Origin of the sequence: Solicola agrisoli (assembly GCF_049059935.1) — a bacterium.
GTDB lineage: Bacteria > Actinomycetota > Actinomycetes > Propionibacteriales > Nocardioidaceae > JAURVT01.
Genome location: NZ_JBMGQR010000021.1, coordinates 1 through 55779 on the forward strand (window position 1 = coordinate 1; position 55779 = coordinate 55779).

Below are 55779 nucleotides of genomic sequence, written 5' to 3' on the forward strand. Positions count from 1 at the left end.
TGGGGCTCGGACCGTTCGCCGCCGAGCTCGTCGTCCTGCGCGGCGCCAACGCCCCCGACGCCGTCCCGCGCCACGAGGACCGCGTCACCGCCGAGGTGGAGGAGCAGTACGGCGCCGGCGCCTCGCTCGACGACGTCGCCGAGTCGTGGCGCCCCTTCCGCACCTGGGCCGTGGTGCACCTGCGCGCGATGCGTGAGCAGCGCACCCACGAGATCGCCGGTGCTCACTCCGGCTGAGTACGAGCGCGCTGTCGACGTGCCGTCGAGCCCGCCACCGTGGGGGCATGACGACGATCCGACGGGCGATGATCGCGGTCGCCACCGTGTTCTGGGCGGTGCCGATCGTGACCGCGGCGCTCGCCTGGCTCGTCGTGCCCCAGGACGAGGTCGAGGGCTGCACCAGGGTCGCGGTGTTCGACTGCATGTCGGTGCGCGACACCCTGCGCCTGTACACGCTGGTGCTCGGACCGCCCGCGTTCGTGGCCGGAGCGGTGCTGCTGGGCGTCCTGGCGGCCCTCGGAGCCTGGTGGCGCGGACGTGCCGCCCGGGCCGCGGGCTGAGCCTCAGCCCGCGAGGATCGTCTCGTCGAGCAGCCGGCGCAGCACGTCGAAGTGCCGCTCGGCGGCCTGCTCGTCGTACATCGACGTGTCGGCCATCGAGTAGCCGTGCGGGGCACCGGGATAGACCTCGTTGACGTGGGGACGGCCGGCGTCCGCGAGCGTCCGGCCGAGGGTGGCGACCGCCTCGGGCGGCATCGAGCGGTCGGCGTCGGCGTGCCCGAAGGCGTAGGACGCGGTGGATGCCGCGACGGACAGGTGCGGGCTGTCGGGCTCGTCGGTCACCAGGCCGCCGCCGTGGAACCCGCCGACCGCCGCGACGAGACCGGGGAACCAGCCGGCCGTCCGGATCGCGAGCCGTGCGCCAATGCAGTAGCCGGTGGTGCCGATCGGTCCGTCAGCGGCGTGCTCCTGCAGGGTCGAGACCCAGGCGCGCGCGTCGGGTCCGGACAGGTCGGGGGTGAGCGCCCCCACGCGGTCCATCACGCCCGACCCGAAGAACGCCTCGCGTGCGCCCTGCTCACGCAGGTCGCCCTGCGGTGCGAGGTCGGCGGCGCTGCCGTCGCGGTAGAACACGTGCGGCACCAGCACGGTGCAACCCCAGCCCGCGACGCGGTCGGCCATCGACGCGATCTGAGGACGCAGGCCGATGGCGTCGACGTAGAGGAGCACCCCCGGCCGTCCGGGCTCACCGGCGAGGTAGGCCTCCGCCACGCCGTCGTCGGTCCGGATCTCGAGCGTGCGTCCCATGGACCCGACGGTAGGCCGAGCCGTCCGGCCCCCACACTGGAGGGGTGCCAGCAGGAGGACCCGCCACCGATCCGCGTCGGACGACGCCGCCGCCGATGTCGTCCATCGACCGCGTGCGGCGCCGCGTCGGCGCCGTCGGCCTGTTCTCCATCACCATCCACGGCGTGCTCGGCCTCATCGGCGGCGCGTACGTCGTGATGGGCCAGGGCCGCCGCACCGACGCGTCCTGGCTCCTGGTGATCTCGGCGCTCATCGCGATCGGCACCGTGGTCGGCGTGCGCGTCATCCTCGGACGCCGTCCGTTCAGCGTGCTCTGGACGGTGGTCTCGGTGCTGCCCACCGCGGCCGGCGCCGTCTGGATCCTGGGCTACCGGTAGACGCACGACGGCCCCCACCGAAGGGAGGGGGCCGTCGTCAGGTCGAGCGCGTCAGTTGTTGTAGAACGGCTGCGACTGCGGGTTGAAGCGGTCCATCCGCACCTTCTTGGCACCGTCGGTCCGCTTGTCGTCCAGCGACAGGACGTCAAGGCCCTTCTGGATGTCGTTGGAGTAGATGTAGCCGTTGTAGTAGTACGCCGACCACGATCCGCCGGTCTTGAGCTCGGTGTCCGAGATCGGACCGCGGTCGAACCAGGCGATCTCCTTGGGCTTCTTGGAGTTGGTGAAGTCCATGACCGAGATGCCGCCCTGGTACCAGGCCTGCACCATGATGTCCTTGCCCTCGACCGGGATCAGCGAGCCGTTGTGGGCCACGCAGTTCTCGGTGTTGGACTGGGTGCGCGGGATCTTGTAGTAGCTGCCGAACTTCAGCTGGCCGAGGCGCGTGATGTCGTAGATCGCGTCGGCGCCCTTGGTGCGGCCCGTCTCGGGGTTGCAGGTGGGGCCACCGCCGCCGCCGAGCTCGTCGGTGAAGACGACCTTGGTGCCGGCGTTGTTGAAGGTCGCCGAGTGCCAGAACGCGAAGTTCTCGGTGTCGCGGACCGTCGTGGTCACCTTGGGGTTCTCTCGGTCGGAGATGTCCATCAGGATGCCGTCTCCCATGCACGCACCGGCGGCGATGTCCTTGGACGGGTAGGCGGTGATGTCGTGGCAGCCGGTGGTCTGGCTGGAGTAGCCGCCGGCGGGCTGGCCGCCGTCCGGGAACAGCACCGGGGTGCCGACGAGCTTGGCGGCAGCCGGGTCGTCGACGGGAACCTTGACGACGCCGATCTTGTCGTGCGGCGGCTGGCAGTCGGGGAACGCCGCGTTGGGCGAGTACGACGAGACGTACACGTAGACGTTCTTGTTCTTCTTGTCGGGCGCCAGCGTGTGCGTGTGCGAGCCGCAGGGGGTCTCGACGGCGGACACGTAGCGCGGCGACGCGGGGTTGGAGATGTCGAAGACGCGCACGCCCTCCCACGAGGTCTTGACGGTCGCCGACTGCGCCGTGCTCGCGCACGAGCTGTCGTTGCGGCTGGAGTCGACCGACAGCACCAGCAGGTTCTTGTAGACCGAGATGTCGTTCTGCGCGCCGGTGCACTTCACCTGAGCGACGATCCGCGGGTACTTCGGGCGCTTCACGTCGTAGACCATGAAGCCCTCGTAGTTGCCCGCGAAGACGTAGTCGCCCTTGAACGCGAGGTCGGAGTTCAGCGCCGCCTCGGACGCGAACGGGCCCTGCTTGGGCAGGTTGGCGATCAGCGACAGGTTGTCGCTGGAGTCGCTCTCGCCCGGCTTCAGCGTGTCGGGCTGGGCCTTGAGGCCGGCGAAGTCGTTGCCGGGCAGACAGGCCTGGGCGAAGTTGTCGCCGGCGGCCTTGAGCTCGGCGAGCTCGGCTGCGGAGCACGACGAGCCGGCGCTGCGCGTGGACGCGCCCTCGCGCTCCTCCTCGTCGTCGGCGAAGGCCTGGCCGTTCATGCCGACGGCGAGGACGAGTCCGGCGACGGCCGTGCCGATCACCGTCGCGTGGCGGCGTGGCCGGGGGGCTCTCCAGGTGCGGTTCTTCACGTCGATCGTGGCCTCTCAGGGGTTTACGCCGGCGGCGAGTGGGGACGATGGGGGTGTCCTACCCCGCGCGCACCGGCTCAAACCCGACATCTGGAACTGGTGCGCGGCCGAGACGAGGAGCCCGTCCGTGGTCCTGCAGTGCCGAGCCCCGCGAGCCGTCCTGGCGCTCGCGTCCGTCCTGCTCCTGGCGGGCACCACCGCGTGCTCGTCGTCCGAGGACGACGCCTCGGGCGGGGTCGACGTGATCGTGCCGGGGGAGCCCGGCGAGGACGCGACGACGGTGGCGCCGGAGAAGGTCGAGGGCGCGGCGGACGACTTCAACGACGACGACGTCGAGTTCGTGCAGATGATGGTGCCGCACCACGGGCAGGCGCTGACGATGACCGCGATGGCGGCGACCCACGCGAGCGACGCGGGCGTCAAGCGTCTGGCCAGTCGCATCGAGGCCGCGCAGCGTCCCGAGATCCTGCAGATGTCGGCCTGGCTGAAGTCGCGCCGGGTCGAGGTGCCGTCGGCGGGCGACCACGGGTCCGCGCACGACCACGGCGCGCACGGTCACGGCGAGATGATGGGCATGCTCACCGACGACCAGCTCGCCGAGCTCGACGCCGCCCGCGGGGCCGCGTTCGACCGGCTCTTCCTCGAGGGCATGATCCGCCACCACGAGGGCGCCGTTGCGATGGCCGACGACGTCGCCACCGGCGGCGTGGACGTCCGCGTCGCCGAGCTCGCCGCCGACGTCAACACCGGCCAGCTCGTCGAGATCCGCCGGATGAAGGACATGCTCGCCGCCCTCTGACGAGCGGCGACCCCGTCGCGTCAGGCCCAGCTGCTGCCGGGCGGCAGGACGGGGGTGGACGAGAGCTCGGCCTTGGCGATCGAGCGCAGGTGCACCTCGTCGGGACCGTCGAACAGGCGCATCGCGCGGTGCCAGCCGTACATCGCGGCGAGCGGGGTGACGTCGGTGACGCCGGCGCCGCCGTGCACCTGGATGGCGCGGTCGATGACGGCGGTCGCGGCACGGGGGACGGCGACCTTGGCCATCGCGACGAGCCCGCGGGCCGCCTTGTTGCCCTCGGTGTCGATCACGTGGCACGCGCGGTGGCAGAGCAGGCGCGCCTGCTCGATCTCGATGCGCGACTCGGCGATCTGCTGCTGGACGACGCCCTGCTCGGCGAGCGGGGCGCCGAACGCGACGCGGCTCTGCGCGCGCTCCACGAGCATCGCGAGCGCACGCTCCGACGCGCCCAGCGCGCGCATGCAGTGGTGGATGCGGCCGGGGCCGAGCCTGGCCTGCGCGGCCGCGAACCCGCCGCCCTCCTCGCCGACGACGTTCGACACCGGCACGCGCACGCCGTCGAAGCGGACCTCGGCGTGGCCGTGCTGGTCGTGGTGCCCGAAGACGGGCAGGTCGCGCACGACGGTGACGCCGGGGGTGTCCATCGGGACGATCACCATCGTCTGCTGACGGTGGGTGGCGGCCGACGGGTCGGTCTTGCCCATGACGACGAGGACGGCGCAGCGCGGGTCCATAGCGCCGCTCGTCCACCACTTGCGGCCGGTGATGACGTACTCGTCGCCGTCGCGCTCGATCCGGGTGGCGATGTTGGTGGCGTCGCTGCTGGCGACGTCGGGCTCGGTCATCGCGAAGGCCGAGCGGATCCGGCCGTCGAGCAGCGGCTCGAGCCAGGTGCGCTTCTGCTCCTGCGTGCCGAGCAGGTGCAGCAGCTCCATGTTGCCGGTGTCGGGGGCCTGGCAGTTGATCGCCTCGGGGGCGAGGTCGTTGCTCCAGCCCGACAGCTCGGCGATCGGCGCGTACTCCAGCTGCGTCAGCCCCGACTCCGACGGCAGGAACAGGTTCCACAGCCCGCGCTGACGGGCCGTGGACTTCAGCTTCTCGACGACGGGCGGGACGACGTGGTCGTCGGGGTGGACGCCGCGCCGCGCCGCGAGGTACTCGGCCTCGGCGGGCAGCACGTCGTCGCGCACGAACTGCACCATCGTGTCGCGCAGCTCGGCGGCGCGGGCGGACGGCGACGGCAGGGAGTGGTCGGCACTGAAGGGGGTCACGCTGCTCCTGAGGTCTGCCCGAGCGACCGCTCGGGATCTCTGGACGATAGGCCCGGGCTCACGACCATCCGCGACCTGGTGCCGTCTGCCCGACCTGCGTCAGCTCGGACCGGCCATGGCGTAGCCGACGACGACGTCGACGTCCCCCGCCGGGCAGGGGCGGCAGCCGCGGGTGAGCATCACCACCGGGACGACGGTGCCGTCCGTCTCGACGGCACGCAGCTCGGTGCGGCGGACGTCCTCGTCCTGCGCCGACGCGTCGAGCACCTCGAGCACCGTGGCGTGGTCGGCCGGCTCGATCCGTGCGAGCACCTCGGCCGTGGTGCGCGCCCGCGGGCGCTCGGGCACCTCGACCTCGCCGTGCGCGGCGGGCTCGGCCCACCGCCAGGTGCCGGCGTCGACGCGATGGGCGAACGGCTCGATGATGAGTCCCTCGAGCACGAAGGCACGTCGCTCGGCAGGCCAGTACGGCAGCCGCAGCTTGCTGAGCGCGACGAACATCCACGAGCCCACGTCCTCGAGCTGGGCGAGCTCGCGCTCGGCCAGCCTCAGCGCCTCGGCGAGGTCGTCGGCGGTCGCGACGGGGCGCGACGCGCGTGGCACGAACTCGGCGGTGGGAGGCACCAACCCATCATGGGGTCCGCGAGCGGCGGGCGCACCGGGTATGCGCGTGTCTTGAGATCGTCGTGAGCGCGCGGTGAACCACGGGGACGTGTCGGGCATCTGACCTGTCGACACCACCGACCAGGAGGAACCGATGCGAACCGTGAGAGCCGCGCTCGCCCTGACCCTGCTGCTGGCCGCCGGCGCGCTCGCGGCCCCCGCCTCGGGGGCGGCGTCCACCGCGACCGTCCGCGGCACCGTCACCGTGACCGGTGGGGCGCCGCTCGACAAGGCGTACGTCCGCCTGGTCGACCCGCGCCTCGAGCCCGACCCCGAGCCGCGACAGATCGACGGGGACGAGGCGGACGCGCGCGGACGGTTCAGCATGGCCGGGGTGCCGTCCGGCTCCTACGAGCTCGCCGTCGAGGACCTCGACGGCCGGTGGCAGCCGAGGGTCGTCCCCGTCACCGTCTCGGGCGGCACGGTCACCGTGGACGTCCGGCTCGCCGCGGGGCGCACGGTCACCGGCACGGTGGTGCGTGTCGACGGCAGGCCGGCGGTGGGCGCGGTCGTCACGCTCTGGGACGACTCGCTCTACAGCTGGGTGCGGCACACCGTCACGGGCAGGGACGGACGGTTCGTCGCTCGCGGGCTCACCGCCCGTCCCCACCGCGGCACGGTGGACCCCGAGACCGCGGCCGACGCCACCTTCGCCCCGCAGTGCCTCGGCGGCTACTACGTGCCGCGCTACAACTGGTACGACCCCGACTTCCCCCAGCCCGACCCGGGGCCCGGCTGCGACGCGAGGAGCCGCGTGGTCGACGTGACGGCGGGCGACGCGTCGATCGGCACCGAGACGCTGCGTCACCGCAACGCGTTCGTCACCGGCACCGTCCGCGACGCCGGCGGCCGGCCCGTGGCGGGTGCGGCGATCGAGGTGCGGAGCTTCTACCAGGCCGACAACGACTTCGACGCGTACCCGTCTCAGCGCACCAGGTCAGACGCCCGGGGCCGGTACCGCGTGATGGTCGACGAGGACGCGTCGCAGCGGGTGTCGGCGTCGGCCAAGGGCTTCAGCACGCCGGCGAGTGCCCCGGCGCCCACCCCCGGGCTCGGGCGCACGGCGTCGCTCGACCTCCGGCTCAGGGCGACGCCGAGGCTCACCGTCACGGTCGCGAGCAAGCGCAAGCAGCAGGCCACCCTCCGGGTCCGGGTCGCGCCCCGCGCGGGCACCGGCACCGCGAGCGGGACGGTGACCGTCCGCTACAAGCTGCGCAACGGCAAGGCCGCCACCCGGACCGCGACGCTCGACCGCACCGGGACGGCTCGGCTGACGGTGAGCAAGGCCAGGTCGGGCAGGCGCACCTTCACCGTGCGCTACTCGGGCAGCCCGTCGTTCGAGGCGGGGAGGGTCAGGACCAGCGCGCGCGTGCGGTAGACAAGCGCCGTGGACGACCTCACCTTCGACGCGCTCGTCGAGCGCGCCCGCTCCCTCGTGACGGGCGACCGTCGCGTGGTCCTCGGCATCAGCGGCAGCCCCGGCGCCGGCAAGACGACGCTGGCCGAGCGCCTCGTCGAGGCACTGGCCGCACGGCCGCCCGAGGGTCTGGATCCCGGCGGGTGGGTCGCGCACGTCCCGATGGACGGGTTCCACCTCGCCGACGTGCAGCTGACCCGGCTGGGCAACCTCGACCGCAAGGGCGCCCCCGACACGTTCGATGCCGCGGGGTACGCGGCGCTCGTGCGTCGTCTCGTCTCCGAGCCGGACCGCCCCGACGAGGTGGTCTACGCGCCCGGGTTCGAGCGGGTGCTGGAGCAGCCGCTCGCCGGGGCGATCGCCGTGCACCCGTCGGTCCGGCTCGTGGTGAGCGAGGGCAACTACCTGCTGCTCGACGACGACCGCTGGCGTCCGGTGCGCGAGGCGATGGCCGAGGTCTGGTACTGCGACACCTCCGAGGACCGCCGCCTGCACCAGCTCGTCGCCCGGCACGCGGAGTTCGGCAAGTCGCCCGGCGACGCCCGCCACTGGTCGTTCGGACCCGACCAGGCCAACGCCGACCTCGTCCGCCCCACCCGCGACCGCGCCGACCTCGTCGTCCCCGACCACGTGCTGCGGGCCGTCCCGCCGACCTGAGCCGTCGGTCGCGGGGACGACGACGGCGCCGACCCCGTGCGGGGCGGCGCCGTCGGAGGGGTCGAGGGGTCACTCGACGCCGAGCGTCACCTCGGTCGACTTCACCAGGACGGTGACGACCGAGCCCTCGGACAGACCGAGGTCGTCGACGGCGTCCTTGGTGATCGACGACGTGATCGTCTCGCCACCGTTGAGCTGCACCTTGACGACGGCCATGGCCTCGCCGAGCGTCACCGAGACGACGGTGCCGGGCAGCTGGTTGCGGGTCGAGAGCTTCATGCGGGTGTCCTCCGAGGGGGTCGTGGGGTCGGTCGGGGCCGAGGCTACGTGAGCCCGCGGCGAGGGGCGCGAGGACGCGTTCCCGCTCGCTCCGCCGCTGACGGTGGCACGTGCGAACATGTGTTCGTGTCCACCGAGGGGACGATCCTGCACGCCGACCTCGACGCGTTCTACGCCTCGGTCGAGCAGCGCGACGACCCCTCGCTGCGGGGGCGACCGGTGGCGGTGGGCGGCGGCGTCGTCCTCGCGTGCAGCTACGAGGCCAAGGCCCGCGGCGTGCGCACCGCGATGAACGGACGCCGCGCGCTCCAGCTGTGCCCCGAGCTGGTGAGCGTGCCGCCGCGCATGTCGGCGTACTCCGAGGCGAGCCGGCGGGTTTTCGACGTCTTCCACGACACCACGCCGCTCGTCGAGGGCATCTCGGTCGACGAGGCGTTCCTCGACGTCGGCGGCCTGCGGCGCATCCGCGGCGCCCCGTCCACGATCGCCGCCCGGCTGCGCGTCGACGTGCTCGAACGGGTGGGGCTGCGGATCACCGTGGGGGTCGCGCGCACCAAGTTCCTGGCCAAGGTGGCGAGCGGGGTCGCCAAGCCCGACGGCCTGCTCGTGGTGCCCACCGACGCCGAGCTCGCGTTCCTGCACCCGCTGCCGGTCGAGCGGCTGTGGGGCGTCGGGCCCGTCACCGCCGAGAAGCTGCACGAGCGTCGCGTCCGCACCGTCGGCCAGGTCGCCGAGATGGGGGAGCGGGCGCTGGTCTCGCTGCTCGGCCAGGCGTCCGGGCGCCACCTGCACGCGATCTCGCAGGGCCTCGACACCCGTCCGGTGCAGACGGGCAGGCGGCGCGGGTCGGTCGGCGCGCAGCACGCGCTCGGACGTGGCCCGCACACCGCCGACGACGTCGACGCCGCCCTGGCCCGCCTCGTCGACCGCGTCTGCAGCCGCATGCGAGCGGCCGACCGGCGCGGTCGCACCGTCACCCTGCGGCTCCGGTTCGGCGACTACACGCGCGCCACCCGCTCGCACACCCTGCCCGGCCCCACCTCGCAGACGCGCGAGGTGCTCGACACCGCCCGCGCGCTGCTGCGCGCCGCCACCCCGGCGATCATGGACGACGGCATCACGCTCGTCGGCGTCGCCGTCGGCAACCTCGACGACGGCCCGGCCCAGCCGCAGCTGCCCTTCGACGGCAGCGACGGCACCGAGCTCGACACCGCCGTCGACGCGATCCGCGACCGCTTCGGCACCTCGGCCCTCACCCGTGCCGTGCAGCTCGGCCGCGACCAGGGGACGTCGGTCCCGGTGCTCCCCGATTCCCACGATCAGGACATCACGGACGTCGACGACGACTGACCGCCGACCTCGCCACCCCCGAAGCCCCCGATTTCCAGACGCGCACGGCTGCGGCCGATAACCTGGCGGTCCCACCTGGGACTCGGGGCGCCAGGCCCGTCACGCGCGCGAAGGATCGAGGCGATGTTCGAACCACTCGACGACCGCCTGCGCGACCAGGACGCCCTCGACGAGATCGAGATGACCAGCAACCTGATGATCGCGGCGTCGGAGTCCCAGGACCTCACCCAGGACGAGATCGACCAGATCCTCGGCCTCGGCTGATCCGCCGCGCGCGGACGTCGGCCCGCCGCGTGGACGACGCGCGAACGGCAGGTGAACGCCGCGCGACCGCCCGCGCGTCCGCGGCGCCCGGGACCCCCTAGCATGGGCGAGGCCCATCCACCGTCGATGAGGAGAGTCGCCGTGCGATTCAGTCTCCGGCCCACCGAGACGACGTTCTACGACCTGTTCGCCGAGTCCGCCGCGCACCTCGTCGAGGGCGCCGCGCTGCTCGCGTCGATGCTCGACTCGTCGGCCGACCGTCCGAGCATCGCCGAGCGCATGCGCGAGGCCGAGCACGAGGCGGACGAGACCACCCACGCCATCGTGCGTCGGGTGAACTCCACGTTCGTGACCCCGTTCGACCGCGAGGACATCTACCGTCTCGCGAGCAACCTCGACGACGTCATGGACTTCATGGAGGAGACCGTCGACCTGATCGGGCTGTACGAGATCGGCGACCTCCCCACCGAGTTCGCCTCCCAGGTCGAGGTGCTCCAGCGGGCCTGCGAGGTCACCGCCGACGCGATGCCCCGGCTGCGCACCATGAAGGACCTCGAGGAGTACTGGATCGAGATCAACCGCCTGGAGAACCAGGGCGACCGCAGCTACCGCCGCATCGTCGCCTCGTTGTTCAGCGGCAAGTACAAGACGCTCGAGGTGATGAAGCTCAAGGACGTCGTCGACTCCCTCGAGCACGCCATCGACGCGCTGGAGTCGGTGGCCAACACGGTCGAGCAGATCGCCGTCAAGGAGTCCTAGGGTGGATCTCGCCCTCGTGATGGTCGTCGCCGTCGTCCTCGTGGCGCTGGTCTTCGACTACACCAACGGCTTCCACGACGCCGCCAACGCGATCGCCACCTCGATCTCGACGCGCGCGCTCACCCCGCGCGTCGCGCTCGCGATGGCCGCGGTGATGAACTTCCTCGGTGCGTTCCTCGGCACCGAGGTGGCCGACACGATCGGCTCGATCATCGCCGGCGGCGTCGAGGGGGAGGGGCTGCACGGTCTGACGGTCGTGCTGGGCGCGCTCATCGGCGCCATCACCTGGAACCTCATCACCTGGTACTTCGGGCTGCCGTCCTCGTCGTCGCACGCCCTGATCGGCGGGCTCGTCGGCGCCGGCCTGGCGTCGGCCAGCGGCGTCAAGTGGGACGCGGTGGTCGACAAGGTGCTGATCCCGATGGTGGTGTCCCCGGTGATCGGGTTCGCCGGGGCGTTCGCGCTGATGACCGCGATCATGTGGACCTTCCGCAAGGCCAACCCCGGCCGGGTCAACCGCAACTTCAAGATGGCCCAGACCGTCTCGGCTGCCGCGATGGCGCTCGGTCACGGCCTGCAGGACGCCCAGAAGACGATGGGCGTGATCTTCCTCGCGCTGCTGGCCGGCGGCTACTACTCCGCCGACGACGGCATCCCGTTCTGGGTCAAGGTCTCGGCCGCCACGGCCATCTCGCTCGGCACCTACTCCGGCGGCTGGCGCATCATGCGCACCCTCGGCCGCCGCATCATCGACCTCGACCCGCCGCGCGGGTTCGCGTCCGAGACGGTCGCGGCGACCGTCCTGTACGTGATGGCCCTCGGCCTCGGTGCCCCCGTGTCGACCACCCACACCATCACCTCGTCGGTGATGGGCGCCGGCGCCACCAAGCGCTTCAGCGCCGTCCGCTGGGGCGTCGCCCGCGGCATCGTCGTCGCCTGGATCGTCACCATGCCCGCCGCGGCACTGGTGGCCGCCGCCACCTACGGCATCGGCCAGACCTTCCTCCCGTGACGCACGTCGGGCCAATCACCACGTGAACGTGGTGATTGGCCCGAAGCATGGGAGATCTACCGTGCATCGACCCAGCTACCACGTGAACGTGGTGTTTGGACGACGCCCGACGAGGGCTCAGCCGAAGCGCCCCTGGATGTAGGCCTCGGTGGCCTCCTCGTCGGGGTTGGAGAAGATCTTGGTCGTCTGGCCGACCTCGACGAGGCGGCCGGGCTTGCCGACGCCCGACAGGTTGAAGAAGGCCGTCTCCTCGGACACGCGAGCGGCCTGCTGCATGTTGTGGGTGACGATGACGATCGTGTACTGCTCCTTGAGCTCGTGGATCAGGTCCTCGATCGCGCTCGTGGAGATGGGGTCCAGGGCCGAGCAGGGCTCGTCCATGAGCAGCACCTGCGGCTCGACGGCGACCGCGCGGGCGATGCACAGACGCTGCTGCTGGCCGCCCGACAGGCTCGAGCCGGGCTTGCCGAGACGGTCCTTGACCTCGACCCACAGGTTGGACGAGCGCAGCGACCGCTCGACGATGACGTCGGCGTCGGCCTTCTTCATCCGCTTGCTGTTCAGGCGGCTGCCGGCGAGGACGTTGTCGTAGATCGACATCGTCGGGAACGGGTTGGGCCGCTGGAAGACCATGCCGATCTGGCGGCGGACGGCGACGGGGTCGATGTCGGCGCCGTACAGGTCCTGGCCGTCGATGAGGACCTTGCCCTCGACGCGCGCGCCGGGGATGACCTCGTGCATGCGGTTCAGCGACCGCAGGAAGGTGGACTTGCCGCAGCCGGACGGACCGATGAACGCAGTCACCGAGCGCGCCCGGATCGGGATGGTCACTCCCTCGACGGCGAGGAAGTCGCCGTAGTAGATGTCGAGGTCGGAGACGTCGATGCTCTTGGCCATGAGTTGATTCTTCCCTCTCGAGGTGCCGTTGACTACCGCTCGCCCTTGGGCGAGAAGACGTACGACACCAGGCGTGCCACCAGGTTGAGCAGCATCACGATGATCATCAGGACGAGGGCCGCTCCCCAGGCCCGCTCGATGCTGGGCGCCGGCGGGAAGCCGGGGCTCTGGATCGAGTTGAACGCGAAGACCGGCAGCGTCGCCATCCGGCCGTCGAAGATGTTGAAGTTGACCGAGTCGCTCACACCGACGGTGATGAGCAGCGGCGCGGTCTCGCCGATGACGCGCGCGACGGCGAGCGTCACGCCCGTCACGATGCCCGCCAGGGACGTCGGGAGGACGACCTTGACGATGGTGCGCCACTTGGGCACACCGAGAGCGTACGAGGCCTCGCGCAGCTCGTTGGGGACGAGCTTGAGCATCTCCTCGACCGAGCGGACGACCACGGGGATCATCAGCACGGCCAGCGCCACGGCGCCCGCGAAGCCCATCCGGACGCCCGGTCCGAAGAAGACCACGAACAGGGCGTAGGCGAACAGGCCGGCGACGATGGACGGGATGCCCGTCATGACGTCGACGAGGAACCGGATCCAGCCCGAGAGGCGGTTGTTCGCGCCGTACTCCACCAGGTAGATCGCGGTGAAGATGCCGATGGGCACGGACATGACCGTGGTGGCCAGCGTGATCAGGACGGTGCCCCAGATCGCGTGGTAGATGCCACCGCCCTCGCCGACCACGTTGCGCATCGAGAAGGTGAAGAAGTCGACGCCCATCACCGCGGCGCCCTTGCTGATCACCGTGTACATGATCTGCACGAGGGGCACCATCGCGAGGGCGAAGGCGCTCGTCACCATCACGGTGACGATGCGGTCGGTGGCGCGGCGGCCGCCCTCGACCGAGATCGACCAGATCGAGACGACGACGATCAGGGCCAGCCAGGCCAGCACGATGGCCGGCACCCAGCTGAAGCCGAGGGTCTTGAGCCCGATGCCGAGGAGCACGGCGGCCGCGGTGAGGCCCCAGCCGGCCTGGCGGGGCAGGCTCGGCTGCTTGAGGGACGGTCCGTCCCCGAGACCAGCGGGGCCCGTGGGACGGGCGGTGGTGTCGAGTGCCATGTCAGTTCGCTCCGGAGAATTCGCTGCGACGGTTGACGACCCAGCGCGCGGCGAAGTTGACCGCGAACGTGATGATGAAGAGCACCAGGCCGCTGGCGATCAGGGCGTTGATGGTCAGGCCGCTCGACTCCTTGAACTGCAGGGCGATGTTGGCCGGGATCGTGCTCGGGTTGGTCGAGCTGATCAGGTTGAGCGTGACGACGCCGCTGGCCGAGAGCACCAGGGCGACGGCCATGGTCTCGCCGAGCGCGCGGCCGAGGCCGAGCATGGCGCCACCGACGATGCCCGAGCGGGCGTAGGGGAAGACCGTCATGCGGATCATCTCCCAGCGCGTGGCGCCGAGGGCGAGCGCGGCCTCCTGGTGCAGGCGGGGCGTCTGCAGGAAGATCTCGCGGGTGATGGCGGTGATGATCGGCAGGATCATCACCGCGAGCACCACGCCCGCGGTGAAGAAGGTGCGGCCGGTGGCCGAGAACGGGCCGGCGAAGAACGGCAGGAAGCCGAGGTTCTCGTCCAGCCACTGGTAGGCCGGGACGAGCTGCCCGGCGAGGACCTGGGCGCCCCAGAGGCCGTAGACCACCGAGGGCACCGCGGCCAGCAGGTCGATCAGGTAGCCGAGCAGCTGGGCGATGCGGCGCGGCGCGTAGTGGCTGATGAACAGCGCCACGGCGATCGCGAGGGGCAGGGCGATGACGAGGGCCAGGATGGCCGCGTAGAGCGTGCCGTAGACCAGGGGAGCGACGAAGCGGATGAACGTCGTGCCGCTCTTGACCTCGTCGGGGGAGGCCGTCATGCCGGGGATGCCCTCGACGGTGAGGAACACCGCGACCCCGGCGAGGATCACCAGGATCGCGATGCCGGCGCCGGTCGAGATGCCGGCGAAGATACGGTCACCGCGGCGGACGACGGGGCGCTCGCTCTTGGTCTGGGACACGGGGGTAGCTCCTGGAGCCTGGACGGGACGGGGACCGACCGCGGCAGGCGGCGCGCGCCGCGGGGACGCGCGCCGCCTGCCGGCGGATCAGCTGATCTTCTCGACGATCGGGCGGATCTTGGACTCGAGGTCCTCCGAGATGGGGGCCGAGCCGGCACCCTTCGCGGCGGCCTCCTGGCCGTCGGCGCTCGAGACGTAGGTGAGGAAGCCCTTGACGAGCTCGCCCTTGGCGGCGTCCTCGTACTTCTCGCAGGCGATCATGTACGACACCAGGACGATCGGGTAGACGCCCGACTCGGTGGTGGTGCGGTTGACGGTGAACGCGATGTCGGTCGCGTCGCGACCCGAGACCTGCTCGCTCTCGTCGAGCACCGCGGCCGCGGCGTCGGCGGTGGGCTCGACGAACTCGTCGCCCACGCCGATCTTGGCGACACCGAGGTCGCCGGCCTGGCTGGCGTCGGCGTAGCCGATGGTGCCGTCGCCGCCCTGGACGGCGGAGATGACGCCCGAGGTGCCCTCGGCGCCCTCGCCGCCCTTGATCGGCCAGGTCTGGATGGCGCCGCCGGTCCAGGTGCCGCCCGAGGTCTGGTCGAGGTAGTCGGTGAAGTTCTCGGTGGTGCCCGAGTCGTCCGAGCGGTGCACCGGCGTGATGGCGGTGCTCGGCAGGTCGGCGTCGGGGTTGTCGGCCTTGATCTTCGCGTCGTCCCAGGTCTTGATGGTGCCCTGGAAGATGTCACCGACGACGGCCGGCGACAGGTTGAGCTCGTCGACGCCCTGCAGGTTGTAGACGACCGCGATGGGGCTCACGTAGGTGGGCACCTCGACGATGTTGCCACCGCAGCGCTCCTTGGCGCCCGTCAGCTCCTCGTCCTCGAGGTAGGCGTCCGAGCCGGCGAAGTCGATGCCGCCGGCGATGAACTGCTCGCGGCCACCGCCCGAGCCGACCGGGTCGTAGTTGACGGTGACGTCGGGGTTGGCCGACTGGAAGCCCTGCTGCCAGGCCGACACGGCGGCCTCCTGCGAGCTGGCGCCCGCGCCGCTGAGGGTGCCGCTGAGGCTGGAGTCGCCGGAGCTGGCGCCGTCGCTGCCGGAGTCGGACTCGTTGCCGGCGCCGCAGGCGGAGAGAGCGGCGGCGAGCATGAGGGCGGCGCCGGCGGGAGCGACGACGCGCTTGATGGTGCGGTTCACGAAGGTCCCCTTACAAGGATCAAGTGGTGTGTGGTGCCAAGGCTGTGGGTGTGCGAGGCGCAGACGTTCACGCTCGACTCGGACGCTAGGGATCGCAGGTGACTCGACCCTCCGCGCAGGGTGAACGCAGGGTGAACCCTCCGTGCCCAGATCCTCACCATCGGACGAGCCGGAGAGGTACGTCACATGAACGACCCCGGGATACCGGGGTGCATCCTCAGGACGCGGTGAACGTCTCCTGGCCGAGCACCCGGCCGTGACGGTGGTGCACCACGACGGCGCTGCCGGGCGTGATGGTGCCCAGGCCGCGCAGCCCGAGGGCGTCGTAGAGCGGGGGGAGCACCGGGCGGTGGGTGCACACGAGCGTCCGCTCGGACGAGCCGAGCAGGTCGCCGACGACCTCGCCCGCCAGCCGCGAGGACGGCGCCCCGCCCGCGCGGTCGGACTCGGCGATGCGGTCGTCGGCGATCGGGTGGACGCCGCTGGCGCGGGCCCAGGGGGCGATCGTCGACGTGCACCGCGCCGCCGGGCTGGTGAGGGCGACCTCGGCAGCGAAGGCGTCGACGAGGGCGGGGAGGCGGCGGGCCCAGGCCTCGCCGGCGGGCGTGAGCGGACGCGCGAGGTCGTCGCCGCGCCACCTCTTGCGCGGACGGGCCTCGGCGTGCCGCACGAGCAGCAGCGGTCGCGCCCGGTGCTCCCGGGCATAGACGGTCAGGGCGAAGTCGGCGAGGACGTCGCGGTCGCGGTCCCACGTCATCAGCGCGGCGGCGACGTCGAGCGTCGCCCAGCGGACCTCGTCGACCTCGTGGTTGGGCTCGTAGTCCACCGGGTCGATGCCGCCGACCGGACGCGCGGTCCACCAGTGCACCTGCTTGGTGCCGCCGGTGCGCAGCGTGTAGGTGGTGCCGTTCAGCCGGACGCCGAGGCGGACCCGCAGGCCCGTCTCCTCCTCGACCTCCCGCACGGCGGTGCCGGGCAGCACCTCGCCCGGGTCGACCTTGCCCTTGGGCAGGCTCCAGTCGTCGTACTTGGGCCGGTGGATGACGAGCACCTCGACGCGGTGGTCGGCCTTCGCCGTGCCCGGCTCGCGCCGCCACACCACGGCGCCGGCGGCCTGGATCGCGGGGACACGGGGCACGTGACGCAGTGTTCCAGGTGTGCGCCTGCGGTGGTCGGCCCCCTCGGCCGCACGGTTCGGCACGGTGCGGGCGCCCTCAGCGCGACGTGCGTCGGCCGAACGGCCAGCCGCGCGCGGCCCGGGTGCCGCCACCGGGACGACGTCCGTCGGCGGCGGCCTCCTCGCGCTGACGGGCCCGCCGGGCACGGGTCTTGGCGATCAGCCAGGTCTGCAGGTCCTGCAGCGGCGTGCCGTCCTCGGCGCGGTGGTGACGCGTCCAGACGCCGTCGGCGCCGAGCCACCACGAGGAGACGTCGTCGGAGACGGACTTCTCGAGCAGCTCGCCGAGCTCGTTGACGTGCTTGGCCGTGGGGATCTGCACGAGCGTCTCGACGCGACGGTCGAGGTTGCGGTGCATGAGGTCGGCCGAGCCGATCCACGCCTGGGCGTCGCCGCCGTTGGCGAACCAGAAGATCCGGCTGTGCTCGAGGAACCGGCCCAGGATGCTGCGGACGCGGATCGTCTCGGACAGCCCGGGGACGCCCGGTCGCAGCGTGCAGATGCCCCGCGTCACCAGGTCGATGGGGACGCCGGCGCGCGACGCCGCGAACAGCGCGTCGATGACGAGCTCGTCGACCAGGGAGTTGACCTTGATCCGGATCAGCGCCGGACGGCCCGCCTGGTGGTGGTCGACCTCGCGCTCGATCAGGTCGAGGATGCCGGTGCGGACGCCGGCGGGGGCGACGAGCAGCCGGCGGTAGTCCTCGTGGCGGGAGTACCCCGACAGGTTGTTGAACAGGTCGGTGAGGTCGTCGGCGATCTCGGCGTCGGACGTCAGCAGGCCGACGTCCTCGTACATGCGGGCCGTCTTGGGGTTGTAGTTGCCGGTGCCCACGTGCGCGTAGCGGCGCAGGCCGTCGGGCTCGTCGCGGACGACGAGCGACAGCTTGCAGTGCGTCTTGAGACCGACCATGCCGTAGACGACGTGGCAGCCCGCGCGCTCGAGCTTGCGGGCCCAGCGGATGTTGGCCTGCTCGTCGAAGCGCGCCTTGATCTCGACGAGCACCAGCACCTGCTTGCCCGAGCGGGCCGCGTCGACGAGGGAGTCGATCAGCGGGGAGTCGCCCGAGGTGCGGTAGAGCGTCATCTTGATCGCCAGGACCTTGGGGTCGGCGGCGGCCTGCTCGACGAACCGCTGGACGCTGGTGGCGAACGAGTCGTACGGGTGGTGCACGAGGACGTCGCGCTCGCGCAGCGCCGCGAACATGTCGGCCGGGCTGGCGGTCTCGACCTCGGCCAGGTGCGGGTGCGTGCCGGGCACGAACGGGTCGAACTTGAGCTCGGCGCGGTCGAGGTCGGCCACCTGGTTGAGGCTGCGCAGGTCGAGCGGCCCGGGGAGCCTGAACACCTCGTCGTCGGTGACGTCGAGCTCGGAGACGAGCAGGTCGAGGATCTGGTCGTCGATCGATTCCTCCACCTCCAGGCGCACGGGCGGGCCGAACTTGCGGCGCAGCAGCTCCTTCTCCAGGGCCTGCAGGAGGTTCTCGGCGTCGTCCTCCTCGACCTCGAGGTCCTCGTTGCGGGTGACGCGGAACGTGTGGTGCGCGACGACCTCCATGCCGGGGAAGAGCAGGTCGAGGTGGGCGGCGATGACCTCGTCGAGCGGCACGAAGCGCTCGGCGCCGACGCGGACCCAGTGGTCGAAGTTCGGCGGTACCTTGACCCGCGCGAAGTGCTCCTTCTCGGTGAGCGGGTTGCGGATCACCACGGCGAGGTTGAGCGACAGGCCCGAGATGTACGGGAACGGGTGGGCCGGGTCGACGGCCAGCGGCGTCAGGACCGGGAAGACGCGCTCGCGGTACTTCTCGCTCGCCACCTTGCGCTCGTCCTCGGTGAGCTCGTGCCAGCGCAGCAGCGAGATGCCCTGGTCGGCCAGCGCGGGCACCAGCTCGCGCCGGAACACCTCGCCCTGGCGCAGCATCAGGTCGTGGCTGGTGCGCAGGCTGCGCTCCAGGACCTCGCGCGGGTTGAGCCCGCTCACCGAGCGGACGGCCACGCCCGCGGCCATGCGTCGCTTGAGGCCGGCGACCCGGACCATGAAGAACTCGTCCAGGTTGCTCGCGAAGATCGCGGCGAACCGCACGCGCTCGAGCAGCGGCAGCTCGGGGTCCTCCACGAGCTCGAGCACCCGCTCGTTGAACGTCAGCCACGACAGCTCGCGGTCGAGGAAGCGGTCCTCGGGCAGGGGGCCGTCCTGCGGGTCGTACGGCGGGTCGACGTCGAAGGAGTCGGGGGAGGCGGGCGCGTCCTCGAAGGGCACGGCCTCGCTCTCGGTGACGGAGTCGGCGGGCATGACTGTGATGGTGGCACGGTGCGGTGAACGGCGGGTGACGAAGCCGGTTCCAGATACCTTCGGTATCTTGGCCGCCATGGTCCTCTCGCCGAGCGCCCTGCTCAACGCCGCCCAGGCCCCGATCGCCCGCGGCCTGCTGGCCCTCCCGCCGCGGGTGGTGCGCCGGCTCGCCGGTCCGCCCGTGGTCAAGGAGGGACGCACCCTCGACCCCGAGATGCAGCTGGTGCTCAGGCTTCAGGCCGCCGCGGGCAAGCCGGCCGAGGAGCTGCCGCTCGCGCACGGGCGCGCGTCCATCGTCGCCGGCTCCGAGCTCGTGGGCGGCAAGCAGGCGGTCGGCCGCGTCGCCGACCGGACGATCGCCGGTCCCGGCGGCGACCTGCACCTGCGCGTCTACACGCCCCGGGGCGTCGGCGCGGCCGGCCCCGGCCTGTTCTTCATCCACGGCGGGGGCTGGATCTACGGCGACCTGCGCAGCCACGACGCGGTCTGCCGGTTCCTCGCCGAGCGCACCGGCGCCCGCGTCGTCGCCGTCGACTACCGCCTCGCCCCCGAGCACCCGTTCCCCGCGGCCGTCGACGACAGCTGGGCGGTCTGGACGTGGCTCGCCGAGCACGGCCACGAGCTCGGCATCAACACCGCGCGCCTGGCCGTCGGCGGCGACAGCGCCGGCGGCAACCTCGCCGCGGTCGTCTCGCAGAAGGCCGTCCGCGACGGCGCCCTGGTGCCCGCGTTCCAGCTGCTGATCTACCCCGCCACCGACTTCGCCGAGACCCGCCCGAGCCGGCACGCGTTCAGCGAGGGCTTCTTCCTGTCGGCGGCGTTCATCGACCTCGCCAAGCGGCACTACACGCTGTCCGACCCCGACGTGCGCGACTGGCGGCTCTCCCCGCTGCACGGCGAGCTCGAGGGCCAGCCCCCGGCGCACGTCGTCACCGCGGGCTTCGACCCCCTCGTCGACGAGGGCCGCGCGTACGCCGACGCCCTGCGCGCCGCCGGCGTCGAGGTCACCTACCGCTGCGAGGAGGGCCTGATCCACTCCTTCGCCAACATGGTCGGCATCGGCCGCTCCGGCCCCGCCGCCATGGCCCGCGCCGCCGAGGCCCTCCGTCTGGGCCTGGCCCGCGCCTGACCCTGTGTCGGTTTCCCAGGTTCACCTGGGAATCCGCCGAGACCACGGAGAACTTCCCAGGGTGCCGTCGGTTTCCCAGGTGAACCTGGGAAACCGTCAGCGGCGGTAGAGCACGTCGCGGGAGGACTCGACGAAGCCCTGGGCGCGGTAGACCGCGAGGGCGGGGGCGTTGTCGCCCTCGACGTACAGGTCGACGCGCGGCAGCGCGAGCTCGGACGTCAGGTGGTGCAGGCCGACGGCGGTGAGGTAGGTGCCGAGGCCGCGGCCCTGCGCGCCGGTGTCGACGCCCACCACGTAGACCTCGCCGACGCCGTCCTCGACCTTGGTCCAGTGGAAGCCCAGCAGCCGGCCGTCCTCGGCGTCCTCGACGAGGAACAGGCCGGCCGGGTCGAACCAGTCGCTGCCCGTGCGCTGGGCGAGGTCGTGGGCGTCCATCCGGCCCTGCTCGGGGTGGTGCGCGAAGGCGCGGGCGTTGACGGCGAGCAGCGCGTCCTCGTCCTGGCCGGGCACGAAGGTGCGCGTGGTGGTGCCCGCGGGCGCCCGGGGTGCGGGCGTCGGGCCGTCGGTGGGCCGCGCCAGCTTGAGCAGCGTGCGCACGGGCTCGAACCCGTGGACGCGGGCCACCGCCGCGGCGCCGGGCAGGTCGCCGTGCGCCCAGATGCGCAGGGACGCCTCGCCCGCCGCGTCGACGTAGGCCCCGATCAACGACGACCCCACGCCGCGGCGACGGTGGTGCGGCTCGACCACCAGCTCGGCCTGCCAGCCGTCCACGTCCTGCGTGGCGAGCAGGTGGCCCACCAGCCCGCCGTCCTCGAGCACCGACAGGTGCAGGTGGGTGTCCGCGCCCGGGTCGAGGAGCGCCGTCACGGCGGCCTCGTTGAGCGGTGCCACGCCGTCGAGGTCCTCGGCCCGGCCGGCCAGCGCGAGGACGGCCGCGGCGCCGTCGGCGTCGAGGGTGCTGCTGCGGGTCACGGGGAAGACGGTCACCGAGCCAGCCTAGGGGCCGGACGCAGTGGCCTGACCAATGGTCCAGCGGGCCGGTGAGGCATACCCTGACGCGGTGAGCACCGGAGCGGGCGACAGGGCGGGCGGCGGCCTGCGTCCGGTGGTCCGCCCCCGCCTCTACGAGCAGGTGGCCCAGCAGATCGTCGCATGGGTGGACGAGGGCGGCCTCGCCGCCGGCGACCGCCTCCCGCCCGAGCGCGAGCTGGCGCTGAGCCTCGGCGTCAGCCGCGCCACGGTGAGCCAGGCGCTCGTCGCGCTCGAGGTGGTGGGCATGGTCGCCGTCCGGCACGGCGACGGCGCCGTGCTGCTCGACCCGGGCAGCGCGTCCGCGGCCAAGGTGGTCGACGCCCTGCGCGCCCACGCCCGCCGGATGCCCGAGATCATCGAGGCCCGCGAGGCGCTCGAGACCAAGCTCGCCGCGCTCGCCGCGCAGCGCCGCACCGACGCCGACCTCCACGACATCGACGCCGCCCTCGACGCGATGGAGGCCGACGTCGACGCCGGCGGCCGCGGCGTCGACGGCGACGAGCGCTTCCACGCCGCCGTCACCCGTGCCGGCCACTCGGCTCTGCTGGCGTCGCTGATGCAGGAGATCAGCGAGATGGTGCGCGAGACCCGCATCGAGTCGCTCTCGCAGCCCGACCGCCCGCGCGAGTCGCTCGAGGCGCACCGCCGCATCGCCGCCGCCATCCGCGACGGCGACGCCGCCGCCGCGTCCGCCGCCATGCACGACCACGTCGAGCGGGTCAGCGACGTCGCCCTCCTGCGCGAGTGACGATGGAGCTGCTCGACGTCCTCGCCGTGCTCGGCGCCGGCCTCGCCGCGGGCATCGTCATCACCGCGGTGGGTGCGGGGTCCCTGATCAGCTTCCCGATCCTGCTCGGCGTCGGGCTGCCGCCGGTGGTGGCCAACGTGTCCAACACCGTCGGCCTGGTGGCGGGCGGGGTCACCGGGTCCTGGGGCTACCGGCACGAGCTGGTCGGCCAGGGCAGACGCGTGCGCCAGGTGGCGCTGACGAGCGCCGTCGGCGCGCTCGGCGGTGCGGCCCTGCTCCTGGTGCTGCCGCCCGGCGCGTTCGAGGCGGTCGTGCCGGTGCTCGTCCTGACGGCCGCGGTGCTGATCGGCGTCCAGCCCCTGATCTCGCGGTGGCTGCGCGCGCGTCGCACCGAGGTGCGTCCGACGGGCGGCTCGCTGTCGCCCGCGCTGCTGACCGCGTCCAGCGTGATGGGCGTCTACGGCGGCTACTTCGGGGCCGCGCAGGGGGTCGTGCTCGTGGCGTTCCTCGCGCTCGGGCTCGACGAGCCCATGCAGCTCGTCAACGGCCTGAAGAACGTCGCCGTGCTGTCGGCCAACGTCGCGGGCTCGCTCGTCTTCGTCCTCGCCGCCCCCGTCGACTGGGGCGTCGTCGGGCTGCTCACCGTCGGCTCGCTCGTCGGCGGATGGGTGGGCGCCAAGATCGGACGGCGCCTGCCCGCCTGGGTCTTCCGGACCCTCGTGGTCGCGATGGGCCTCGTCGTCGGGCTGCGTCTGCTCCTGACCTGACGACGAGGCCGGGTGCCTCAGCCGAGCAGGCGGGCCAGGGCTCGGTCGGTCTCGTCGGTCTCGGCGGGCAGGTCGGAGTCGGTGGCGTCGCGCTTGGCGTCGCGGCTGGTGGCCACGAAGCGGTAGCCGACGTTGCGCACGGTGCCGATCAGCGTCTCGTTGTCGGGGCCGAGCTTGGCGCGCAGACGACGGACGTGGACGTCGACCGTGCGGGTGCCGCCGAAGTAGTCGTAGCCCCAGACCTCCTGCAGCAGCTGCTGGCGCGTGAAGACGCGGCCGGGGTGCTGCGCGAGGTACTTGATCAGCTCGAACTCCTTGAAGGTGAGGTCGAGCGACCGGTTGTCGAGCTTGGCGGTGTAGGTGACGTCGTCGACGGTGAGGCCGCCGGAGCGGATCAGGTGGGCCTCGGGGTCGTCGTCGGTGGTGGCGGCGATGCGGCCGGTCGACAGGCGCAGGCGCGCCTCGAGCTCGGCGGGGCCGGCCGTGGCGAGCACGACGTCGTCCATGCCCCAGTCGGACGCGACGACGGCCAGGCCGCCCTCGGTGACGACGAGGATCAGCGGCACCTCGAGCCCGGTGGTGCGCAGCAGACGGGTGAGGCCGCGGGCCTGGGCGAGGTCGCTGCGACCGTCCACGACCACGGCGTCGGACGGCGGGGCGTCGAGCAGGGCGCTGGTCTCGGGCGGCAGCACCTTGACGGTGTGGGGGAGCAGCGCGAGCGCGGGCAGCACCTCCACCGAGGCCTGGGTGCTGGGGGTGAGCAGGAGCAGGGTGGACATGGGATCCTCCGGACTGCGGGGCGCGTGGCGTTCGCGTCGGCCTCGGGTGGGGGCTTTACTTCGTCGAAACAGTGCGTTCTCGGGACCGTCACACGGCCCCCAGATGCGACGAAAGCCCGCGGCCGAGGCCCGGGCTCTTGTCTTGTGGACCACAATAGGCGATGTGACGGGCAGGTCAATGGAGAGCAACGAGGAAGTGGCGCAGGTTACGCAGACCGTCACCGTGCGCTACTGGGCCGCGGCCCGGCACGCCGCGGGACGCGAGAGCGACGCCGTCGCGCCCGGCACCCTCACCGAGGTGCTCGACGCCGTCCTCGCCCTGCACGACGACGAGCGCTTCACCCGCGTCGTCGGCATGTGCTCGGTCCTGGTCGGCGAGCGGCCCGTCTCGACGTCCGACCCCGCCACGGTGCAGGTCGCGCCCGGCGACACCGTCGAGCTGCTCCCGCCGTTCGCCGGCGGGTCCGGCGCGTGAGGGCTCAGTAGGCTGATGACGTGTTCGCCCTCCTCGTGCTCGCCGTCGCCCTCGTCGTCTCCGTCGTGGGCGGCGTCGTCTACGCGGCGCGCAACGGGCGCTTCCGCGGCTCGGTCGAGGAGGACGCGGTGAGCGACGTCGCGAGCGGTCGTCCCCGCCTGACGCCGGCCGACATCGGTGCCGACCTCGGCGAGAAGGCGACCCTCGTCCAGGTGTCCACCGCGTTCTGCGCGCCGTGCCGCGCCACCCGCCGGCTGCTCACCGACGTCGTCACCCGTCGGCCGGGCGTCGAGACCGTCGACGTCGACGCCGAGTCGCACCTCGAGCTCGTCCGGCGCCTCGACGTCCGCCGCACCCCCACGGTCCTGCTGCTCGACGCGGACGGCGTGGTGCTCACCCGGTCGTCCGGCCTGCCGCGACGACCCGACGTCGAGCGCCTGCTGGACGCCGTCGGCGCTCCCGCCGATCCCAGCATGCGGATGCTTTGACCACATCCTGAGACACGCGTCGGTCCGACCTCCGCCGGTGCCTACGCTGGAGCCATGTTCCGCACGGCACACCTGACGAGGCGACGCGCAGTCGACAACTGCCGCGTCCGCTCCGCGCTGTGTCCGTCCTGCTGATCTCGCACGACCGGACTCTGTCTCGGAGTCACCGTCCGCCCTCCCAGCAGGAGCCTGCATGTCCTCGAACGCCCCCACCGTCGACCCGCGCGGTCTGCGCTTCGGTGCCGCGCTGACGGCGCTCGTGCTGGCCGTCGCGCTCGGCACGGCCGAGCTGGTGCCGGCGCTGTCGACGACGCTCGTCGTCCTGCAGGCATTGGCCTTCGCCGCCGGCGCGGGGCTCGGACCCGGTCGCAGCCCGTACGGCGTGCTGTTCAAGCGCGCCGTGCGTCCGCGCCTCGGCCCGCCGAGCGAGACCGAGGACGCCCGCCCGCCGCGGTTCGCGCAGGCCGTGGGGCTCTTCTTCACCCTGCTCGCGCTGGTCGGCGTCGTCACCGGCGTTGCGGCACTCACCCTGACCGCCCTGGCCCTCGCCCTCGTCGCCGCCGTGCTGAACGCGTCGGTGGGGCTGTGCCTGGGCTGCGAGACGTACCTGCTCTACCGCCGCCTGGCCTCCCGGGAGGCGGCGCAGGCCTGAGGGCCCCCACCCGTACCGCCCCGGTCACCGCGACCGGACGCACAGACACCGACCGCGCCTCGGCGCAGACAGGAAGGAACGCCATGAGCCGCGAGAACGCGCTCGTCACCGCCCAGTGGGTCGAGGACCACCTCGACGACGGCAGCATCGTCCTCATCGAGGTCGACGAGGACACCACGTCCTACGACAAGGGCCACATCAAGGGCGCCATCAAGCTGGACTGGAAGACCGACCTCCAGGACCCGGTCCGTCGCGACTTCGTCAACAAGGAGCAGTTCGAGCAGCTCCTCGGCGGACGCGGCGTCTCCGAGACTGACACCGTGGTGCTCTACGGCGGCAACAACAACTGGTTCGCCGCCTACGCCTACTGGTACTTCAAGCTCTACGGCCACGAGGACGTCAAGCTGCTCGACGGCGGCCGCAAGAAGTGGGAGCTCGACAGCCGCGAGCTCGTCGCCGACGTGCCGTCCCCCGAGGCGAAGACCTACACCGCCAAGGACCAGGACCTCTCGATCCGCGCGTTCCGCGACGAGACGGTCGAGGCCATCGGCGTCAAGAACCTGATCGACGTCCGCAGCCCCGACGAGTTCGCCGGACGGCTCCTCGCCCCGGCGCACCTGCCGCAGGAGCAGGCGCAGCGCGGTGGCCACATCCCCACCGCCGGCAACGTGCCGTGGAGCAAGTCGGCCAACGACGACGGCACCTTCCGCTCCGACGACGAGCTCAAGCAGCTCTACGCCGACGCCGGCCTGGACACGTCCAAGGACACCATCGCCTACTGCCGCATCGGTGAGCGCAGCTCGCACACCTGGTTCGTGCTGCACGAGATCCTCGAGCTCGACAACGTCAAGAACTACGACGGCTCCTGGACCGAGTACGGCTCCCTCATCGGCGTCCCCGTGGCGCTCGGCGACGAGCCCGGCGAGGCCTGAGCCATGTGCGGAGCCACGCAGGGCGGCCCCAGCCTGGACGGCATCGACTTGTCCAAGGAGGCCGTGATCCAGGGCGTCGTCACCAAGGGCGACGAGCCCGTGGGCAACGCCTACGTCCGGCTGCTCGACTCGACCGGTGAGTTCACCGCCGAGGTCCCGACGTCGGCCACGGGCCAGTTCCGGTTCTTCGCCGGCCCCGGCCAGTGGACGCTGCGCACCCTCGCGCCGCGCATCGACCCCGTCGACCGCTCGGTCGTGGCGCAGGTCGGCTCGGTGGCCGAGGTCGTCGTCGCCGTCTGACGCACACCCGCACCACACGAACGGCCCCGGCCGCCTCGCGAGAGGCGACCGGGGCCGTTCGTCGTGCCTGGCGGAGCGGACCGCCGAGCGTCAGCTGACCTCCTGGTCGCTCTTGAGCCCCTCGTCGGGGTACTGCTTCAGGTAGGACGCGACGTCGTCGGCGAACACGGCGTCGAACAGCTCCTTGGCCTTGATCTCGTCGACGTTCACGACGCTCTGGCCGTTGTCGAGCGTGGCGAAGCCGGCGGTGGGCGTGGTCAGGAAGGTGACGTCGTCCGAGCGCAGGCTGCGCATCGCGAACGCGAGGCCGCGGATGTCGCCGTTGGTGAAGTCCTCGTCGACCGTCAGGTTGCTGGTCACGGCGCCGAGAGCCGCGTTGAGCCTGCTGGGGTTGGTCAGCGTGTCCTGGCTCAGCATCTTCTTCATCAGGGCGCGGATGAAGTTCTGTTGGCGCGCGATGCGGTCGAAGTCGCCGTTGGCCAGGCCGTGGCGGGTGCGGACGTACTTCAGGGCGCGCTTGCCCTTGAGCGTCGTCCAGCCCTTCTTCCAGGTGAGCTTCTGCGAGCTGTCGTAGGTGGTCTCGGGGATGTAGACGCGCACGCCGCCGAGGGCCGTCGACAGCTCCATGAAGCCGTTCCAGTCGATCATCGCGAGGTGGTCGATGCGCAGGTTGGTCAGCTGCTCGACGGTGGCGATCGCCCCGCCGGGCCCGTAGTACGAGAAGGCGGCGTTGGCCTTGTCGGTGCCGCGCTCCTCGCCCTCGGCGTCGTAGATGTCGATCGCGGAGTCGCGGGGGATCGAGACGAGCTGGACGTCCTTGCGGTCGGCCGAGACGTGCATGACCATCATCGTGTCGCTGCGGTACTTGCCCGACGGCCACTCGGCCTTCTTCAGGTCGGCGGTGATGCTGGCGCGGCCGCCGTTGTTGCCGTCGGAGTTGACGTCGGCGTCGGCGCCGAGGAGCAGGATGTTGAGCGCCTTGCCCGGCGCGGGGTCGGGACGCTCGTCGTCGGTGAGGCCCTGCGTGACGCTGATGCGGTCGACGTTGCCGATCTTGCCGTTCAGCATCAGGGCGTACGCGGCACCGCCGGCGGTGGGCACCAGGAGCACGACGGTGAGGATCGCGACGATCCAGTGCCGGCGTACCCAGGATCGGCGCCGCGGGGCGCGTCGCTTGCCGGCGCCGTCGTAGCTGGCGTTGCTCATCGGTCTCCAGTGGTGCGGGGGCCTGGGGCTGCGTCAGGGCGTGCGGCAGTGGCCGAGATGTGAAGGGGTCAACCGCCCATGGTGCCAAGTTGCGGTCGTCCTGACCACATCCGTGCCGGAAATCACAGGTTCGCACCTCAGTTGGACAGCGCGTCGCCTGGCGTTCGCCGAGCCGGTCTGAGAGGGGGGCCTCAGGAGTCGAGGACGAGCGTGAACGGACCATCGTTGACCAGCTCGACGGACATCATCGCGCCGAACACGCCCTGCTCCACGTGCGCGCCCAGTCCGCGCAGGTGCGTGCAGAACGCCTCGTACAGCGGCTCGGACACCGGCCCCGGCGCCGCGGCCGACCACGACGGGCGCCGTCCCTTGCGGGTGTCGGCGTAGAGCGTGAACTGGCTGACCACCAGCACCGGCGCCCCGAGGTCGGACGCGGACCGCTCGCCGTCCAGGATCCGCAGCCTCCACGCCTTCGCCGCCAGCGCGGACGCGTCGGCGTCGGTGTCGTCGTGCGTCACCCCGAGCAGCACCAGCAGGCCTGGCTCGTCGATCGCCCCGACGACCTCCCCGCCGACGCTCACGCTCGCGCGGGTGACTCGCTGGACGACGGCTCGCACGCGCTCACCCTAGGCGGCGGGCTCACCCTGCCCTGCGCTGACGTGGTCACCACCGGTTCCTAGACTGGCGGCATGGCCTTCGAGATCCCGTCCGACCTGCACAAGGACCTCATGCCCCTGGCGTTCCTGCTGGGCACCTGGCACGGCGACGGTCACGGCGCGTACCCCACGATCGACGCGTACACGTTCGAGGAGGACGTCGCGTTCGCACACGACGGCCGCGCGTTCCTGCACTACTTCAGCCGCCAGTGGGTCACCGACGAGGCCGGCGAGCGCGTCGGCCCCGGCGACCTCGAGACCGGCTTCCTGCGCGTCGTCGAGGACGGCGTCGTCGAGCTGGTGCTCGCGCAGCAGTCGGGCTACGCGCAGATCTGGTACGGCACGATCGAGGGCCCGCGCCTCACCCTCACCACGGACGTCAGCGTCCGGACCGGCTCGGCGGTCGAGCTCACCGCGGCGCAGCGGATGTACGGCCTGGTCGACGGCGACCTGATGTACGCCTACGACGTCGCCGCCGACGGCCAGGAGATGCAGTCGCGTACCTGGGCGCAGCTCAAGCGCCTGTGACCGCACGCCCCCACGCACCGCGTGGAAGCATCCGCGCTCGACGGGAGTTGGACCAGACATGAGCAGCCCCCTGTTGAACCTGCCGGGCGCCGTCGAGGCCGACGCGCCCGACACCGGCGTCGCGTTCCACTACGGTGCCATCGCGAGCGAGCAGCACCGACTGATCGCCGCCGCCGACGGGGGAGCCCCGACGTTCGTCGACCTCTCGCACCGTGACGTGTTCACGGTGACGGGGCCCGACCGCCTCACCTGGCTGCACTCGCTCAGCACCCAGCACCTCGAGCGCCTCGTGCCGCAGGACCGCACCGAGGCGCTGATCCTGTCGCCGCAGGGTCGCGTCGAGCACGCCTTCGCCGGCTACGACGACGGCACCACCTTCTGGGCGCACACCGAGCCCGGCCGCGGCGCCGACCTGGTGGCCTGGCTCGACCGGATGCGCTTCATGATGCGCGCCGAGGTCGCCCTCGTCACCGACGACTGGGCCGTCGTGGGCCGCCCCGGCCTGACGTGGGACCTCGTCCCGCGCGCCGAGCTCGCCGACCTCCCCGCCACCGCCGGCGACCCCGTGGGCCTGTGGGCCTGGGAGGCGCTGCGCATCGAGGCCGGCCACCCCCGTCACGGCCTCGACACCGACGACAAGACCATCCCCAACGAGGTGGGCTGGGTGTCCTCGGACGAGCGTCCGTCCGCCGTCCACCTCGACAAGGGCTGCTACCGCGGCCAGGAGACGGTGGCCCGCGTGCACACCCTCGGACGCCCGCCGCGTCGCCTGGTGCTGCTGCACGTCGACGGCTCCGCCGAGCACCTCCCGCCGCACGGCTCCGAGGTCACCCTCGACGGCCGCACGGTCGGCTTCGTCGGGTCGAGCGCCCGTCACCACGAGCTGGGACCCATCGCCCTGGCCGTCGTGAAGCGCTCGGTGCCCACCGACGTCGACGTCCTCGCCGACGGCGTCGCCGCCGCCCAGGAGGTGCTGGTCGACCCCGAGGTGGGCCTGCACGTGCGTCCCGTCCTGAAGTGACGCCGCTCCGGCCCTAGCCTGGGTGCTCCACGGACGGGGGCACCGATGACGAGCAGACGCTGGGTCGTGGCTGCTGCGGTCGTGCTCGTCGCCCTCGCCGTCGCCCTGGCGGTCGTGCTCGTCCGACCACCCGACGAGCGGACGCCCAGCGCCGTCGCGACGTCGGCGCCGACGTCCAGCGCGACGCCCAGCCCTGTGACGCCGGTGCCTCCGCCCCCCACCGGTCCGCCGGCTGCGCTGACGGCCGCTCTGGTCGCCGGCTCACGCGCGGCCCCCGTCCCCGACGGGCTGACGCCCGCCCCGTCCGCTGCGCTCGACAGCGTCCCCGTGGTCTGGACCAACGGCTGCCAGGCGTCGCCGCCGACGATCGACCAGCCCGCCTGCGTCTACGGCGACACCACGGCTCCACGCACCGTCGTGCTGTTCGGCGACTCCCACGCCGGCCAGCTCTTCCCGGCCTTCGACGCCGCCGCGAAGGCGGGCGGCTGGAGGCTCGTGGTGTGGACCAAGTCGTCCTGCCCGGTGATGGACCTGCCGGTCTACAGCCGGACCTTCGATCGCACGTACACCGAGTGCGAGACGTGGCGCGAGCGCACCGTCGCGCGGATCGTCGCCCTGCGTCCCGACCTCGTCGTCGCCAGCCAGACCGAGACCATCCGCGGCGACGACCGGATCAGCGCCTCGCGCTTCGCCCGCGCCACGCTCCGCACGCTGCTGCGGATCCAGCGCGGCACCGGCGCGCCCGTCAGGTACGTCCAGGACACCCCGCTCCCCGGGTTCGACGTCCCGGGCTGCATCACCGACAACCCCGGCGACGCGTCCGCCTGCTCCTACCGCTCGGCCGACGGGTACGCCTCACCCCAGCGCCACGCCGCCATCGCCCCGGTGCTGCGCCCGCGGGGCATCGCGGTGACGCCGGTCAAGGAGTGGTTCTGCGCCGACGGCACCTGTCCCGCCGTCGTCGGCAGCACGTTGGTCTACCGCGACGACAGCCACCTCACCGAGCCGTACGCCCGGATGCTCCGGCCGCTGGCCGAGCAGGTGCTGCGCGGGGGACGGTGAGCTCAGGCGGTGCGGCCGGGGATGAAGCGCTTCTTGGTCGAAACGGCGTAGTTGAACAGCTGGGTGGCGAACTTCGAGATCGCGAACCGCACGATGTACAGGTGGCGGTTGCCGACGTCGAAGTGCTGGGCGATGAACGCGTGGTGCTTGTTCAGGAAGCGCCAGTTGTTCTTCACCACCCACTTGGTGCGGGTGTAGCCGATCGTGGCGTGCACGCCGCCGCGGTCGTGCTCGATGATGAAGTTGAAGCACGTGGCGTGGGGGCACGAGGCGAGGACGTAGCCCGCCTCCTGCGCGCTGAACTGGAAGTCGGTCTCCTCGCGCCAGAAGTTGACCTTGTACTGCTCGTCGAAGCCGACCTTCTGGAACACCTCGGTGCGGGCCAGCATCGGGGCCGCGATGATCGGCAGCACCGTGTCGTCGTCGAGGCGCACGCCGGTCTCGACCTCGACCAGGCGGCGGTCGACCATCGGCACCGTCAGCTTGTCGACGCGGGTGACGGCCTCGTCGGCGGTCTCGTGGTCGTAGCGGAAGATGTTGCGCCCGCACATCACGTCGGCCTCGGACGCCTGCAGGTGCGGCACGAGCGTGCCGAAGAAGCCGGGGGTCAGCTCGAGGTCGTCCTCGGCGATGAACGAGTACTCGCTCGTGGCCGCCTGCACGCCGCGGTTCTTGGTGAACGGGATGCCGCGGTTGGGGCCGTTGTCGAGCACCACCAGGCGGGGCTCGCGCTCGGCGAGGCCGTGCAGGAAGTCCTGGGTGCCGTCGGTGCTGCCGTCGACGACGACCACCACCTCACGCACCTCGGGCTGGGAGAAGAACGTCGGCAGCACCTGCTCGAGGTACCGCAGCCGGTCCTTGGTGGGGATGACGACGGAGACGCAGGGGTTCACGGGGTCGCTTTCGGGTCAGCCGGGAGTGGGGGACGCTTGGCGGCCTCGGCCGCCTGCTTGACGGCCTGGGCGTGGGCGAGGGTGGTCACGAGGACGGCACCGGGGGTGTCGACGACGACGGCGTCGCGCAGACCCACGACGGCGACGCGGCGCCCGGACGTGGAGACCACGAGGCCGTCGGAGTCGACGTCGATGACGCCCTCGGCGTTGCCGAGCAGACGCAGGGTGCCCTCGTCGCCGAGGAGGCCGGCGAGGGAGGCGTAGTCGCCGACGTCGTCCCAGCCGAACGTGCCGGGCACGGTGGCGATGCCGCCGGCGGCGGCGACGGGCTCGGCGATGGCGTGGTCGATCGCGATCTTGGTGAGGGTCGGCCACACGCGGGTGAGCACCGCGTCGCGGTCGGACGAGCCCCAGGCGTCGGCGATCTCGGCGATGCCCTCGGCCAGGCGCGGCTGCTGGTCGGCGAGGTGCTTGAGCAGCACGTCGGCGCGGGCGACGAACATGCCGGCGTTCCAGGTGAAGCGGCCCGTCGCGAGGTACTCGGCGGCCGTGGCGGCGTCGGGCTTCTCGACGAACCGCGCGACGGCGTGCCCGTCGGACGCGCCCTCGACCTCGAGGGCGTCACCGGCCTCGACGTACCCGAAGGCGGTGGACGGCTCGGTCGGCGCGATGCCGATGGTGCAGACCCACCCGTCGCGGGCGAGCGCGGCCGCCTGGGTGACGGCGTCGTCGAACGCCGCGGAGTCGGTGATGACGTGGTCGGCGGCGAAGGACGCGACGACGGCGTCGGGGTCCTCGCGGGCGATGATCGCCGCGGCGAGGCCGATGGCGGGCATCGAGTCGCGCGGGGACGGCTCGCGCACCACCTGGTCGGCCTGCAGGTCGGGCAGCTGCGCGGCCACCTTGTCGCCGTGGACGGCGCCGGTGACGACGTGCACGCCCTCGGCGCCGACGAGCGGCACGAGACGGTCGTAGGTCTGCTGCAGCAGCGTGCGTCCGGCCCCGGTGAGGTCGAGCAGGAACTTGGGGTGGTCGGCGGTCGACAGGGGCCACAGCCTCGTGCCGGCGCCGCCGGCCGGGATGATCGCGTGCAGGCCCTCGACGCGGCTCACGTGGGCGTCCGTCCGATGGCCAGGCGCCCGGTGCCTCGCACCTCGACGCCCGACTCGGTGCCGTCGACGAACACGGCGTCGCCGCGGTGCAGCTGCGCCTTGCCGTCGGCGGTGACGAGGTCGACCGAGCCCACCAGGCACACCGCGATCTGCGGCGCCCGCGGCAGCGTGACCGGCTGCGGCCCCACCTCGTGCACGGCGAGCTCGAACTCCTCGACCGGCGGGCGGAACACCCGCAGCCCGCCCTCGTCCACCGCCGGCGCGATGGTGGGCGGCAGCACCGGCGTGAACGCGGTGATCTCGAGCAGCTCGTCGACGTCGACGTGCTTGGGGGTGAGCCCCGCACGCAGGACGTTGTCGGACGAGGCCATGATCTCGACGCCGAACCCGGACGTGTACGCGTGGACGACGCCCGCGTCGATGAACATCGCCTCGCCGGGCGCGAGCACCACGTGGTTGAGCAGCAGCGTGACGAGGACGCCGGGGTCGTCGGGGTACTGGTCGATCAGGGGGCCGAGCGCGGCGTACACGCGGATCGACTCGCGCTCCACCTCGTCGGCCGCGACCGTCTCGGGACGCAGGCGCGGGTTGGGGCGGTGCGACGACGCCTCGGCCATCGCCGCGGCCACCTGCACCTCGTGCATGCGTCCGGCGAGGTCGGGGCCGTGCATCGCGAGGATCCAGGTGACGGTCTCGTGCAGGGTGGCGGCGGGGTCGTCGCTCTGCTCGAACCGGGCGGCCACCTCGTTGAGCCACGGGACGCCGAGGCCGCGCAGGATCGCCGCGGTCTTGAGCACGTCGCGGAAGCCCGCCATGCCCTCGAAGCGGGTGAGCGCGTAGATCATCTCGGGCTTGTGCGACTCGTCCTGGTAGCTGCGCTCGGGTGCGCTGATCGGGATGCCGGCGGCGTCCTGCTCGGCGAACCGACGACGCGCGCGCTCGGTGGTGGGGTGCACCTGCAGCGACAGCGGCTCGGCGGCCGCCAGCAGCTTCATCAGGTAGGGGAGGCGGTCGCCGCGGGCGGCGAGGTCGGCACCGAGGAACGTCTCGGCGTCGGCCGCGATCGCCTCGTGCAGCGGACGCGCGTCGTCGAGGACGGACGGGGCGCCGGGGTGCGCGCCGAGCCACATCTCGGCGACCTTGTCGCCGCCGAAGTCCAGGCCGCACATGCGGGCGATGTGCGTGCGGGAGCCCCACGCGTACTTGCGTACGGGGTTGTCGAGCCGACGAAGCATCGACGGCCTCCTCTGATCTCGTGCGGGGTGGTGGCCCCACGGGTCGTGGTTCAGCCTACGGACGTGGTGGCCCGGTCGGGCCGGCTCGCGGTGGTCGGGCGGGCGGGGGTGACGAGCCCGACGCCGGCCACCACGAGCAGTGCGGCGACGTGGACGGCGTACGGGACGGCGACGTCGACCGTCGAGAGCGGCCACACCAGCGGCAGGCCGTCCCCGGTGCCGAGGTCGCGGGTGAAGTGCAGCGTGACGCCCGCCGCCACGGCGAGCAGCACCGGACGGGCCCGGGTCACCAGCACCGCGAGCGCGACGAGCACGAGCGGCGTCAGCAGCGAGTGGGTGAACGGCCGCGACATCGGCGACGCGGCCATCGCGTCGACCCCGAGGAACAGCGGCACGTGGTCGACGTCGATCAGCGTGGACGACGCCAGCACCACCAGCGACAGGCCGGGGTGGTCGCGACACCACCGCGGCACCAGCGCCAGCAGCACGACGGCGGTGGTGGCCAGGTGCGCGGGCTCGTCGAGCAGCCCGGTCCACAGGACGTGGAACGGCACCTGGCTGCTCACCGCGTCGAGCGCGAGCACCAGGGCGACGAGCGCGAGCGGGAGCCAGCGCGTGGCGACGGCGGTGTCCCACCATCGCTGCAGCGTGGGGCGCACGCGGGCTCCGTCCGTCGGGTGGTCAGGTCCCTGCCGATGCTACGGACGTACTCGCCGGTCACCTGCCGCCTGGAGCGTGACGCTGCGCACCAGTCACCCATTCGGCTGACAACTGGTCAAAATGGACGAGAGACTGTCGTCATGACCTTCGTGCGCTCGCTCAGCCGGCTGGCGCAGGCCAAGCCGAGGAAGAAACGCAGGAAGAAGCCGAAGGCCAAGAAGAAGCCGAAGAAGAAGAAGGTCGTCGCCAAGCCGACCCCGAAGCCGACTCCCAAGCCGGTGCCCAGGCCTGCGCCGTACGTGCCCCCGGCCGTGCTGGCGGCGGCCGACCAGCACCTGGTGGCGCGCTTCACCTTCGGGCACACGCCGCAGCTGGCGGCGGCCGTCACCGCCGCGGGCGGGGGACGGGCGTGGTTCGCCCGGCAGCTCACGCTCACGTCCGACCCGGCCGTGGCGCGCGTCGACGCGCAGGCCTGGTGGCCGTCGATCGCCAAGGCCGCGCCCGAGCAGTGGAAGGACCACCAGGCGGGCCGCCGGATGACGTACCAGAACGGCGGCGACCTGGTGCGCCTCAGCCTGGTGCGCAAGATCCTGGCCGAGCACCAGGTGCTCGAGGTGATGGCCGACTTCTGGCTCAACCACCTCTACGTGCCCGCCGGCGAGGACCGCTCGGGCCCGTGGCGCCGCGACTACGAGGACCTCGTGCGGCGTCACGCCCTGGGCAACGTCGCCGACCTCGTCGCGGCGGCCGTCGTCCACCCCGCGATGACGGGCTTCCTCACCAACTACTCCAACACCCGCTTCGGCCTCGACGAGAACCTCGGACGCGAGGTGCTCGAGCTGCACACCGTGGGCCGTCTGGCCGGGTACACCGAGGACGACGTCAAGACGTCGGCGCGCATCCTCACCGGCTTCAAGCTGGACGCGTTCCGCACCTTCGAGGCGAGCTACCGGCCGTCGGACCACTACACGGGCCGCGTGTCGGTGCTCGGGTTCGAGCACGCGAACACCGACCCGGACGGCCGCGCCGTCACGGACGCCTACCTGCGCCACCTCGCCCTCCACCCGAGCACCGCGCAGCGCATCGCGCGCAAGCTGTGCGTCCGGTTCGTCTCGGACGACCCGTCGGCGGCGGTCGTCGCGGCGGTGCGGGCGGCGTACACGTCGTCGAGGGGCGACGTGCGTGCGTGCCTGCGCGCGCTGGTCGCCCATCCCGACTTCTGGGCCTCGGCCGGTCGCAAGGTGCGCAACGCCACCGAGGACGTGGTCGCCTCGGCGCGCGCCGTCGGCGCCGTCCCGACCAGGCCGGGCGCCGAGGGCCAGACGTTCGGCACCCACCTGATCTGGATGACGCAGGGGGTCGGCATGCGTCCGTACAGCTGGCCGCGCCCGGACGGCGAGCCCTCCAACGGCTCGGCATGGTCGGGCCCCACCCGCTGGCTGCGGTCGTGGAACGGACGGTTCCTGATGTCGCAGGACGGGTGGCGCAGCACGGACGTCACGCGTCGCACCGCCGCCGCGAGCCTGCCGACCGTCTGGCCCCGGACGCTCGCCGAGGTCACCGACCACGTGAGCCGCGTCAGCCTCGGCGCGGTCGCGACGGCCACCGAGAAGGCCGCCGTGGCCACCGCCCTCGGCAAGCCGCAGACCACGTCGTACCGGACGGCGGCGTCCGTCGACGCCCAGACGCTCGCGATGGTGCGCGGCGTGCTCATGAACTCGCCCCGCCACCTGATGCGCTGATGGAGACCCCCATGACGCCCGACGCCGCCTGCTGCGACGACTACCGCCTCTCGCGGCGGACCCTGCTGCGCTCCGCGGGTGCCGCGGCGGCCGCAGGCGCCGTCACCAGCGTGTTCGGCGGCGCGGTCGTGCAGACCGTGTACGGCGCGACGCCCGGCCAGGGCAACGTCCTGCTCCTGCTGTCGCTGCGCGGCGGCGTGGACGGCATGTCGATGGTCGTGCCGTACGCCGAGAAGTCGTACTACGCGGCCCGTCCGTCGATCGCGGTGCAGGCGTCACGGCTGATCGCGACCGACGGGACCTTCGGGCTGCACCCGGCGTTCGCGCCGCTGGAGCAGATGTGGACCTCGAGGCGGTTCGCCGCGATCCAGGCGGTCGGGCTGCCCGTGGCCAACCGCAGCCACTTCGAGGCGATGGAGCTGATCGAGGACGCCGACCCCACCTCGGACGAGCGGGTGGGCTGGGTGAACCGCATGATCGCCGGGTTCGGCAGCACCGACCCGTTCGAGGGCGTGCACCTGAGCGGCCCCCAGACGCCCACCGCGCTGTACGGGCCCGAGCCGACCCTGGCGACGTCCGACCTGGCCGACCTCGACCTGCCGTACGCCTGGGACTCGGGCCTGCGGACGCGCCTGCGCAGCGCGTTCGGGTCGCTCTACGCCGGACGCGACGACCTCGCGGGCGACGGCGGGTCGCTCGCGCTCGCCGTGGCCGACCGCGCCCGCCGCAGCGCGGTGACCGTCAAGCCGCAGGGCGGCGCGTCCTACTCCGGCGACGACCTGGGCAAGGCGCTGGCGCAGGCGGCTGCGTCCGTCCGGTCCGGGCTCGGGGTGCGCGCGCTCAGCATCGACTACGGCAGCTGGGACCACCACGAGGGCCTCGCGGGACGCATGAGCGTGATGGTCGCCAACCTCGCGCGCAACCTGGCGGCGTTCTTCGACGACCTCGGCGACCTGGGCGACCGGGTCACCGTCGTGACGATGTCGGAGTTCGGGCGCCGGCTGCAGCAGAACGGGTCGGCCGGGCTCGACCACGGCCACGGCAACTGCGTGCTCGTGCTCGGTGGCGGCGTGCGCGGCGGGCAGTACTACGGCACGTGGCCGCAGCTGGCGTCCGGCGACCTGCTCGACGCCGACCTCGCGGTGACGACCGACTTCCGCGCCGTGCTCGCCGAGATCCTCGACCGGCGGTTCCCCGAGGTCTCGCTCGCCTCGGTGTTCCCCGGGGCCGGCTACAGCCGCGCGTCCGCCCTGGGGTTCGTCGCCTGAGACCACCCCTGTGACCAAGCCCTCGCGGTCGTGGTCCCCGGTGTGCGGGACGTCGCCCCTAGGGTCGGGGACGTCCGTCGTCCGCGCCGTCTTGGGGGTCCGTCCGTGCCGCACCGCGCGCTCGTGCCGCTCGCCCTCGCCCTGGTGCTGGTGACGACCGCCTGCAGCCTGCCCGGCGGCGACGACCCCCGTCCTCAGAAGGCCGCGCGTTCCTGCGTCTACACCTCGCACCACGTGAGCCAGGTGGCGAAGGACTCCGAGCTGATGGGCGTCGACTTCGACTGCGTGCTCGTGTTCAACGACAACGCGACCAGCTGGCAGGGCGTCGAGGAGCCCTGGTTCACCGTGCACGGCGACGACGACTTCCGCTGGGACAAGTGGGTGCAGCGCGACCCGTCCCGCACCCTGGTGATCGCCCAGACGCTGATCCCCGAGGGGGCTCCGTGGGACTGGCGCGAGCGCGGCGCGGCCGGGCAGTACGACGACTACTTCGAGACCCTCGGACGCAACCTCGTCCGCTCCGGCCTCGGCGGCTCGGTGATCCGTCTCGCGCACGAGGGCAACGGCGACTGGTTCAAGCACGACATCGGCTCGACGACCGAGCAGCGCCGTGACTGGGCGACGTACTGGGCGCGCGCCGCACGGATCCTCAAGTCCACGCCCGGGTCGAGCTTCACCATGGACCTGACGGTCGCCGCCGGCCCGCCCGTCGTCCCGCTCGAGCAGTGGTACCCCGGCGACGACGTGGTCGACGTCATCGGCGCCGACTTCTACGACCGGGTGCCGGACGACGCCCCGCAGTCACAGCCCGAGCGCTGGACGTACCAGCGCACGCAGCCCGGCGGTCTCGAGAGCGTGCTCGCGTTCGCCCAGCGCCACGACAAGCCGATCAGCGTCCCCGAGTGGGGCCTGGCCGCGCGCGACGTGGGCGGCGCCGGCGACGACCCGGCGTTCGTCCGCAACATGCTGGCCTTCGTCAAGGCCAACGACACGATGTACCAGGGCTACTGGAACAAGTCCGACAGCCCGAGCAACCTGCGCGAGAACCCCGACTCGCTGGCGGAGTACCGGGCGCTGCTCGGCGCGCGTCCGGAGTGACCCGGCGGTAACCGACGGCGGCCTCCGCCATCTGGGTCAGGTGGGGCGTGAGTCCCGTCGCACCGGGCCTGCGGGGTGGCTGTAAACGTCCGTTCCGCCCCTAGGGTGAAAGCCATGGCCATCCCCACCCTGCGGCGCTCCCGACGTCCGTCCGCGGCCAGGGGCTCCACCGCGTGAGCCGCCTGGCCGAGATGCGGCGCACCGTGACCGAGAACGTCACCGAGTCGCTGTTCCGCAACGCGTTCTTCCTGTCGGCCAGTGCCGCGGTGACGTCGGGCTTCGGGTTCGTCTTCTGGACCATCTGTGCCCGCCTGTACCCCTCGGCCGAGGTCGGCTACGCCACCGCGCTGATCTCCGCGGCGGGCCTGGTCGCGTCCGTCGCGAGCCTGGGCCTGACGCGCACCGTCGTGCGGTTCCTGGCCGCCAGCCCGAACCAGAGCGTGACCATCTCGACGATGCTCACGTTCGTCAGCATGACGAGCATCGTGGTGTCGATCGTGGTGGCGGTGCTGCTGCCCGTGTTCGGCGTCGTGACGCTGGGGCCGGCGGCGTTCGTGCTGTTCGTGCTCGCGGGCTTCATCTCCAGCTTCAAGGGGATGATCGACAACGTCTTCATCGCCCGGCGCGCGGCCGACCGGACGTTCACCGAGAACTTCATCGGCGGCCTGAGCCGCGTCGTCCTGCCCTTCACGCTGATCGGCGCCGGCTCGCTCGGCGTCTTCGGCGCGCACGTCGCGTCGCTCGTCGTCTCGTGCCTGGTGGGCATCGTCCTGCTGACGCGCCTCGGGCACGACTGGCGCGCGCGTCCCCGCTTCGGCGACATGCAGGGCAAGTGGCACTTCTCGCTGGGCAGCTACGCGTCCGACCTGATCGGCAACCTGCCCACCATGCTGCTGCCGCTGATCATCACCGCCCGGCTCGGCGCCAGCGAGGCCGCCTACTGGTACATGGCGATGATGATCGCGACCTTCGTGTTCCTGGTGTGCCAGTCGGTGAGCCAGTCGCTGCTCGCGGAGGTGTCGAGCGACGAGGCCAACATGCTCGCCCACCTCAAGCGCGCGAGCCGGCTGATCCTGCTGGGCGTCGGCCCCGTCGTCGTCGTGCTCTACGTGGCGGCGCCGCACATCCTGCTGATCTTCGGCGAGGAGTACCAGCACGCGACCCCCGCGCTGCGGCTGATGCTCGCGTCCACGGTGCTGATCGCCACCAACTACGTCACCGGCACCGTGCTCAACATCTACAAGAAGGTCGGCTGGATCGCGATCGTCAACGCGATCAACGCCGCCATCGTCCTGGCCCTGGCCGCCACGGTGATGACCGACCTGACCAGCCTGGGCTTCATCTGGATCGTCGGCGAGGTCGCCAACGCGTCGTTGTTCTGCCTCGGTGCGTGGTTGGCGCTCAAGAACGACCCGGCCGTGCCGTGGAGGGGACGCGAGCGTGTCGACGTCTGACGTGGCCCGCCCCCGCATCTGCTTCATGGTGCTGACGCACGCCGCTCCCGCCCACCTCGCGCGGCTCGTCGAGGCGCTGGGGGAGGAGGGCGACGCGGTCGTCGTCCACGTCGACGGCAAGGTCGACGAGGCGCCGTTCCGGAGGGCCGCCCCCGACGCGCACTTCGTCGCCGAGCGCGTGCGCGTGCGGTGGGCCGGGTTCAGCACGGTGCAGGCCATGCTCAACCTGCTGCGGACCTCGCGCCGCGAGGTGCCCGACGCCGACCACTACTGGCTCGTCAGCGGCGACGCGTACCCGCTGCGCAGCGTCGCCGGCCTGCGCGCCCACCTGGCCGCGCACCCGGGCGCGGAGTACCTCAGCCTCGTCCCGATGCCGTCGGTAGAGATGGAGAAGCCGCTCTCGCGGATCTCCCACCCCTACCTCGAGCACGACCCGCGCAAGCACCCCTGGCTGCACCGGCTGGTGCTCGCCGTCCACCTGCGCCTGCCCCGCCCGTACAAGCGCGCGCTCGGCGGCCTGCAGCCGTGGTGCGGCAGCCCCTGGTTCACCTTCACCGCCGATGCCGTCGACCACGTGCTCCGCGAGACCGACGCGCGCCCGGAGTACGTCCGCCTGATGCGCCGCTCGTTCTGCGTCGACGAGCACTACTTCCAGACGCTGATCGGCAGCTCGTCGTTCCTGTCGCGCTGCCGGCCGTCCCTGCAGTACCACGACTTCCGGCCCGACGGCGACCTCCCGCGTCCCGCCCAGATCGCCCCCCGCCACGTCGACGAGCTGGCCGCCTTCGTCGACCACCCTCCCGTCGACGCCTACGGCGAGCGCGAGTACCTGTTCGCGCGGAAGTTCAACGACGGCGCCCCCGAGGTCGTCGACCTCGTCCGCGACCGGCTGTGGGGTTTGTCGGTCGGGTCGTAGGTCGGGGTGTCGGGCCGTTCCGCGGGTGCCGCGATCGCCCTCGCCTCAGGACTCGCGAGTGGCGCAAAGTCGGGGCGACACGCCGGCGGCGACCCCGGTTCTGCGCCACTCGGCACCGGGTTTGCGCCGCTCGGTGCAGACGGACCGGTGCCATCGCGCCGATCGGACGTACGGCGGTCGTGACGCTGCGTGTGATGGCGGAACTGACCGGGGGGACTCGGCGAGGTGACCCAGCGTGTGTGACGCCCAGGCGTCACCGATGTCCTGACGCACGCTCAGATCCCCGCGGTAGCGGCGAAAACAGACTGTCGGAGGGTCCCGCTAGGTTCAGTTCATGGCCGCAGAAGTCTGGTTCGACGCACGTGAGGAGCTCGCCGACGTCATCGACGTCAGCGCCGAGATCTCGCGTCTCGAGGCTGCTCGCTTCCGTGGTGTCGCGGCGTGGGCGGTGGGTCGGACGAGGTCGCAGCGCGGGCCTGTGTCCGTGCTGCCCGGTCAGGAGCAGATGGTCCAGCTCGGTGGTGCCGGGTCGCCGGCGGTGCCCGAGTTCCTGGCCGCCGACCTCGGCCCCACGCTCGGCCTGTCCGCGTCGGCGGCGCAGTCGCTGCTCGCCGACGCGCTGTCGCTGGTGTATCGGCTCCCGCACCTGCTCGAGTGCTTGGAGTCCGGGGTGGCCGAGTGCTGGAAGGTGCGGATGGTCGCCGCCGGCACCCGCGGCCTGTCCGAGACCACTGCCCGGATCGTCGACTGCCGCCTGGCCAACCCGGCCCGCGACGGTGTGAAGCCGCCGATCGCCCGGATCACGAGGTCGAAGCTGCAGCAGGTGATCTCCCAGTACGACCACCTGGACCAGGTCGACGACCAAAGTGCCGAGGCCCGCACCACTCACGCGTTGTCGCAGCGGTTCCTGTGGGTCCAGCACGGCCTCGACGGCACCGCCGACCTCACCGGGCGCCTGTCCTTGGAGGTCGCCGAGCGGTTGGAGCAGGCCGTCGAGGACATCGCCACCGAGATGGCCGACACCGAGGACGACACCCGCCCCCGCCAGGTCCGCCGCGCCGAGGCGCTCGGACGGTTGGTCGTCCACCCCGGCCTGGCACAGACCGTCCTGTACGTGCACCTCGACCAGGCCACGGGCACCTGGTCGGCCGACAACGTCGGCGCGATCGACCAGACCGAGGCCGAGCACCTGGTCGGCCACGGCAACGTGACCGTCAAGCCGGTCATCGACCTCGCAGCGGAGATCACCGCCACCGGCTACGTCGCGCCGCCCCGGCTGCGTGAGCAGCTGCGTCTGGCTCAGCACGACACCTGCGCGTTCCCGTACTGCGACCGCCGCGTCGCCAAACGGGCCGACGTCGACCACGTCGTCCCCTACGACAGCGGCGGGGCCACATTGTCAGAGAACACCCACCTGCTCTGCCGCTACCACCACCGCGTCAAGACCCACGGCCGGTGGAGAGCGATCAAGACCGCACCGGGCACCACCCGGTGGACCTCACCGACCGGCCAGGTCTTCGAGGTCGCCCACGGACTGACGACGCGATTGTGAACCTGACGCCCGGGCATTTCCGCATCGCGAATCCTGAGACTCGGGCGTCCGCCCGCTGCCACACTCGTCGGCATGCCCATCGGTGCGCGTCCGGCGAATCCCGGTGGGCTCGCGGTCGGCGCTGTCTACCTCGCCATCGCGCTCGTGGTGCTCGTCGTCTCTCGCCGCGACGCCGGCTTCGTCCTGGGTGGTTCCGCGGCGGTCACGCTGGCGCTGGCGGGCGTGGTCGTGGTCTACCTCGGGTGGACGCGCCGGACGGTGCGCTGGACCGAGGAGCGCACCCGTCGCCGACGCGTCACGGTCTGGGTCCTGCTCGCCCTCGCCGCCCTTTCGCTCGTCCTCTGGACCGTCCAGGTGGCGGTCCCGCGCTTCGGCTGACCCCGCGGCCACTCGCGGACCTGGCGCTCCGACCTCACGCGGCGTGCCACTGGGGGTGCTGGTCTGGGCCGCGATGGCGTCGGGGGTGGTGCTCATGTGGATCGGCTGGACCAGGCCCCTGGTGCTGTCACCGGCCCAGCGGGCTCGACGTCGGCGCACGACGATCGTGTCGACGCTGATCCTGGTGGCGGTCGTCGCCGTGCTCGCCGTGCTGCAGGTCGTCTCCGCGCGCAGCTGACCGCCGCCGCAGCTCAGACCGCGACGCGCTCGCGCCGCCGCGACGACTGCTGCAACCGCAGGAACGGCTGCTCGACGAGGCGGTACGAGAGCACCGCGACGAGCAGGGAGCAGGCGACGTCGAGGCCGGGGGTGCCGGTCCAGGTGGTGTTGAGGTCGGTGAGGAACAGCTGCTGCCACAGGTACCAGCTGAACGAGACGAGCCCGGCGAGGACGAGGGGGCGGATGGCGAGGGCTCGCTGGACGGCGGGACTGCCGCCGGGGCCGGCCGCGACGAGGACGGTGGCCGCGCAGACCGCGGTGAGCGAGTAGCCGGCGGCCATCTCGTACGGCACCGCGAGGACGACGGACGCGACGACATGGGCCAGCAAGGCCGCGAGGGCGGCGACCGTCACGACCGGCCGGCGCAGCACCGCGACGACGCGCGTCCAGGCCGAGGGGAACGTGGAGGGGGCGAGGGCCACCAGGCTGCCGAGCGCGAGGGCGTCGGCGCGGGTGTGGAAGTAGAAGGGCACCTGGCCCTCGGCGGAGTGGGGGACCAGGAGCCAGGTGGCCGTCCGGAGCAGCGGGCTGGCGAGCACCACGGCGGCGGCGAGCCAGGCGGCGCGTCGGCGCGAGAGGAACAGCAGGGCCAGGGGCCAGAGCAGGTAGTACTGCTCCTCGACCGCGAGCGACCAGGTGTGGCCGACCCACCACGAGTCGGCCGAGCTCACGTAGTTGTAGGTGAACGTGGCGGCGGCGAGCAGCGAGGTGCCCGAGACGGCCACCGCGCCGACGAGGGCGAGCACGCCCACGACCGCGAGGAAGACGTAGAAGGCGGGCCAGATCCGCAGCGTCCGGCGCAGGTAGAACGCGCGGAGCGAGACGGTGCCGGTGCGGTCGTGCTCACGGACGAGGATGCCGGTGATCAGGAAGCCGCTGAGCACGAAGAACACCGTGACGCCGAGCTGCCCGACCGGACGGCCGACGGCGCCGACGAGCCCGGTGTCGTCGGGGTCCAGCGCCGCCGACGCCGCGTGGGCGACGATGACGAGCAGGATCGCGACACCGCGCAGGCCGTCCAGGGAGCGCAGACGAGCCACGCGCTACCGGACCCACTCCACGTCGGAGTCGCGCACCCGCGCCGGAGTGCCGGCGAGCAGCGAGGCCGCCGGTGCCGAGCGGGTGACGACGCTGCGGGCGGCGACCACGCACCCGTCGCCGAGGCGGACGCCCTTGAGCACGGAGGAGTCGGCGCCGATCCAGCAGCGGTCGCCGAGGACGACGTCCGTGTGGGGGCCGACGAGCGAGTCGGCTCGCACCAGGGTGTGGACGTCGGTGTCCATGATCCGCACGCCCCACGAGACCGCGCAGCCGCTGCCGATCGCGACGTGCCCGTGCGAGACCACCGACGAGCCGTCGTTGAGGAACGTGCCGTCGCCGATCTCGAGCCGGGCGCCCCAGCCGAGGTAGACGTCGCAGCGCCGCATCACCTGGACGCGGCCGCCGACGCGCATCCGTGCCCGCGGACGCAGCCGGACCGACGCGCCGCCGGGCACGTCGTGGGCGAGGCCGATCAGGAGCATGGCGCCGGGGGCGAGGTCGAGCGTCGCCGAGCGGGCCACCCGCAGCCGCGACCCGCGTCCGACGAGGACGACGCCCCGCGCGCGCACCGAGTGGTAGAGGCTCTGCAGCACGCCCACCCGGGCGAGCCAGAGCAGCATCGTGCCGGGCGGGATGTCGTGCGACGCCCCGGCGCGGGAGCGCACCGCGTCGAGCAGGCTCACGGGACGGGCTCCGTGGTCGGGGCGGCGGACGGGCGACGGCGCCAGCTCAGCGCGAGACGCCGACGCTGGACGGCCACCGTGCCGGCGCGGTCGTGCGCGCGGGACACGAAGCGGCGCTCGACGACGCGGTAGAACAGCGCGGCGAACGCGATGCTGGCGGCCAGCCCGAGGAGCACCTGCACGGCGAGCATCGCCGGTCCGGGCTCGCCCAGACGCACCGTCACGGCACGGAAGACGATCTCGATGACGAACGCGTGCGTCAGGTAGAGGCTGTACGAGATGGTGCCCAGCCACACCAGGCGCGGGCGGCCGAGCGTGCGCACCACGGCCGCGGCCAGGCCGGACGAGCCGGCGGCCGACAGCCGGCTGACGGCGTACACGGCGAGCGGCCCGAACCACAGGTCGTGGACGGGTGCGACCGGGTCGAGGGCGTCGATCGACGTGGCGGCCGCCGCGACGAGGCCGACGGCACCGGCCACGCCGAGGAACCGGTGGAAGCGACGACGCGCGTCGGCGTCGGGGTGCAGCGCGAGGCGCGCGGCCACCAGACCGAGGACGAACAGGCCGTACAGACCCGGCTGCATGCCAGCGACGACGCCGAGCACCGCGTTCCCCGGCACCAGGGCCCCGGCGACGGTGAGCACGCCGGCCAGCGCGAACAGCGCCGGCCACCAGCCCATCCGCAGCCGCGTGAGCACCAGGACGGCGGCGAGCGCGAGGTAGATGTGGAACTCGATCGCGAGCGACCAGAACGCCGTGCTCCCGGCCGGGCCCGCCCAGTAGACGTCCTGCACGAGCAGCCCGTGGGTGATCAGGCCGGACGGGCGGATGGGGATCGCGCCGTCCCACAGGGTGCCGATCGGCTGCGACAGCACCGTCAGGCCGAGCGCCGACGCGATCGCGACCGCGGCCCAGTACGTCGGGACGATGCGGCGGAACCGTCCGCGCAGGAACGCGACGACGCCGCCGGGCCAGCGGCCCTCGTGGCGCCACAGCACCAGGCCGAGCGAGTAGCCCGACAGCACGATGAACAGGGCCACGGCGTACCGGCCGAGCCCCATCCACGCCGTCATCACGACGGTGGGCGTGGGGATGGCCAGGGCGGCGGGGAACACCGTGCTCCAGCAGTGCGAGATGACGACGTAGCTCGCGGCGAGGCCGCGCAGCCCGTCGACGAACAGCACCCGGCGGACGTCGCTCATCGGCGTCTCCCTCGTGACGTGATGGGTCGGATGACCTTGGCGGGGACGCCGCCGACGAGCGTCCAGGGCGGGACGTCGCCGCGGACGACCGACCCGGCCGCGACGACCGCGCCGTCGCCGATGGACGAGCCGGGCAGGACGACGGCGCCGCGTGCGATCCACACGTCGTCACCGATGACGATGGGCTCGGACCGGATGCCGCCGCCGGGGTCGACCTCGTGGAAGTCGGTGTCGCAAACCGAGACCAGGTCGCCGATCCGGACGCGTGAGCCGATCGAGATCTGCGTGCGTGCGTGGATGACGGCGCCCTGGTTGACGAACACGTCGTCGCCGATCGTCAGGCGGGCCGGGGCCTCCACCGCGATCGAGGCGCGCAGCTGCTGGGCGCGGACCGCGAAGTGGTCGCCGACGCTCATCTCGCCGTCGACGGACAGGAACGGTCGGGGGCCGACGAAGCTGGGCCACTGGCCGTGGCCGATCCCCTTGAGCCGCATCGTCAGCTGCGCCCGGACGAGCGCCGCGCCGAGCACGGCCTTCTGCACCGGCGTGCGGCGGACGTCGTCGAGCAGGGGCGGGTCGACGACGATCGGCAGCGACTCGCTCATCGTCGCCTCCCGCCGGCGACGGCGTCGCGGTAGGCACGGGCGGTGGAGCGCGCGGCGTCGGGCCAGGTGGCGCGGCCGGCCCACTCCTGGGCGACGGCGCCACGGCGCCCGAGGTCGCCCGGCGTCAGCGTGGTGGCCTCGAGCAGGGTCTCGCGGAGGTCCTTGGCGTCGCCGGCGGCGAAGCGCAGGACGGCGTCGTCGGGCACGTCGGCGAACGGCGGCAGGTCGGGCACGACGACCGGCTTGGCGAAGCCCATCGCGAGCAGTGCCGAACCGCTCGTGGTGACCTTGCGGAACGGCAGGACGAGCACGTCCGCGCCCGCGACCAGGTCGGCGAGGTCGGCGTCGGGAAGGAAGCGCAGGTCGAGGTGCAGGTCGCCCCCGACGGCGCGGGCCGTGTCGTGGAGCCGGCCGACGAGCGCGGGGTCGTCGCAGCGCCCGGCCACCACCAGCAGCGGCGGACGCTCGCCGGCGTCGCGCACGTCGTCGACCAGCTGGGTGAACGCCTCGAGCAGGAGGTCGACGCCCTTCTCCTGCGTCACGCGTCCGACGAACGCGAGCACGCGGCGGTCGAGCGCGATGCCGACGCGGGCCCGCGCGGCGACGCGGTCGACGTCGACGTCGTAGTGCTCGTCGAACGGGCCGTGCGGCACGACGCTGACCGGGGGCAGCGCGTCGGGTGCGACCAGCTGCGCGAGCTCGCCGGTGACGAAGGCGTCGTGGACGAGGACGTGGCTGGCGGTGCGCAGCAGCGTGGCGCGGGCGGCACGGTCGTCGTGGAACACCTGGGTGTGCGGGAGGATGTTGTGCGCGGTCCAGACGACGCGCACGCCGATCAGCTGCGACCAGCGCAGCACGACCCCGAACCACGCCTGCGCGACGCGGCGCAGGGCCGGCACGCGGTCGGTGCCGCCGATCTCGAAGTCGAAGACCCAGTGCAGGTGCAGGACGCGGACGCCGCGCAGGCGCAGCACCGCGAGCACCGCCGGCATCAGCAGCAGGTTGAGCGTCCGCGACGGCGTGGGCATCGGCAGGTAGTCGACGCGCACGCCCTCGTGGGCCAGGGCCCCGTGGAGCAGGTCCTGGTAGGGGTTGGTGTCCCGAGGAAAGGCGACCGCCCTCACGGGGAGACCCGGGTGAGGTACCCGAGGACGCCCGCGCCGTAGTGCAGGTGGTCGACGACGATGCCCACCGGCTTGTCGCGACGCGCGCGCCACAGCGGGATGAGCAGCAGCAGCGGGTACAGCGGGAAGCGGCGCACCAGCGGCAGCCCGAGCAGGAAGACCGGGTAGGCCACCATGATCGGGTCGTGCTTGAGGATCGAGGCCAGGCGCTCGGGGTGCTTGGCGTAGAGCCGGGCACGGCCGGCGCCGTACCGGCGCGAACGGCGGTGCTGACGCTTGCCGCGCTCCCAGTCGACGAGCACGAGCGCGTCGGCGATCGACCAGACGTCCATGCCGGCGTCGTTGACGCGCCAGCAGAAGTCGGCGTCGGAGCAGTAGGAGAAGTCCTCGTCGAACCAGCCGATCCGGTCGATGACCTCGCGGCGGAACGCGAAGTTCAGCGTCGGCGCCTCGCGGACGGGGCCGTCGACGTGCGCCACCCGGTTGTACGGGCTCGGGACGACGCTCTGGTGGGCGCCGACGGTGACCATCTGCGTGCGCTCGACCAGCGGCGTCACCAGCGCGTCCAGCCAGCCCGGCTGCGGGCGGCACCCGGAGTCGGTGAAGACGATGACGTCGCTCTTGGCCTCCCGGATCCCGACGTTGCGCTGCTCGGGGATGGTGATGGCCTTGGTGTTGCTGGGCGACTTCTCGAAGTGCACCCAGCGGACGTCGGGGTGGGCCACCGCGAGGTCGCCGAGGCGGCCGTCGGAGGCGTCGACGACGACGACCTCGTGGGTGTAGCGCGACTCGTGCTCCGCGAGGTCGCGGAGCGTGTGGTCGAGGAAGCGCTCGTCCTTGCTGATGATCACGATGCTGACGTCGGTCATGAGTAGACCCTCGCTGATCCTGTGTCGACGATGGTGGCCTTGTAGGTGTCCAGGAACCCGGTGGGGTACTCGTACGTGGACTGCAGGAGCCCGCCGTCGGCGTTGCCCCTCGCTCGGCCGTCGGTGATGTTGCTGCTGGACGCGAACACCCAGGCGCGGGTGTCGAGCGTGCCGGGCGCGAGGTCGGGGAAGAGTCCTCGCGACCCGCGGTCGCCCACGTACTGCAGGGTGAGCGTGCCGTAGCGGTCGGTGAAGATGATCGAGTCGTCGCGCCGCCGCTGGTCCACCCAGCGCGCCACCGCGAGGTCCTGGGCGTCGACGCCGTAGCGCTCGGCGTACTCGCCGCGGCTCGACAGGTTGCCGGCCTCGTCGCCCTTGACGGCGCGCACGGTGAGGCCGGACGCGTCCAGGTAGACCGTCGCCACCACGCCGATCGCGACGGCCGCGGCCAGGCCGCGTCGCCACGGGGCCGGACGTCGCGCGGGCCGCTGCGCCCGAGCGCGGCCGTGCACGAGCCGTCGTCCGAGCACGCCGAGCCCGAGGGCGAGCGGGACGACGAACAGCGCGGCGGCCTGCATCGCGAGCCGCTCGGCGTTGTAGGAGAACGCGACCGAGCTGCTGAGCCGGATCAGCACGGCGATGCCGACCATGCCGACCACGGGGGCCAGCACGTCGGGCGCGCGGCGGCGTCGCCAGGCCACCACGCACATGCCGAGGGCGCCGAGGATGACGCCGACGTTGGCGAGCTGACGCACGGCGACGAGCACGACCTCGAAGCCGGGGTTGACGATCGGCACCTGCCCGGAGTTGCTGGGGCTGGACTCGACCGCGGGGAAGTTGGCCTGCACGCCGGGGGAGAAGTGGGTGTCGGCCATCCACGGGTAGGCCTCGGCGTAGTCGGACTGCGCCGCGTCGAAGTAGGCGCGCGGGGTCGCGGCGGCGGCGGTGTTGCCGCCGAGCCAGCTGGAGAGCACCGAGCCGCCGGAGTTGGGCAGGATCGCCAGGCCGTTGCTCGACAGGCGGTCGGCGAACGAGGCCACGTTGTTGCCGGAGTCGGTGACCGGGCCGGTCCAGACCACGCTCATCACGAGGATCAGCGCGACGATCGGCAGCGTCAGCACCGACGTGCGGCTGCGTCCGCAGCGCAGCGCCACGACGGCGGCGACCACGCGGGCGAGCACCAGGAACAGGATCGCGACGTAGGCCGAGGAGTAGTGCGAGACCACCAGGCCCGCCGACAGCAGGACCACCAGGCCCATGGCCTGACGTCGTCCGACCGCGCGGTCGAACGCGACGAGCACGAGGACGACGAAGAGCAGCAGCCCCACCTCCTGGCGGGCCAGCGCGGGCAGCTGGCCGGCCATGCTCGAGGTGAGGAACAGGACGCTCGTCGCGACGAGGGAGGCGACGCCGCCGGCCCAGCGACGCGCGATCAGGTAGACGCCGATCGGGTACAGGGCGAACAGCGCGGGCAGCAGGGCCTTGAAGATCGCGAGCGGCGCGAGGCCGGTGACCTGCCACCACGCGGTGGGGAGCGCGGTGATGCTGAGCATGGCGCCGTAGGGGTCGCCGCCGGCCGGTGCCCAGCGCAGGGCGTCGGCGGTGTTGCGGAACGCCGCGAACTCCTGCTGCACGTCGAAGCCGTAGAGACCGCTGGAGCGCAGCGAGTACGACCACAGCAGCGTCAGCGTGACGCAGTACAGGATCATCGCGACGACGCCGTCGTGACCGTCGCGGGCCGCACGGAGGGCCCACAGCACGGCGGCGCCGGCCCCGACGAGGGCGACGTACGCGAGCCACGGCTGGTCGCGGTTCTCGATCAGCATCGCGCCCGCGGCCATGGCCGCCGGCAGGAGCAGCAGGGCCGTGAGCGGCGAGACCGTCCGGGGGACGGGCACGGGTGCGGCGTCGCGGCGCAGCACCGCGATCGCGGCGAGCAGCAGCACCATGACGTCGACCGCGAGCACCACGGGCAGCGTCGAGAGCGGGCGGGCCAGCGAGGTCAGCGCCCCGACGACGGTGACGCCGAGGACGGCCGCGAGGTTCAGGGCGACGCTGGTGGCCACCGTGTAGAGCACGGCGTGGCCGCGTCCGCCGGGGGCGATGCCGATCGCGCGCAGCCCGAGCGCACCGGGCACGGTGAGCAGGAACGCGATCGACACCAGCGACGCGGACAGCTGGTCGCGGAGCAGCACCGCCACGTGGAACGCGGCGACGGCCAGCAGCAGCTGCACGACGCCGCCGTGCCTGCTCCAGGACGGGCCGCGGGTGGAGCGACGCCGGCTGGTGGGCACGTCGGGGTGCGCGGTGTCGGCGTCACCGCCGGCGGTGTGGCGCGGTTGGTCGAGCACGGCCATCAGGCCACCTCCCCCTCTGCCGTGAAGGCGTTGGGCGTGGTGAGCAGCTCCTGGGCGACGCCGACGTTGCCGAACGCCTCCTGGGCCAGCTGCACGTACGGGTAGGCCAGCAGCTCGGGCTCCCCGGAGCGTGCGGCCTCGACCACCCAGTGCGCGAACATCCCGGCCGGCAGCGCGGCGGCGAGCACCGCCGTCGCCGGGCTGCGACGGAGCAGCGCGAGGCCGACGAGACCGGCCACCGCGAACGGCAGCGGGTACACCGTCGGCAGCAGGCCGTCGTGCTTGCGGAACAGGCGGGCGTTGCCGCGGCCGTACGCACGGCTGCGACGCAGGGTGTCGCCGAGGCCGGGCTCGAACTCGTGCCGGACCACGGCGTCGGGCGCGAAGACGAGGGTGCCGCCGCCGCGGACGACGCGTCGGCACAGGTCCTCCTCCTCGCCGCCGAAGCGGAAGCGGGCGTCGAAGCCGTCGTAGGCCTCGAGCGTCGCGACTGGCCAGAGCATGTTGCCGCCCACCACCGACGCGACGTCGCGCTCGCCCGACGCGGTGCGCGGGAACGCCGAGCGGCGCACGTACTGGGTGAGCCGGTGGACGAACCCGTCGTCCTGCAGCAGCGACGACTCCAGCGGCGCGAGCGGGTTGCTGCGGCTGAGGTAGCGCAGCGTGAAGGTGTCCTGCGCGGTGCCGGCCAGCGTGCCGCCGACGGCCGCGGCGTCGGGGTGGCGCTCGTGCGCGGCGAGCAGGCGCTCGACCCAGTCCGGGGAGGGGCGGCAGTCGTCGTCGGTGAAGGCGACGACGTCGGCCTTCGCCCCGGTCCAGCCGGTGTTGCGGGCGGTGGCCAGACCGGCGTTGGCGGCGTGGCGCAGCACGTGCGCGCCGTGCGCGCGGGCGACGTCGGCGGTGCCGTCGGTGGAGCCGTCGTCGACGACGACCACCTCGACGTCGCCGGCGATCGTCTGCGCGGCGAGGGCGTCGAGCGTGTCGCCGATCAGCTCGGCGCCGTTCAGGCTGCACACGACCACGGTGACGAGCGGCTTCATGCGGCGGCTCCGGTGCGCTCGACGCCGACCCCGAGCCGCTGCGAGAGCAGCTCGGCGAGACGGGCGGGGCTGGACGCGTCGGTGAGCTCGGCGTAGCAACGGGCGACGACGCCGGCGTCGGGCGCCGCGTCGAGGAACCGGGCCAGGCCGTCGGCGACCGACTCGGGGTCGAGGGCGGCGAACGTCGGCAGGTCGCGCGCGAAGAGCTCGCCGAGGCCACCGGTGCTGGAGGCGAGCACGGGGACGCCGGCGGCGATGGCCAGGTTGGCGACGCCGCTCTGCTCGGAGTGCGTGTAGGGCAGCACGGCGACGTCGGCGGCCTCGAACCAGCCGCTCACCTCGCCGTCGGGCACGTGGCCGGTGAGCGCCACGACGTCACCGAGGCCGTGCGCCTCGACGCGCGCGCGGACGTCGTCGAGGTAGTCGCGGTCGGCCTGCTCGAAGCGGCCGAAGGCGGCCGGGCGCGGGCGCACGTCACCGGCGACGACGAGGCGGACGCGGTCCGCGACCGACGGGTCACGGCGCACGAGCACCGCCAGGCCCTCGACGAGCTCGCGCAGGCCCTTCTCGACGTGCACGAAGCCGAAGAGCAGCAGCAGCGTGCGGTCGGCGACGTCGTGGCGGCGGCGCAGCTCGTCGCCGGACACGTCGGACGCGGGGGAGTCGTACACGGGGTGCGGCATCACGAGCACGCGGGAGGCGGGCACGTGCAGGACGTCGACGAGCACGTCGCGCGCCTTGTCGGTGTGCACGTGCACGACGGCGGCCAGGTTGCTGACGAAGCGGTAGTACAGGCGCGCGGGGAGGCCGAGGCGGTCGACGTCGCGCGTCACCTCGTGGTGGGTGAGCACCAGGCGCACGCCCGCGACGCGGCACACCATCACGAGCGCCCACAGGGGGAGCAGCCGGGGACCGTAGGTGGCGATGCCGTGCTGCACCTGCACCGCGTCGGGACGCCAGCGGCGCACGGCGCGTGCGAGGCGCAGCAGGCCCACCGGCGACCAGGTGAGCGAGCCGAGGACGGGGGCGAAGGCGGCGTCGGGCTGCGGTGACGCGGTGACCGCGGCGACGTCGTGCCCGGCGGAGCGGTAGGCCGCGGCGAGGCGTGCGGTGTAGTCGGCGATGCCGTCGCGGGCCGGGGGGAGCGGGCTGATCAGGACGATCCTCACGGGACCACCACCTTGGCGAGCGTGGACGCGAGCGCGTCCCAGGAGTAGTCGCGCGCGGTGGCGCGGGCGCCCTCGCGGTACGACTCGGCGTGGTCGAGGGTGCGACCGAGGGCGTCGGCCAGGGCCGCGGGGTCGACGGGGCTGATCGCACCGTTGACGCCGTCGGCGACCAGGTGCCGCGCGTGGTTGTCGGGGTGGTCGCTGGTGACGACCGGGGTGCCGCAGGCGAGTGCCTCGAGCGCGACCATGCCGAAGCCCTCGCGCTCGGACGGGAACGCGAGCACGCGGGCGCCCTTCATCGCGGCGAGCAGGTGGCGTCGCTCGTCGAGCGGTTCGAGCACCTCGACGTGGCCGGTCAGGCCGAGACGGGCCACCTGCTGCTGCAGGCGCTCGTTCTCGGGGCCGGTGCCGATGACGGTGAGCGTGACGGGGCGGCCGCGCTCGTGCAGGATCGCGACGGCGTCGAGCAGCACGTGCACGTTCTTGTGGGCGAGCAGTCGCCCGACGCACAGCAGGTCGCCGACGGTGTCGGAGACGGGCGCCGCGTCGATCTCGGCCTGGTCGACCCCGTTGGGGACCACGGTGATCCGGTCGGCGGCGACGCCGAGGTCGCGCAGCCGCTCGGCGGTGCCCTCCGACGCGGCGACGATGTGGTCGGGCAGCGACGCGGCCAGCTTCTCGAGCGCGGCGGCCACGACGCCGAGGGGGCCGAGGTAGGAGCGCCAGTATTCGCGGCCCCACACCTCGTGCCAGGTGACGACGAAGCGCGCGCGACGCGCCCAGGTGACCAGGCGGAGGGGGAACAGCGGCAGGAACGGGATGGCGTCGGCCTCGAGCACGTCGAAGCGGCGGGTCAGCATCCGCACGGTCGAGCCGGCGAACGCGACGGCCTGCCAGATCGAGCGCCGGGCGCCGGCGTAGAGGTCCCAGCGGCGCCCGAGTGCGCGGAACGTCAGGCCGGGGACGGTGGGCGGCTCGCCGTCCCACCAGCGCATCGTGTGCACCTGGACGGTGACGCCGTGGCCGGCGACGCGGGGCAGGAGCGCGGCGTAGCGCGCCTCCTTGCCACCGGTGTGGAAAGGCTCGACGGCGTCGGCGACGACCGCGAGCCGAACGTCAGGACGCGACACAGCTGGGTCCTCCGGACTGCTCGTTCTCGACCGACCCGCGCGGCAGCACCCAGAAGTGCACCTCGGGCGAGCGCTGGTCGGGGGTGCTGACCTTCACCGCGACGCGGTTGCGCTGCGAGCAGTCGGCGATGCGCAGGCTGACGGGCAGCTCGGTCGTGTCGCCGGCGGCGAGCTCGAACCGGCCACCGTCGACGACCTTCTCGTCCCCGGACGGGCCGGCGGTGGCGGACCACGTGTAGCGGGCCGTGCCGTCCGAACGGTTGGTGACCAGCGCGTCGAAGTCGACCTCGCCCCTGGTCTTCACGAGCGGGGCGAGGTCGGCGTACTGCTTGATCGACAGCTCGGTGAAGGCCGTGCCCTGGTCGGTGAGGCCGAGCTCGCCGAGCTGCGCCTGGGCGCGGTCGGTCGTCAGCACGGCCGGCACCACCAGGACCGCGGCCAGCAGCACCAGCAGGACGATGCGCCCGGGCGTGAGGACCCGGGTCACTCAGCGGCTCGCGACGCGCCGGCGGCCTCGCCGCTGCGCGACACCGCGACGGCGACGGGCATGGAGCCGCCGCCGCGCAGGCTCTGGGCCTTGCGCTCGAAGCGCGGCGCCGAGGCGGCCCGGGAGGCCCGCTCCTGGACGGCGTTCGCGGTGGCCTGGTTGTCGGGCGCCATGCGGACGCGTCCGAGCACCTGGATGCAGCGGACGGCGTCGCGCCAGTTGATCTTCTTGCCGTCGGCGTGCGAGCGCGAGTGGTACGAGATCGGCACCTCGAACGGCCGCTCGCCGAGCCGCAGCACGTTGGCCGTGATCTCGGTGTCGAGGCCGAACCCGAGCTCGGTGAG

The 55779-nt window shown here is 72.6% G+C and carries 58 protein-coding genes and 2 pseudogenes (1 of these 60 only partly in view); 29 read left to right on the forward strand and 31 right to left on the reverse strand.

Annotated features, from left to right (window positions below):
• Together ACI6PP_RS09785 and ACI6PP_RS09790 are read left to right on the forward strand one after the other, a co-directional pair.
• Positions 1-236: pseudogene (locus ACI6PP_RS09785) on the forward strand (hypothetical protein); the annotation flags it as partial.
• A 47-nt stretch (positions 237-283) separates the two neighbouring features.
• A complete protein-coding gene (locus tag ACI6PP_RS09790; RefSeq protein WP_421111203.1) occupies positions 284-559 on the forward strand; it encodes a hypothetical protein in 276 nt (91 codons plus the stop codon).
• 3 nt (positions 560-562) lie between these two features.
• Here the strand turns inward: ACI6PP_RS09790 and ACI6PP_RS09795 are convergent, their stop codons facing one another.
• Positions 563-1306 carry a dienelactone hydrolase family protein gene (locus ACI6PP_RS09795; protein WP_421111205.1) on the reverse strand — a complete coding sequence of 248 codons (744 nt, stop codon included), beginning with the start codon at positions 1304-1306 and terminating at the stop codon, positions 563-565.
• A 44-nt stretch (positions 1307-1350) separates the two neighbouring features.
• Here ACI6PP_RS09795 and ACI6PP_RS09800 point away from each other — a divergent pair, with 44 nt between their 5' ends.
• Positions 1351-1683, forward strand: coding sequence for a hypothetical protein (locus tag ACI6PP_RS09800; RefSeq protein WP_421111206.1), 333 nt, complete (start codon positions 1351-1353; stop codon positions 1681-1683).
• Positions 1684-1734: 51 nt separating this feature from the next.
• On the opposite strand, the gene ACI6PP_RS09805 is transcribed toward ACI6PP_RS09800, so the two are convergent.
• A complete protein-coding gene (locus ACI6PP_RS09805) occupies positions 1735-3291 on the reverse strand; it encodes an LVIVD repeat-containing protein (protein WP_421111208.1) in 1557 nt (518 codons plus the stop codon).
• A 127-nt stretch (positions 3292-3418) separates the two neighbouring features.
• On the opposite strand from ACI6PP_RS09805, the gene ACI6PP_RS09810 reads away from it, so the two are divergent.
• Positions 3419-4090 carry a DUF305 domain-containing protein gene (locus tag ACI6PP_RS09810; RefSeq protein WP_421111210.1) on the forward strand — a complete coding sequence of 224 codons (672 nt, stop codon included), beginning with the start codon at positions 3419-3421 and terminating at the stop codon, positions 4088-4090.
• 20 nt (positions 4091-4110) lie between these two features.
• On the opposite strand, the gene ACI6PP_RS09815 is transcribed toward ACI6PP_RS09810, so the two are convergent.
• Positions 4111-5361, reverse strand: coding sequence for an acyl-CoA dehydrogenase family protein (locus ACI6PP_RS09815; protein WP_421111212.1), 1251 nt, complete (start codon positions 5359-5361; stop codon positions 4111-4113).
• Between the two features lie 99 nt (positions 5362-5460).
• Positions 5461-5985 (reverse strand): hypothetical protein, encoded by a 525-nt coding sequence (locus tag ACI6PP_RS09820; RefSeq protein WP_421111214.1) that lies wholly within the window; start codon positions 5983-5985, stop codon positions 5461-5463.
• Between the two features lie 133 nt (positions 5986-6118).
• Between ACI6PP_RS09820 and ACI6PP_RS09825 the strand changes: the two genes are divergently transcribed.
• Both ACI6PP_RS09825 and ACI6PP_RS09830 read left to right on the forward strand, forming a co-directional pair.
• A complete protein-coding gene (locus ACI6PP_RS09825; RefSeq protein ID WP_421111216.1) occupies positions 6119-7402 on the forward strand; it encodes a carboxypeptidase regulatory-like domain-containing protein in 1284 nt (427 codons plus the stop codon).
• 9 nt (positions 7403-7411) lie between these two features.
• Complete coding sequence (locus ACI6PP_RS09830) at positions 7412-8098, forward strand: nucleoside/nucleotide kinase family protein (RefSeq protein WP_421111217.1); 687 nt, start codon at positions 7412-7414, stop codon at positions 8096-8098.
• A gap of 69 nt (positions 8099-8167) precedes the next feature.
• Here the strand turns inward: ACI6PP_RS09830 and ACI6PP_RS09835 are convergent, their stop codons facing one another.
• Complete coding sequence (locus tag ACI6PP_RS09835) at positions 8168-8377, reverse strand: TOBE domain-containing protein (protein WP_421111218.1); 210 nt, start codon at positions 8375-8377, stop codon at positions 8168-8170.
• A 126-nt stretch (positions 8378-8503) separates the two neighbouring features.
• On the opposite strand from ACI6PP_RS09835, the gene dinB reads away from it, so the two are divergent.
• The 4 genes from dinB to ACI6PP_RS09855 all read left to right on the forward strand — a co-directional run bounded on the left by dinB (position 8504) and on the right by ACI6PP_RS09855 (position 11762).
• Positions 8504-9727, forward strand: coding sequence for a DNA polymerase IV (dinB, locus tag ACI6PP_RS09840; RefSeq protein WP_421111220.1), 1224 nt, complete (start codon positions 8504-8506; stop codon positions 9725-9727).
• Positions 9728-9850: 123 nt separating this feature from the next.
• A complete protein-coding gene (locus ACI6PP_RS09845; protein ID WP_421111222.1) occupies positions 9851-9991 on the forward strand; it encodes a hypothetical protein in 141 nt (46 codons plus the stop codon).
• A 141-nt stretch (positions 9992-10132) separates the two neighbouring features.
• Entirely contained in the window at positions 10133-10750 is a 618-nt protein-coding gene (locus tag ACI6PP_RS09850) for a DUF47 domain-containing protein (RefSeq protein ID WP_421111223.1), read from the forward strand.
• Positions 10751-10769: 19 nt separating this feature from the next.
• Complete coding sequence (locus ACI6PP_RS09855) at positions 10770-11762, forward strand: inorganic phosphate transporter (protein WP_476712931.1); 993 nt, start codon at positions 10770-10772, stop codon at positions 11760-11762.
• A gap of 117 nt (positions 11763-11879) precedes the next feature.
• On the opposite strand, the gene pstB is transcribed toward ACI6PP_RS09855, so the two are convergent.
• The 6 genes and pseudogenes from pstB to ACI6PP_RS09885 form a co-directional block, all read right to left on the reverse strand.
• Positions 11880-12659, reverse strand: a complete 780-nt coding sequence (pstB, locus tag ACI6PP_RS09860) for a phosphate ABC transporter ATP-binding protein PstB (protein ID WP_421111227.1) — start codon at positions 12657-12659, stop codon at positions 11880-11882.
• 32 nt (positions 12660-12691) lie between these two features.
• Positions 12692-13774, reverse strand: a complete 1083-nt coding sequence (pstA, locus tag ACI6PP_RS09865; protein WP_421111228.1) for a phosphate ABC transporter permease PstA — start codon at positions 13772-13774, stop codon at positions 12692-12694.
• 1 nt (position 13775) lies between these two features.
• Positions 13776-14708, reverse strand: a complete 933-nt coding sequence (gene pstC / locus ACI6PP_RS09870) for a phosphate ABC transporter permease subunit PstC (RefSeq protein WP_421111230.1) — start codon at positions 14706-14708, stop codon at positions 13776-13778.
• Positions 14709-14795: 87 nt separating this feature from the next.
• Positions 14796-15896, reverse strand: a complete 1101-nt coding sequence (pstS, locus tag ACI6PP_RS09875) for a phosphate ABC transporter substrate-binding protein PstS (RefSeq protein WP_421111232.1) — start codon at positions 15894-15896, stop codon at positions 14796-14798.
• Between the two features lie 217 nt (positions 15897-16113).
• Positions 16114-17034: an NUDIX hydrolase gene (locus tag ACI6PP_RS09880; protein ID WP_421111234.1), complete on the reverse strand. Its 921-nt coding sequence runs from the start codon at positions 17032-17034 to the stop codon at positions 16114-16116.
• Positions 17035-17206: 172 nt separating this feature from the next.
• Positions 17207-19366, reverse strand: a pseudogene (locus tag ACI6PP_RS09885) (RNA degradosome polyphosphate kinase); the annotation flags it as partial.
• Between the two features lie 76 nt (positions 19367-19442).
• Here ACI6PP_RS09885 and ACI6PP_RS09890 point away from each other — a divergent pair.
• The gene (locus ACI6PP_RS09890) at positions 19443-20495 is read left to right on the forward strand and encodes an alpha/beta hydrolase (protein WP_421111235.1); all 1053 of its coding nucleotides are present in this window, start codon (positions 19443-19445) and stop codon (positions 20493-20495) included.
• A 96-nt stretch (positions 20496-20591) separates the two neighbouring features.
• On the opposite strand, the gene mshD is transcribed toward ACI6PP_RS09890, so the two are convergent.
• On the reverse strand, positions 20592-21482 hold the full coding sequence (gene mshD / locus ACI6PP_RS09895) for a mycothiol synthase (protein ID WP_421111237.1): 891 nt from the start codon (positions 21480-21482) through the stop codon (positions 20592-20594).
• 73 nt (positions 21483-21555) lie between these two features.
• Here mshD and ACI6PP_RS09900 point away from each other — a divergent pair, with 73 nt between their 5' ends.
• A complete protein-coding gene (locus tag ACI6PP_RS09900) occupies positions 21556-22275 on the forward strand; it encodes a FadR/GntR family transcriptional regulator (protein WP_421111239.1) in 720 nt (239 codons plus the stop codon).
• 2 nt (positions 22276-22277) lie between these two features.
• Positions 22278-23042, forward strand: coding sequence for a sulfite exporter TauE/SafE family protein (locus ACI6PP_RS09905; RefSeq protein WP_421111241.1), 765 nt, complete (start codon positions 22278-22280; stop codon positions 23040-23042).
• Positions 23043-23059: 17 nt separating this feature from the next.
• Here ACI6PP_RS09905 and ACI6PP_RS09910 read toward each other — a convergent pair whose 3' ends face one another.
• Positions 23060-23821 carry a response regulator transcription factor gene (locus ACI6PP_RS09910; RefSeq protein ID WP_421111243.1) on the reverse strand — a complete coding sequence of 254 codons (762 nt, stop codon included), beginning with the start codon at positions 23819-23821 and terminating at the stop codon, positions 23060-23062.
• Between the two features lie 178 nt (positions 23822-23999).
• On the opposite strand from ACI6PP_RS09910, the gene ACI6PP_RS09915 reads away from it, so the two are divergent.
• The 5 genes from ACI6PP_RS09915 (at position 24000) to ACI6PP_RS09935 (ending at position 26668) form a co-directional block, all read left to right on the forward strand.
• Positions 24000-24296: a MoaD/ThiS family protein gene (locus tag ACI6PP_RS09915; RefSeq protein ID WP_421111244.1), complete on the forward strand. Its 297-nt coding sequence runs from the start codon at positions 24000-24002 to the stop codon at positions 24294-24296.
• A gap of 20 nt (positions 24297-24316) precedes the next feature.
• On the forward strand, positions 24317-24784 hold the full coding sequence (locus tag ACI6PP_RS09920; RefSeq protein ID WP_421111245.1) for a TlpA family protein disulfide reductase: 468 nt from the start codon (positions 24317-24319) through the stop codon (positions 24782-24784).
• 193 nt (positions 24785-24977) lie between these two features.
• Positions 24978-25436, forward strand: coding sequence for a DUF4395 domain-containing protein (locus ACI6PP_RS09925; RefSeq protein ID WP_421111247.1), 459 nt, complete (start codon positions 24978-24980; stop codon positions 25434-25436).
• Between the two features lie 83 nt (positions 25437-25519).
• Positions 25520-26368, forward strand: coding sequence for a sulfurtransferase (locus ACI6PP_RS09930; protein WP_421111249.1), 849 nt, complete (start codon positions 25520-25522; stop codon positions 26366-26368).
• Positions 26369-26371: 3 nt separating this feature from the next.
• Positions 26372-26668, forward strand: coding sequence for a DUF1416 domain-containing protein (locus ACI6PP_RS09935; RefSeq protein WP_421111251.1), 297 nt, complete (start codon positions 26372-26374; stop codon positions 26666-26668).
• A gap of 90 nt (positions 26669-26758) precedes the next feature.
• Here the strand turns inward: ACI6PP_RS09935 and ACI6PP_RS09940 are convergent, their stop codons facing one another.
• Together ACI6PP_RS09940 and dtd are read right to left on the reverse strand one after the other, a co-directional pair.
• The gene (locus ACI6PP_RS09940; RefSeq protein ID WP_421111253.1) at positions 26759-27874 is read right to left on the reverse strand and encodes an LCP family protein; all 1116 of its coding nucleotides are present in this window, start codon (positions 27872-27874) and stop codon (positions 26759-26761) included.
• 191 nt (positions 27875-28065) lie between these two features.
• Entirely contained in the window at positions 28066-28491 is a 426-nt protein-coding gene (gene dtd / locus ACI6PP_RS09945) for a D-aminoacyl-tRNA deacylase (protein ID WP_421111255.1), read from the reverse strand.
• A 72-nt stretch (positions 28492-28563) separates the two neighbouring features.
• Here dtd and ACI6PP_RS09950 point away from each other — a divergent pair, with 72 nt between their 5' ends.
• Genes ACI6PP_RS09950 through ACI6PP_RS09960 form a run of 3 tightly spaced genes read left to right on the forward strand, consistent with a single transcriptional unit; the run spans position 28564 to position 31141 of the window.
• Entirely contained in the window at positions 28564-29058 is a 495-nt protein-coding gene (locus ACI6PP_RS09950) for a heme-binding beta-barrel domain-containing protein (RefSeq protein ID WP_421111257.1), read from the forward strand.
• A gap of 58 nt (positions 29059-29116) precedes the next feature.
• Complete coding sequence (ygfZ, locus tag ACI6PP_RS09955; RefSeq protein WP_421111259.1) at positions 29117-30079, forward strand: CAF17-like 4Fe-4S cluster assembly/insertion protein YgfZ; 963 nt, start codon at positions 29117-29119, stop codon at positions 30077-30079.
• A 45-nt stretch (positions 30080-30124) separates the two neighbouring features.
• Positions 30125-31141 (forward strand): SGNH hydrolase domain-containing protein, encoded by a 1017-nt coding sequence (locus ACI6PP_RS09960; protein WP_421111261.1) that lies wholly within the window; start codon positions 30125-30127, stop codon positions 31139-31141.
• Between the two features lie 2 nt (positions 31142-31143).
• Here the strand turns inward: ACI6PP_RS09960 and ACI6PP_RS09965 are convergent, their stop codons facing one another.
• From ACI6PP_RS09965 to ACI6PP_RS09980, 4 genes are read right to left on the reverse strand one after another with little or no spacing between them, the layout of a single operon-like run.
• Positions 31144-32034, reverse strand: coding sequence for a glycosyltransferase family 2 protein (locus ACI6PP_RS09965; protein WP_421111263.1), 891 nt, complete (start codon positions 32032-32034; stop codon positions 31144-31146).
• Positions 32031-33146, reverse strand: coding sequence for a mannose-1-phosphate guanylyltransferase (locus ACI6PP_RS09970; RefSeq protein WP_421111265.1), 1116 nt, complete (start codon positions 33144-33146; stop codon positions 32031-32033). The genes ACI6PP_RS09965 and ACI6PP_RS09970 overlap by 4 nt, the downstream gene beginning before the upstream one ends.
• Positions 33143-34381, reverse strand: a complete 1239-nt coding sequence (manA, locus tag ACI6PP_RS09975) for a mannose-6-phosphate isomerase, class I (protein WP_421111267.1) — start codon at positions 34379-34381, stop codon at positions 33143-33145. The genes ACI6PP_RS09970 and manA overlap by 4 nt, the downstream gene beginning before the upstream one ends.
• Before the next feature lie 50 nt (positions 34382-34431).
• Positions 34432-35040 carry a metal-dependent hydrolase gene (locus ACI6PP_RS09980; protein WP_421111269.1) on the reverse strand — a complete coding sequence of 203 codons (609 nt, stop codon included), beginning with the start codon at positions 35038-35040 and terminating at the stop codon, positions 34432-34434.
• Positions 35041-35181: 141 nt separating this feature from the next.
• On the opposite strand from ACI6PP_RS09980, the gene ACI6PP_RS09985 reads away from it, so the two are divergent.
• From ACI6PP_RS09985 to ACI6PP_RS10020, 8 genes are all read left to right on the forward strand, one after another.
• A complete protein-coding gene (locus ACI6PP_RS09985) occupies positions 35182-36783 on the forward strand; it encodes a DUF1800 family protein (protein WP_421111271.1) in 1602 nt (533 codons plus the stop codon).
• The gene (locus tag ACI6PP_RS09990) at positions 36783-38051 is read left to right on the forward strand and encodes a DUF1501 domain-containing protein (RefSeq protein WP_421111273.1); all 1269 of its coding nucleotides are present in this window, start codon (positions 36783-36785) and stop codon (positions 38049-38051) included. The genes ACI6PP_RS09985 and ACI6PP_RS09990 overlap by 1 nt, the downstream gene beginning before the upstream one ends.
• Before the next feature lie 105 nt (positions 38052-38156).
• Complete coding sequence (locus ACI6PP_RS09995; protein WP_421111274.1) at positions 38157-39149, forward strand: glycosyl hydrolase; 993 nt, start codon at positions 38157-38159, stop codon at positions 39147-39149.
• Between the two features lie 173 nt (positions 39150-39322).
• Positions 39323-40603, forward strand: coding sequence for a lipopolysaccharide biosynthesis protein (locus ACI6PP_RS10000; RefSeq protein WP_421111275.1), 1281 nt, complete (start codon positions 39323-39325; stop codon positions 40601-40603).
• Positions 40590-41519: a beta-1,6-N-acetylglucosaminyltransferase gene (locus ACI6PP_RS10005; protein WP_421111276.1), complete on the forward strand. Its 930-nt coding sequence runs from the start codon at positions 40590-40592 to the stop codon at positions 41517-41519. Before ACI6PP_RS10000 ends, ACI6PP_RS10005 begins: the two co-directional genes overlap by 14 nt.
• A gap of 334 nt (positions 41520-41853) precedes the next feature.
• Positions 41854-43071, forward strand: coding sequence for an HNH endonuclease (locus ACI6PP_RS10010; RefSeq protein WP_421111277.1), 1218 nt, complete (start codon positions 41854-41856; stop codon positions 43069-43071).
• Positions 43072-43143: 72 nt separating this feature from the next.
• Positions 43144-43449: a hypothetical protein gene (locus tag ACI6PP_RS10015; RefSeq protein ID WP_421111278.1), complete on the forward strand. Its 306-nt coding sequence runs from the start codon at positions 43144-43146 to the stop codon at positions 43447-43449.
• Positions 43450-43492: 43 nt separating this feature from the next.
• Positions 43493-43687: a hypothetical protein gene (locus ACI6PP_RS10020; RefSeq protein ID WP_421111280.1), complete on the forward strand. Its 195-nt coding sequence runs from the start codon at positions 43493-43495 to the stop codon at positions 43685-43687.
• A gap of 13 nt (positions 43688-43700) precedes the next feature.
• On the opposite strand, the gene ACI6PP_RS10025 is transcribed toward ACI6PP_RS10020, so the two are convergent.
• The 12 genes in view from ACI6PP_RS10025 to ACI6PP_RS10080 are tightly spaced (at most 3 nt apart) and all read right to left on the reverse strand, a layout consistent with a single transcriptional unit that may run on beyond the window.
• A complete protein-coding gene (locus tag ACI6PP_RS10025; RefSeq protein ID WP_421111282.1) occupies positions 43701-44768 on the reverse strand; it encodes an acyltransferase family protein in 1068 nt (355 codons plus the stop codon).
• Between the two features lie 3 nt (positions 44769-44771).
• On the reverse strand, positions 44772-45452 hold the full coding sequence (locus ACI6PP_RS10030) for an acyltransferase (protein ID WP_421111283.1): 681 nt from the start codon (positions 45450-45452) through the stop codon (positions 44772-44774).
• Positions 45449-46654 (reverse strand): acyltransferase family protein, encoded by a 1206-nt coding sequence (locus ACI6PP_RS10035; RefSeq protein ID WP_421111285.1) that lies wholly within the window; start codon positions 46652-46654, stop codon positions 45449-45451. Before ACI6PP_RS10035 ends, ACI6PP_RS10030 begins: the two co-directional genes overlap by 4 nt.
• The gene (locus ACI6PP_RS10040; protein ID WP_421111287.1) at positions 46651-47259 is read right to left on the reverse strand and encodes an acyltransferase; all 609 of its coding nucleotides are present in this window, start codon (positions 47257-47259) and stop codon (positions 46651-46653) included. The genes ACI6PP_RS10035 and ACI6PP_RS10040 overlap by 4 nt, the downstream gene beginning before the upstream one ends.
• Positions 47256-48383, reverse strand: a complete 1128-nt coding sequence (locus ACI6PP_RS10045; RefSeq protein ID WP_421111289.1) for a glycosyltransferase family 4 protein — start codon at positions 48381-48383, stop codon at positions 47256-47258. Before ACI6PP_RS10045 ends, ACI6PP_RS10040 begins: the two co-directional genes overlap by 4 nt.
• Positions 48380-49252, reverse strand: a complete 873-nt coding sequence (locus ACI6PP_RS10050) for a glycosyltransferase family 2 protein (RefSeq protein WP_421111290.1) — start codon at positions 49250-49252, stop codon at positions 48380-48382. Before ACI6PP_RS10050 ends, ACI6PP_RS10045 begins: the two co-directional genes overlap by 4 nt.
• Positions 49249-51609: a hypothetical protein gene (locus ACI6PP_RS10055; RefSeq protein ID WP_421111292.1), complete on the reverse strand. Its 2361-nt coding sequence runs from the start codon at positions 51607-51609 to the stop codon at positions 49249-49251. The genes ACI6PP_RS10050 and ACI6PP_RS10055 overlap by 4 nt, the downstream gene beginning before the upstream one ends.
• Complete coding sequence (locus tag ACI6PP_RS10060) at positions 51609-52649, reverse strand: glycosyltransferase family 2 protein (RefSeq protein ID WP_421111293.1); 1041 nt, start codon at positions 52647-52649, stop codon at positions 51609-51611. Before ACI6PP_RS10060 ends, ACI6PP_RS10055 begins: the two co-directional genes overlap by 1 nt.
• The gene (locus ACI6PP_RS10065) at positions 52646-53818 is read right to left on the reverse strand and encodes a glycosyltransferase (RefSeq protein ID WP_421111295.1); all 1173 of its coding nucleotides are present in this window, start codon (positions 53816-53818) and stop codon (positions 52646-52648) included. Before ACI6PP_RS10065 ends, ACI6PP_RS10060 begins: the two co-directional genes overlap by 4 nt.
• Positions 53815-54948 carry a glycosyltransferase family 4 protein gene (locus tag ACI6PP_RS10070; RefSeq protein ID WP_421111297.1) on the reverse strand — a complete coding sequence of 378 codons (1134 nt, stop codon included), beginning with the start codon at positions 54946-54948 and terminating at the stop codon, positions 53815-53817. Before ACI6PP_RS10070 ends, ACI6PP_RS10065 begins: the two co-directional genes overlap by 4 nt.
• Positions 54935-55435, reverse strand: a complete 501-nt coding sequence (locus tag ACI6PP_RS10075) for a hypothetical protein (RefSeq protein WP_421111299.1) — start codon at positions 55433-55435, stop codon at positions 54935-54937. The genes ACI6PP_RS10070 and ACI6PP_RS10075 overlap by 14 nt, the downstream gene beginning before the upstream one ends.
• A protein-coding gene (locus ACI6PP_RS10080; RefSeq protein ID WP_421111300.1) for a glycosyltransferase family 2 protein crosses the window boundary here: on the reverse strand, positions 55432-55779 show its final stretch. The gene runs 600 nt beyond the window's last position; the window shows 348 of its 948 coding nt (coding positions 601-948); the start codon falls outside the window, past its right edge — the gene reads right to left on this strand; it ends in the stop codon at positions 55432-55434. The genes ACI6PP_RS10075 and ACI6PP_RS10080 overlap by 4 nt, the downstream gene beginning before the upstream one ends.

Coding starts and splice junctions, on each gene's coding strand:
- ACI6PP_RS09990 (WP_421111273.1), top strand. CDS start 36,783: ATGGAGACCCCCATGACGCCCGACGCCGCCTGCTGCGACGACTACCGC.
- ACI6PP_RS10050 (WP_421111290.1), bottom strand. CDS start 49,252: ATGACCGACGTCAGCATCGTGATCATCAGCAAGGACGAGCGCTTCCTC.
- ACI6PP_RS10060 (WP_421111293.1), bottom strand. CDS start 52,649: ATGAAGCCGCTCGTCACCGTGGTCGTGTGCAGCCTGAACGGCGCCGAG.
- ACI6PP_RS09985 (WP_421111271.1), top strand. CDS start 35,182: ATGACCTTCGTGCGCTCGCTCAGCCGGCTGGCGCAGGCCAAGCCGAGG.
- ACI6PP_RS09905 (WP_421111241.1), top strand. CDS start 22,278: ATGGAGCTGCTCGACGTCCTCGCCGTGCTCGGCGCCGGCCTCGCCGCG.
- ACI6PP_RS09855 (WP_476712931.1), top strand. CDS start 10,770: ATGGTCGTCGCCGTCGTCCTCGTGGCGCTGGTCTTCGACTACACCAAC.
- ACI6PP_RS09795 (WP_421111205.1), bottom strand. CDS start 1,306: ATGGGACGCACGCTCGAGATCCGGACCGACGACGGCGTGGCGGAGGCC.
- ygfZ (WP_421111259.1), top strand. CDS start 29,117: ATGAGCAGCCCCCTGTTGAACCTGCCGGGCGCCGTCGAGGCCGACGCG.
- ACI6PP_RS10010 (WP_421111277.1), top strand. CDS start 41,854: ATGGCCGCAGAAGTCTGGTTCGACGCACGTGAGGAGCTCGCCGACGTC.
- ACI6PP_RS09910 (WP_421111243.1), bottom strand. CDS start 23,821: ATGTCCACCCTGCTCCTGCTCACCCCCAGCACCCAGGCCTCGGTGGAG.
- ACI6PP_RS09825 (WP_421111216.1), top strand. CDS start 6,119: ATGCGAACCGTGAGAGCCGCGCTCGCCCTGACCCTGCTGCTGGCCGCC.
- ACI6PP_RS10035 (WP_421111285.1), bottom strand. CDS start 46,654: ATGAGCGACGTCCGCCGGGTGCTGTTCGTCGACGGGCTGCGCGGCCTC.
- pstB (WP_421111227.1), bottom strand. CDS start 12,659: ATGGCCAAGAGCATCGACGTCTCCGACCTCGACATCTACTACGGCGAC.
- ACI6PP_RS09835 (WP_421111218.1), bottom strand. CDS start 8,377: ATGAAGCTCTCGACCCGCAACCAGCTGCCCGGCACCGTCGTCTCGGTG.
- pstA (WP_421111228.1), bottom strand. CDS start 13,774: ATGGCACTCGACACCACCGCCCGTCCCACGGGCCCCGCTGGTCTCGGG.
- ACI6PP_RS09935 (WP_421111251.1), top strand. CDS start 26,372: ATGTGCGGAGCCACGCAGGGCGGCCCCAGCCTGGACGGCATCGACTTG.
- ACI6PP_RS10040 (WP_421111287.1), bottom strand. CDS start 47,259: ATGAGCGAGTCGCTGCCGATCGTCGTCGACCCGCCCCTGCTCGACGAC.
- ACI6PP_RS09925 (WP_421111247.1), top strand. CDS start 24,978: ATGTCCTCGAACGCCCCCACCGTCGACCCGCGCGGTCTGCGCTTCGGT.
- ACI6PP_RS10055 (WP_421111292.1), bottom strand. CDS start 51,609: ATGGCCGTGCTCGACCAACCGCGCCACACCGCCGGCGGTGACGCCGAC.
- ACI6PP_RS09940 (WP_421111253.1), bottom strand. CDS start 27,874: ATGAGCAACGCCAGCTACGACGGCGCCGGCAAGCGACGCGCCCCGCGG.
- ACI6PP_RS09790 (WP_421111203.1), top strand. CDS start 284: ATGACGACGATCCGACGGGCGATGATCGCGGTCGCCACCGTGTTCTGG.
- ACI6PP_RS09950 (WP_421111257.1), top strand. CDS start 28,564: ATGGCCTTCGAGATCCCGTCCGACCTGCACAAGGACCTCATGCCCCTG.
- ACI6PP_RS09930 (WP_421111249.1), top strand. CDS start 25,520: ATGAGCCGCGAGAACGCGCTCGTCACCGCCCAGTGGGTCGAGGACCAC.
- ACI6PP_RS10015 (WP_421111278.1), top strand. CDS start 43,144: ATGCCCATCGGTGCGCGTCCGGCGAATCCCGGTGGGCTCGCGGTCGGC.
- ACI6PP_RS09960 (WP_421111261.1), top strand. CDS start 30,125: ATGACGAGCAGACGCTGGGTCGTGGCTGCTGCGGTCGTGCTCGTCGCC.
- ACI6PP_RS09890 (WP_421111235.1), top strand. CDS start 19,443: ATGGTCCTCTCGCCGAGCGCCCTGCTCAACGCCGCCCAGGCCCCGATC.
- manA (WP_421111267.1), bottom strand. CDS start 34,381: ATGCTTCGTCGGCTCGACAACCCCGTACGCAAGTACGCGTGGGGCTCC.
- ACI6PP_RS09915 (WP_421111244.1), top strand. CDS start 24,000: ATGGAGAGCAACGAGGAAGTGGCGCAGGTTACGCAGACCGTCACCGTG.
- ACI6PP_RS09845 (WP_421111222.1), top strand. CDS start 9,851: ATGTTCGAACCACTCGACGACCGCCTGCGCGACCAGGACGCCCTCGAC.